The organism is Danxiaibacter flavus (assembly GCF_041060425.1).
GTDB classification, from domain to species: Bacteria; Bacteroidota; Bacteroidia; order Chitinophagales; family Chitinophagaceae; genus Danxiaibacter; species Danxiaibacter flavus.
Map to the genome: position 1 here is coordinate 453,749 of NZ_JAULBC010000004.1, position 57,671 is coordinate 511,419.

The 57,671-nt window shown below is 40.9% G+C and carries 42 protein-coding genes (1 of these 42 cut by a window edge); 27 read left to right on the top strand and 15 right to left on the bottom strand.

Translation table 11 applies throughout. The features are described 5' to 3' along the window. The first annotated feature begins 266 nt into the window (after positions 1 to 266). Together mtgA and QTN47_RS14575 are read left to right on the top strand one after the other, a co-directional pair. Positions 267 to 986 (top strand): monofunctional biosynthetic peptidoglycan transglycosylase, encoded by a 720-nt coding sequence (mtgA, locus tag QTN47_RS14570; RefSeq protein ID WP_369330120.1) that lies wholly within the window; start codon positions 267 to 269, stop codon positions 984 to 986. A gap of 309 nt (positions 987 to 1,295) precedes the next feature. After that, a complete protein-coding gene (locus QTN47_RS14575; protein ID WP_369330121.1) occupies positions 1,296 to 2,462 on the top strand; it encodes a methionine aminotransferase in 1,167 nt (388 codons plus the stop codon). Between the two features lie 57 nt (positions 2,463 to 2,519). Here QTN47_RS14575 and QTN47_RS14580 read toward each other — a convergent pair whose 3' ends face one another. Next, complete coding sequence (locus tag QTN47_RS14580) at positions 2,520 to 3,503, bottom strand: DUF8428 domain-containing protein (protein ID WP_369330122.1); 984 nt, start codon at positions 3,501 to 3,503, stop codon at positions 2,520 to 2,522. A 41-nt stretch (positions 3,504 to 3,544) separates the two neighbouring features. Here QTN47_RS14580 and QTN47_RS14585 point away from each other — a divergent pair, with 41 nt between their 5' ends. Further along, entirely contained in the window at positions 3,545 to 4,270 is a 726-nt protein-coding gene (locus QTN47_RS14585; RefSeq protein ID WP_369330123.1) for a ribonuclease H-like domain-containing protein, read from the top strand. 304 nt (positions 4,271 to 4,574) lie between these two features. Here QTN47_RS14585 and QTN47_RS14590 read toward each other — a convergent pair whose 3' ends face one another. Both QTN47_RS14590 and QTN47_RS14595 read right to left on the bottom strand, forming a co-directional pair. Continuing rightward, a complete protein-coding gene (locus QTN47_RS14590; RefSeq protein ID WP_369330124.1) occupies positions 4,575 to 4,697 on the bottom strand; it encodes a putative signal transducing protein in 123 nt (40 codons plus the stop codon). 75 nt (positions 4,698 to 4,772) lie between these two features. Beyond that, on the bottom strand, positions 4,773 to 5,720 hold the full coding sequence (locus QTN47_RS14595; RefSeq protein WP_369330125.1) for a CPBP family intramembrane glutamic endopeptidase: 948 nt from the start codon (positions 5,718 to 5,720) through the stop codon (positions 4,773 to 4,775). 116 nt (positions 5,721 to 5,836) lie between these two features. On the opposite strand from QTN47_RS14595, the gene dusB reads away from it, so the two are divergent. After that, positions 5,837 to 6,880: a tRNA dihydrouridine synthase DusB gene (gene dusB, locus QTN47_RS14600; RefSeq protein ID WP_369330126.1), complete on the top strand. Its 1,044-nt coding sequence runs from the start codon at positions 5,837 to 5,839 to the stop codon at positions 6,878 to 6,880. Between the two features lie 147 nt (positions 6,881 to 7,027). Next, on the top strand, positions 7,028 to 8,398 hold the full coding sequence (locus QTN47_RS14605) for a chloride channel protein (protein WP_369330127.1): 1,371 nt from the start codon (positions 7,028 to 7,030) through the stop codon (positions 8,396 to 8,398). Positions 8,399 to 9,165: 767 nt separating this feature from the next. On the opposite strand, the gene QTN47_RS14610 is transcribed toward QTN47_RS14605, so the two are convergent. Then, the gene (locus tag QTN47_RS14610; RefSeq protein ID WP_369330128.1) at positions 9,166 to 10,047 is read right to left on the bottom strand and encodes an aldose 1-epimerase family protein; all 882 of its coding nucleotides are present in this window, start codon (positions 10,045 to 10,047) and stop codon (positions 9,166 to 9,168) included. A gap of 90 nt (positions 10,048 to 10,137) precedes the next feature. Beyond that, the gene (pdxA, locus tag QTN47_RS14615; protein ID WP_369330129.1) at positions 10,138 to 11,235 is read right to left on the bottom strand and encodes a 4-hydroxythreonine-4-phosphate dehydrogenase PdxA; all 1,098 of its coding nucleotides are present in this window, start codon (positions 11,233 to 11,235) and stop codon (positions 10,138 to 10,140) included. A gap of 273 nt (positions 11,236 to 11,508) precedes the next feature. Between pdxA and gcvT the strand changes: the two genes are divergently transcribed. The 4 genes from gcvT to QTN47_RS14635 all read left to right on the top strand — a co-directional run bounded on the left by gcvT (position 11,509) and on the right by QTN47_RS14635 (position 15,010). Next, on the top strand, positions 11,509 to 12,600 hold the full coding sequence (gene gcvT / locus QTN47_RS14620; protein ID WP_369330130.1) for a glycine cleavage system aminomethyltransferase GcvT: 1,092 nt from the start codon (positions 11,509 to 11,511) through the stop codon (positions 12,598 to 12,600). Between the two features lie 59 nt (positions 12,601 to 12,659). Continuing rightward, entirely contained in the window at positions 12,660 to 13,151 is a 492-nt protein-coding gene (locus tag QTN47_RS14625) for an SRPBCC family protein (RefSeq protein ID WP_369330131.1), read from the top strand. 140 nt (positions 13,152 to 13,291) lie between these two features. Further along, a complete protein-coding gene (locus tag QTN47_RS14630; RefSeq protein WP_369330132.1) occupies positions 13,292 to 13,654 on the top strand; it encodes a septal ring lytic transglycosylase RlpA family protein in 363 nt (120 codons plus the stop codon). A 216-nt stretch (positions 13,655 to 13,870) separates the two neighbouring features. Next, positions 13,871 to 15,010, top strand: coding sequence for a glycosyltransferase (locus tag QTN47_RS14635; RefSeq protein ID WP_369330133.1), 1,140 nt, complete (start codon positions 13,871 to 13,873; stop codon positions 15,008 to 15,010). 120 nt (positions 15,011 to 15,130) lie between these two features. On the opposite strand, the gene QTN47_RS14640 is transcribed toward QTN47_RS14635, so the two are convergent. After that, the gene (locus QTN47_RS14640) at positions 15,131 to 15,820 is read right to left on the bottom strand and encodes a cell division ATP-binding protein FtsE (RefSeq protein ID WP_369330134.1); all 690 of its coding nucleotides are present in this window, start codon (positions 15,818 to 15,820) and stop codon (positions 15,131 to 15,133) included. Between the two features lie 159 nt (positions 15,821 to 15,979). Between QTN47_RS14640 and QTN47_RS14645 the strand changes: the two genes are divergently transcribed. Further along, complete coding sequence (locus QTN47_RS14645; RefSeq protein WP_369330135.1) at positions 15,980 to 16,354, top strand: BlaI/MecI/CopY family transcriptional regulator; 375 nt, start codon at positions 15,980 to 15,982, stop codon at positions 16,352 to 16,354. 1 nt (position 16,355) lies between these two features. Then, positions 16,356 to 17,840, top strand: coding sequence for a M56 family metallopeptidase (locus tag QTN47_RS14650; RefSeq protein WP_369330136.1), 1,485 nt, complete (start codon positions 16,356 to 16,358; stop codon positions 17,838 to 17,840). A 26-nt stretch (positions 17,841 to 17,866) separates the two neighbouring features. Here QTN47_RS14650 and QTN47_RS14655 read toward each other — a convergent pair whose 3' ends face one another. The 3 genes from QTN47_RS14655 to QTN47_RS14665 all read right to left on the bottom strand — a co-directional run bounded on the left by QTN47_RS14655 (position 17,867) and on the right by QTN47_RS14665 (position 26,817). Then, positions 17,867 to 22,426: a PKD domain-containing protein gene (locus QTN47_RS14655; RefSeq protein ID WP_369330137.1), complete on the bottom strand. Its 4,560-nt coding sequence runs from the start codon at positions 22,424 to 22,426 to the stop codon at positions 17,867 to 17,869. Positions 22,427 to 22,607: 181 nt separating this feature from the next. Further along, on the bottom strand, positions 22,608 to 25,424 hold the full coding sequence (locus tag QTN47_RS14660) for a PKD domain-containing protein (protein WP_369330138.1): 2,817 nt from the start codon (positions 25,422 to 25,424) through the stop codon (positions 22,608 to 22,610). A 220-nt stretch (positions 25,425 to 25,644) separates the two neighbouring features. Next, entirely contained in the window at positions 25,645 to 26,817 is a 1,173-nt protein-coding gene (locus tag QTN47_RS14665; RefSeq protein WP_369330139.1) for an AIR synthase related protein, read from the bottom strand. A gap of 351 nt (positions 26,818 to 27,168) precedes the next feature. On the opposite strand from QTN47_RS14665, the gene QTN47_RS14670 reads away from it, so the two are divergent. The 3 genes from QTN47_RS14670 to QTN47_RS14680 all read left to right on the top strand — a co-directional run bounded on the left by QTN47_RS14670 (position 27,169) and on the right by QTN47_RS14680 (position 33,249). Then, entirely contained in the window at positions 27,169 to 30,423 is a 3,255-nt protein-coding gene (locus tag QTN47_RS14670) for a SusC/RagA family TonB-linked outer membrane protein (protein WP_369330140.1), read from the top strand. Between the two features lie 20 nt (positions 30,424 to 30,443). Beyond that, the gene (locus tag QTN47_RS14675) at positions 30,444 to 32,063 is read left to right on the top strand and encodes a RagB/SusD family nutrient uptake outer membrane protein (RefSeq protein WP_369330141.1); all 1,620 of its coding nucleotides are present in this window, start codon (positions 30,444 to 30,446) and stop codon (positions 32,061 to 32,063) included. A 226-nt stretch (positions 32,064 to 32,289) separates the two neighbouring features. Further along, a complete protein-coding gene (locus QTN47_RS14680; protein ID WP_369330142.1) occupies positions 32,290 to 33,249 on the top strand; it encodes a bifunctional riboflavin kinase/FAD synthetase in 960 nt (319 codons plus the stop codon). Positions 33,250 to 33,260: 11 nt separating this feature from the next. Here QTN47_RS14680 and holA read toward each other — a convergent pair whose 3' ends face one another. Further along, positions 33,261 to 34,259: a DNA polymerase III subunit delta gene (gene holA, locus QTN47_RS14685; RefSeq protein ID WP_369330143.1), complete on the bottom strand. Its 999-nt coding sequence runs from the start codon at positions 34,257 to 34,259 to the stop codon at positions 33,261 to 33,263. A gap of 259 nt (positions 34,260 to 34,518) precedes the next feature. Here holA and QTN47_RS14690 point away from each other — a divergent pair, with 259 nt between their 5' ends. Further along, positions 34,519 to 36,306, top strand: coding sequence for an AMP-dependent synthetase/ligase (locus tag QTN47_RS14690; RefSeq protein ID WP_369330144.1), 1,788 nt, complete (start codon positions 34,519 to 34,521; stop codon positions 36,304 to 36,306). A gap of 9 nt (positions 36,307 to 36,315) precedes the next feature. Here QTN47_RS14690 and QTN47_RS14695 read toward each other — a convergent pair whose 3' ends face one another. Then, a complete protein-coding gene (locus QTN47_RS14695) occupies positions 36,316 to 36,762 on the bottom strand; it encodes a hypothetical protein (RefSeq protein ID WP_369330145.1) in 447 nt (148 codons plus the stop codon). A gap of 415 nt (positions 36,763 to 37,177) precedes the next feature. Between QTN47_RS14695 and QTN47_RS14700 the strand changes: the two genes are divergently transcribed. The 7 genes from QTN47_RS14700 (at position 37,178) to QTN47_RS14730 (ending at position 46,781) form a co-directional block, all read left to right on the top strand. Continuing rightward, a complete protein-coding gene (locus QTN47_RS14700; RefSeq protein ID WP_369330146.1) occupies positions 37,178 to 37,870 on the top strand; it encodes a response regulator transcription factor in 693 nt (230 codons plus the stop codon). Between the two features lie 68 nt (positions 37,871 to 37,938). Continuing rightward, positions 37,939 to 39,306: a sensor histidine kinase gene (locus QTN47_RS14705; protein WP_369330147.1), complete on the top strand. Its 1,368-nt coding sequence runs from the start codon at positions 37,939 to 37,941 to the stop codon at positions 39,304 to 39,306. A gap of 279 nt (positions 39,307 to 39,585) precedes the next feature. Beyond that, positions 39,586 to 40,836 carry a TolC family protein gene (locus QTN47_RS14710; protein WP_369330148.1) on the top strand — a complete coding sequence of 417 codons (1,251 nt, stop codon included), beginning with the start codon at positions 39,586 to 39,588 and terminating at the stop codon, positions 40,834 to 40,836. 31 nt (positions 40,837 to 40,867) lie between these two features. Beyond that, positions 40,868 to 41,917 carry an RND family efflux transporter gene (locus QTN47_RS14715; RefSeq protein WP_369330149.1) on the top strand — a complete coding sequence of 350 codons (1,050 nt, stop codon included), beginning with the start codon at positions 40,868 to 40,870 and terminating at the stop codon, positions 41,915 to 41,917. Positions 41,918 to 41,938: 21 nt separating this feature from the next. Further along, a complete protein-coding gene (locus tag QTN47_RS14720; protein ID WP_369330150.1) occupies positions 41,939 to 43,318 on the top strand; it encodes a magnesium transporter in 1,380 nt (459 codons plus the stop codon). Between the two features lie 10 nt (positions 43,319 to 43,328). Next, on the top strand, positions 43,329 to 43,631 hold the full coding sequence (locus QTN47_RS14725) for a DUF190 domain-containing protein (RefSeq protein ID WP_369330151.1): 303 nt from the start codon (positions 43,329 to 43,331) through the stop codon (positions 43,629 to 43,631). Continuing rightward, positions 43,632 to 46,781 (top strand): efflux RND transporter permease subunit, encoded by a 3,150-nt coding sequence (locus QTN47_RS14730; RefSeq protein WP_369330152.1) that lies wholly within the window; start codon positions 43,632 to 43,634, stop codon positions 46,779 to 46,781. It abuts the gene before it with no gap. Positions 46,782 to 47,175: 394 nt separating this feature from the next. Here QTN47_RS14730 and QTN47_RS14735 read toward each other — a convergent pair whose 3' ends face one another. Beyond that, the gene (locus tag QTN47_RS14735; protein WP_369330153.1) at positions 47,176 to 47,826 is read right to left on the bottom strand and encodes a metal-dependent transcriptional regulator; all 651 of its coding nucleotides are present in this window, start codon (positions 47,824 to 47,826) and stop codon (positions 47,176 to 47,178) included. A 105-nt stretch (positions 47,827 to 47,931) separates the two neighbouring features. Between QTN47_RS14735 and QTN47_RS14740 the strand changes: the two genes are divergently transcribed. After that, positions 47,932 to 50,385: a TonB-dependent receptor gene (locus QTN47_RS14740; protein WP_369330154.1), complete on the top strand. Its 2,454-nt coding sequence runs from the start codon at positions 47,932 to 47,934 to the stop codon at positions 50,383 to 50,385. A 178-nt stretch (positions 50,386 to 50,563) separates the two neighbouring features. On the opposite strand, the gene QTN47_RS14745 is transcribed toward QTN47_RS14740, so the two are convergent. Next, positions 50,564 to 51,439, bottom strand: coding sequence for a cell division protein FtsX (locus tag QTN47_RS14745; RefSeq protein ID WP_369330155.1), 876 nt, complete (start codon positions 51,437 to 51,439; stop codon positions 50,564 to 50,566). 294 nt (positions 51,440 to 51,733) lie between these two features. Here QTN47_RS14745 and leuS point away from each other — a divergent pair, with 294 nt between their 5' ends. After that, positions 51,734 to 54,493: a leucine--tRNA ligase gene (gene leuS / locus QTN47_RS14750; RefSeq protein WP_369330156.1), complete on the top strand. Its 2,760-nt coding sequence runs from the start codon at positions 51,734 to 51,736 to the stop codon at positions 54,491 to 54,493. A gap of 151 nt (positions 54,494 to 54,644) precedes the next feature. Then, a complete protein-coding gene (locus tag QTN47_RS14755) occupies positions 54,645 to 55,379 on the top strand; it encodes a copper resistance protein NlpE N-terminal domain-containing protein (protein ID WP_369330157.1) in 735 nt (244 codons plus the stop codon). A gap of 128 nt (positions 55,380 to 55,507) precedes the next feature. On the opposite strand, the gene QTN47_RS14760 is transcribed toward QTN47_RS14755, so the two are convergent. Next, positions 55,508 to 56,182: a uracil-DNA glycosylase family protein gene (locus QTN47_RS14760; RefSeq protein WP_369330158.1), complete on the bottom strand. Its 675-nt coding sequence runs from the start codon at positions 56,180 to 56,182 to the stop codon at positions 55,508 to 55,510. 295 nt (positions 56,183 to 56,477) lie between these two features. Between QTN47_RS14760 and QTN47_RS14765 the strand changes: the two genes are divergently transcribed. Next, on the top strand, positions 56,478 to 56,978 hold the full coding sequence (locus QTN47_RS14765; protein ID WP_369330159.1) for an SRPBCC family protein: 501 nt from the start codon (positions 56,478 to 56,480) through the stop codon (positions 56,976 to 56,978). A 126-nt stretch (positions 56,979 to 57,104) separates the two neighbouring features. Beyond that, the gene (gene trxA / locus QTN47_RS14770; protein ID WP_369330160.1) at positions 57,105 to 57,422 is read left to right on the top strand and encodes a thioredoxin; all 318 of its coding nucleotides are present in this window, start codon (positions 57,105 to 57,107) and stop codon (positions 57,420 to 57,422) included. Between the two features lie 81 nt (positions 57,423 to 57,503). Here trxA and metH read toward each other — a convergent pair whose 3' ends face one another. After that, positions 57,504 to 57,671, bottom strand: the end of a protein-coding gene (gene metH / locus QTN47_RS14775; RefSeq protein ID WP_369330161.1) for a methionine synthase. Its footprint extends 2,502 nt past the window's final position; only the last 168 of its 2,670 coding nucleotides appear in the window; the start codon falls outside the window, past its right edge; it ends in the stop codon at positions 57,504 to 57,506.

The window sequence follows — 57,671 nt, forward strand, 5'->3', positions numbered from 1 at the left end:
GTTTCACCCACGTACTTCGTACTTCGTAATTCGTACTTTCCCCTTCTTTCACATCGTACCCTTAACATCCTACATCTATCGTCATACATTTAAATGAACCTGTTTCACTTACGTACTTCGTACTTCGTAATTCGTACTTTCCCCTTCTTTCACATCGTACATCGTACACCTAACATCGTACATAACGTCATCCATCGTACACCAACACCGTACATTTAATAACATTCCTCTTTTAGTTTTCCCTTTTGACTTATATTGCCGCCGCAATGGCAAAGCAATCTAAGTCTTCTAAGTTCGGGCGTTTTTGCAGAAAGCTTTTACGCATTTTTATAATACTCTTCATTCTATCCAATATTTACCTGGTGGTATGTAAGTGGGTTATGCCTCCAATTACCATAACGCAATTCACCAACTTTTTCGGTTATGGTTTAAAACGAGATTATGTAAAATGGGATGAGATCTCTCCCAATCTCAAGCTAGCGGTGATGGCCAGCGAGGATCAGCTTTTCCCGGATCACGATGGTTTTGACTGGAAGGCATTGGAAAAAAGTCTGTCGACCAATTCAAAAAAGAAAAACAAGATCAGGGGTACGGGTGCCAGCACGCTCAGCCAGCAAACAGCCAAGAATGTTTTTTTGTGGCAGGGTAATGGCGTATTCAGATATATAAGAAAAGCGCCTGAATTCTATTACACCAAAATGATTGAATGGGTTTGGGGTAAGAAAAGAATACTGGACGTTTATTTGAATACTGTGGAAATGGGCCCCGGCATTTTTGGTGTTGAAGCTGCTGCGCAGGCATATTTCCATAAATCGGCCAAAAATGTCAGCCGGAGCGAAGCTGCGATGATCATTGCCTGCCTGCCCAATCCCAAAGTATTTACTGTAAAACCTATGAGCAGGTTTGTTCAATGGAAGTATCAATGGATACTAAAACAAATGAACAATATTTCTGATGATCCGGATATAATGGCACTGACGAAATAATGGCAAATACAAAATGTGGTTCGGTTAAATCGGCATTGTCAATTCGAAAGTCGTGTATTGCTAAATAACGTCTTGTAAAAAAGAAAAACTCAAGCTCGATTATTATTGCGTTCGCCTCTGCTGAGAAACTGATACACGCAATTCATAAGACAAACAAATGTCTTCGGCATTTTCGTTGCGCCTTAGCTCCTCTGCGTTCGTTGCGTGAAACCTTTTGAAAGATTAAGATGACCTTTGCCTGAAACTATTCTTAACTATACCGTAAATTGCTTTGCTGTTATTCGATTTTTATAAGCAAAACCAGCAAGGATGAACGTTCAGGAACTGCTAACTTCAAAACTACCTAATGTAGGCACCACAGTTTTTACTACAATGAGCCAACTGGCGCTTGAACACAATGCTATCAATCTCGGACAGGGCTTTCCCGATTTTCCTATGAGTGAAGAACTGACTGCATTGGTTTGCAAGGCTATGAGGGATGGTTTTAACCAATATTCACACATGAATGGAGTACCCTCGTTGCGGGATGGTATTGCCGAAAAAGTTTCCGCTTTATATAAGACAAATATTCATCCCAATGAACAGATAACTGTAACGCCGGGGGGAACCTATGCCATATATACTGCGCTTACAACTATTTTGCAACCCGGTGATGAGGTGATTGTATTTGAACCGGCATACGATAGCTATATACCTAATATAGAAGTAAACGGTGCGGTCCCTGTCCGCATTTCATTGCAATATCCTGACTACGCAATTCCCTGGCAAACCGTGAAGGAACGTTTAACAGCAAAAACAAAAGCTATCATCATCAATTCGCCACATAACCCAACTGGTGTTGTGCTTAGCGCAAATGATATACAGCAACTGAAGAACCTGGTAGAAGGAACCGGCATATTTATTATTAGCGATGAAGTATATGAGCACCTGGTTTTTGATGGTCTTCAACACGAAAGCATACTGCGTTATCCGGAGCTTTTGGCTAGAAGTTTTGTTTGTTTTTCATTCGGCAAAACCTATCATTGTACAGGATGGAAAATAGGTTATTGCATTGCACCTTCTGCATTAATGAAAGAGTTTAGAAAAGTGCACCAGTTCAATTGCTTTTCAACAGATACACCCAAGCAAATTGCATTAGCCACATATATCCATAACAAAGACGCCTATCTTTCATTAGCGGCTTTTATACAAAAGAAAAGAGATTATTTTAAAGAGCTAATGTCCGGTACGTTATTCAGACCGTTAACATCACACGGAAGTTATTTTCAATGCTATGATTACTCCGCTGTCAGCAATGAAAAAGATATTGACTTTGCTACACGCATTACCAAAGAATATGGCGTTACTGCTATTCCCGTATCCGTTTTTTATAAAGATGGAGAGGATAATAAGGTTGTGCGTTTCTGCTTTGCCAAGCAGGAAGAAACATTGCGCCTTGCAGCAGAGAGACTAAGAAACATTAAACCGGTATTGTAAATAAAAAAGCCGCTTATAAATAAGCGGCCCTATCAATACCCAATTTATAGAAGCTAATTAACCGAATATTCCAGCTTTCTTCAAAGTCTTTACACCTTCGCCAATTTTGTAACCATTCTGGTAGATCTGAATTTTGTAATCACCAGTCTGATAGTGGCTATCTTGTTTCCAGTCGAAGCTGATCGGAGTGCGTTTGCCCTGTTCGTAGTTAACATTTACTTTGTTAGTGAAAACTTTCTCACCTTCATCGCGAGTCTGGAAAGTTCCGCTTGTTGAAGGAACAGAAATTACTTTTCCATCAGGACCAGTAACTACAACATACAGATCTTTACTTCCGCTTGGAGCAATTCTGTTTTCATCCAGATCAAAAGATACCCGTAACAGATCTGCGCGCTTTGCTTTTGTAGTAGATACTTCTTTACCACTGCCTTTTACATTGATCGCAGCGATGTTAATATTGGAAGCGTGCAGTGTAGAACCAACATCTTCAATATGTGCTTTTTCAGTCTGAGTAGTAGTAAGTGTTTGCTCAACTACTTTCTTCTGAGAAGCAAGTGTATCTCTTTCTGTTGTTAATTGCTGATTAGAAGTAGTAAGCTGTGCATTTTCGGCTTTCAACTGTTCTACTTGTGCAAGCAAATCGTTGATCTTGCCATTCAGCTCAGCGATCATCGCTTTTGCTTTACCAAGATCAGAATTTTTCTTGCGCAGTTCATCTTTAATGTTTTGTTTCAGTTTGTCAATCTCAGCTTTACGTTCGCCAAGCTGGCCCTGAAGCTGTGTATTGCTACCTGTTAAAGAATCCATTCTGGCTAAAGCAATGTTATATTCTTCCTGAACAGCATTGCGGGCAGAGTCAACATTTGAAAATTGTGTTTGAAGCTGGTCAATCTTTTCAGATGACTTATTTTTGTCATAAATGATGTAACCCCAGGTTACCAACAAAGCTGCTATAAGAACACCATAAATAACTTTGCGGTTATCCTTCGGGGTCTGTTGGGGTTGATCTCCGCCTGTTGAAGGATAATTTGTGTAAGCCATGTTTCTAGTTTTTGTTTTAAATTATTTTATAAATATTTTAAATGAACAACGGTATATCCCTTTTTGATTTATTGGTACTGGACATTGAAACCGTGCCTCAATTTGAAGGTTTTTCTCACTTAAATATACAATGGAAATCCCTCTGGATCGACAAAAATTCCAAAATCGTGCCAGAAAATATTACACCCGACGAAAGCTATGAACAACGGGCTGGAATACTTGCTGAGTTTGGTAAAATCATATGCATCTCAACCGGTTATTTTTTTGAAGATGAGCAAAAAAACATATGTTTTAAGATCAAAAGTTTTTACGGAGATGACGAGAAAGAATTACTCAATTCTTTTGTTGCAATATGTAATAAATTTTATCAGCGTAACAGAAACTTTCAGTTTTCAGGCCATAACATTAAGGAATTTGATATTCCCTATATATGCAGAAGAATGCTTATTAACCAGATTCCTTTACCGGAATATTTACAGATTCACGGAGCCAAACCATGGGAAATAAAAATGCTGGATACATTACAGTGGTGGCGTTTTGGCGACTATAAGAATTATATCTCTCTCAATCTTTTGGCAAGCGTATTGGATGTACCTACTTCTAAAACAGACATTGACGGAAGTATGGTGCAGCATGTATATTATAAAGAGAAAAACCTGCAGCGTATTGTTGAGTATTGCCAGAAAGATATAATTGTAGTGGCGAATGTTATACTAAGGTTTAAGAACTTACCGATTCTTAAAGATGAACTTATAGGCGTTGTATAAGTAAGGTGTCGGCGGCGTCAATATTTCGTTATAAACAACAGGCCTAAAGCCTAAAGCTTAAAGCCAAAAGCTAACCGAAGCGAAGTTTTTTAAACCGTATAAGGCATATAAGAGCAAATAGTATTTTGCCTACAATAATAATTGCACTTAAACGAATTTATATTTACTTAGCCAGACCGGACTTTCACCATTGACTACTGACTATTCACTAGTTGTATAGAAGAATATGAAGGCGTTTAATTCATTAGCGCGTTATCCATCAGATGTCGCGCTATATCTTTCAGATGAACGGGAACGTACAATTCTATTTATAGGTGCTGCTTTGTTTGTTGAGCAAAACAACTTCTATACTGTTTTCTTCAAGCCGGCCCTTTATAATATTGGCTTCAGCATAATTACGGGTAGTATAAAGTAAAAACCAATCCATCGTTTAATTGAGAATTGAAAGTTGAAAATGGAAAATGATTTTAATACAATACTTTAGTTTGAGTCTAATGCATTGTCAATTGTCCCCGCCTGAATGAATTCTGTCGGGCAGAAATTGTCCATTGTCAATTATTCTATCGCTTTCGCGTTTAAATAATATCATTACGAATATAACAGTTAATGCGCCGGCAATACCAAGGTACCAGGGAAAATGATCATCCATAGATTCCGTGTTCATCTTACCGGCTTTGCTCAAGGCATACATTTGAACTACCACAATTGCGTTGTTGAAGAAATGAGCGAAAATATTCAGCCAGGCATTTTTACTGAAGTAATAAATATAACCAAGCAATAAACCGAGAAACATGCGTGCTAAAAAACCGTAAAAAGAAAAATGTATAGCGCTGAACAAAATGCTTGTTATCAAAATTCCGACAAAAACATTTCTTGTAAGGTTGATCATTACAGGCTGCAGACACGACCGGAATAATAATTCCTCAACAACCGCCGGAATAAGTGCTATGGTAATAAGTGTTAATATTAAATCCCGGTAGTTTTTCATAGTCGCAATAACCACTACCTGGTCTTTATATTCATCTTCCATTCTTTTAAATTTTTCCATAAGGGACTTTCCCACCGGAATCATCTGATTCAGTTCTCCCAAAGCGGCACTCACAAATATGGCTGTAAACATCGCAATAATGACATAGGTCAATTGTTTGGCGGTTGCATTTTTGTTAAAACCGAGATAATTGAAAGGCTTTCCTCCTACTATAACAGCAAAAATCACCGCGGGAATACCAAAACTAACAAGTGCTCCAACACATTGCGCCATCCGTGCCGCGTCAACATATTTAGGGTCTTTTATAGCATTAATTGCCTCAGTCATAGGCAAATGCGTCATTCCTATAACCGTAGCAAGCACCGCAAATCCTCCTAAAATCAGCCCCGCTCCCGTAACTCCTAATAAAATAGCCACCTGCGACCATGGCGCAATTGTTTGCCTGGAATACATAACATTCATAAATAAGAGTGTAAATTTGCGATTCTTTTAGATTAGTTATAAAAATATTGTATTCCTTCCGGCAAGATTAGAAAATATATAACCTCTTTTTATTTGGCGGAGGAGCATTTAAGCACATGATTAAGATCGGCGATATACAACTACCGGATTTTCCTTTATTATTAGCTCCAATGGAGGATGTAAGTGATCCCCCGTTCCGCGCAGTTTGCAAGGATAACGGTGCAGATCTTATGTATACTGAATTTATTTCCAGTGAAGGGTTAATAAGAGATGCTATCAAAAGCCGCCAGAAGCTGGACATCTTTGAATATGAAAGGCCGGTTGGCATACAAATATTCGGGGGTGATGAAGAAGCAATGGCACTGAGCGCTAAAATTGTAGCTGCAGTAAACCCTGACCTGGTTGATATTAACTTTGGTTGTCCCGTTAAAAAAGTTGTGTGTAAAGGTGCCGGTGCGGGCGTGTTAAAAGATATTGACCTGATGGTTCGCCTTACGAAAGCCGTGGTAAACTCAACAGATAAACCCGTTACGGTGAAAACCCGCCTTGGTTGGGACGAAGCTTCCATTAACATTGAGGAAGTGGCTGAAAGATTGCAGGATGTAGGAATAAAAGCGTTGAGTATCCATGGACGTACCCGTTCCCAAATGTACAAGGGCGAAGCTGACTGGAGACTGATCGCTAAGGTTAAGAATAATCCAAGAATACAAATTCCCATATTTGGTAACGGAGATATAGACAGTCCGCAAAAAGCACTGGAATATAAAAACCGTTATGATGTCGACGGTATTATGATAGGCCGTGCTGCCATTGGTTACCCATGGATCTTTAATGAGGTAAAACATTTCATTAAAACCGGCGAAACGTTGCCTTCCCCTACTATTCAACAGCGCACGCAGGTAATTCGCAAACATCTACAGCGCAGCATTGAATGGAAAGGTGCAACACTAGGCATCCTGGAAATGAGACGGCACTACACTAATTACCTGAAGGGATTTCCACACATAAAAGAGTACAGGAACAAACTTGTAACATTTAAGACTTTTGAAGAAATTGACGAAGTGTTGAATGAAATTGCTGTTCGTTATGACGGCTTTGTTCCGGAGAGAATTGTTGCAGCGTTCTCTGCTTCACAAACCGAAGAGTGCGCAGTCATGTAGAACATGCCAGCCTGGTCGTCTGTACTATTTAATTTTTACCAATCATACAATGCATTATGACAGTAGCACTCCAAAAAGAATAAGTGTGGTAAACAATAATTTTTCCCTGCTGTTCTACTTCTTTACTACACCACGCAATACACTACAATGAATGTAATTACCCGGGTAAGAAATTATATTAAAAAACGCTTTGATCACATCAGAAATGAACGGGTTAAATTAAGCATACTACAGGCCATTCCTTTCTGGATCGCGTCTTTACTTACCGGACTAATTGCGGTACTATATGCCAAACTTTTTGCCTGGACAGAAAGTGTTTCCGCATCTGTCTATGGACCGCACCGCTGGATGCTGTTTATCCAGGCTCCGGTGTTTATGTTGTTAGGCTGGTGGCTGGTAAAACTGTTTGCACCGGGATCAAGAGGCAGTGGGATTCCACAGGTAATGGCAGCAATTGATATGGCGGCCGCACCAAAATATAAAAAAAGCATAAGCAGCCTTTTAAGTATTCGTATAGCCATTACCAAAATTGCATCCAGTTTATCTTTAGTGATGGGCGGCGCCGCTATTGGCCGCGAAGGACCAACAATACAAATCGCAGGTTCCGTGTTTGACTTTATATACAAATACATCCCTTCGAGCTGGCCAAAACTTGCCAGGCCGAATATGATTGTTGCCGGCGCAGCGGCAGGGCTGGCGGCAGCTTTCAACACCCCGCTTGGTGGTGTTGTGTTTGCCGTTGAAGAATTATCAAGAACACATATCAGTTTTTACAGAACAGCATTGTTTTCTGCAGTTATCATCGCCGGTTTAACAGCCCAGGGAATACTCGGGCCTTATCTCTATCTCGGTTATCCCGAAGTAGCAGGCACTTCCTGGTTCATGTTCCTTTTAATCTTCCTGGTTGCCGTTCTGGCCGGTATAGCCGGAAGTTATTTGTGCCACCTTATACTCCGCGTTCTGCGGTGGAAAGCTGCCACGTTTACAAAAACATTTCAGCACATTTTGTTTATAACCATCTGTGCACTGCTTCTTGCATCATTTGCATTTTTTGTGAATACGGCCATCCTTGGATCGGGCAAAGAGATTATGCAGGAAGTCCTCTTTACTGCTGAAAAAACACAGGCATGGTACATAACACCACTAAGGCTTATCGGTCCGCTGTTCAGCTTTACAACCGGAGGAGCAGGCGGCGTATTTGCACCTGGTTTAACGGCAGGCGCTTGCATGGGCGCATCGGTTGCCGATTGGTTTCATCTTTCTGCAACAGATACCAACTTGTTAATACTTGCAGGAATGGTTAGTTTTCTAACCGGCATTACAAGAACCCCTTTTACATCGGCAATATTGGTATTGGAAATGACGGACAGGCATTCTGTGATCTTCTATCTTATGCTGGCTGCGCTTGTAGCAAACATAGCATCGTTGGTGATTGATAAGAAATCATTCTATGATTACCTGAAACACGATTTCATTCATGAATTTGGAAAGACGGATCAATTGAAAATTGAAAGTTGAGAATTGAAAATGATGTGCGAATGGGCAAATATGCGAATGTGCAAATTCGTGTAGTTGGTAGCTCCTGTTTTATAAAAATGAAACAAAAGAGAAAGGATTGTATTCAATTAACAATTCCGCACAGAACAAATCAGACATCTTCAAATCAGCTATCAGCGATCTCCCTCATTGTCAATTCTCAACTTTCAATTTTCAATTAACGAAGCATGTGCGAATGTGTAAATATGAGGATGTGCAAATGTACCAGGATTAGGACTTAATGGGTTTGATCTTTCTATTTTGCTATCGCCCTTTCAGGGCTTGTTTGCATCTTGATTTGGTTCACAGGGCGGTGACTTGTGCTAGTGCCATCGCCCTTTCAGATACTTATTGAAGCGAGTAAACCACATGCGAATTTGCAAATATGCGAATGCAGGAATGTCCGAATGTGTACACCTACATGCTGCAATCAAGCTCTAATCAAATGAAATAGATCGAAAGAAAAAAGATTGAATTCGATTAACAATGTCGCCGAGAACAACGGACATCCCAACTCAGCAATCAGACATCTCCCTTCATTCTCAATTCATCATTTTCAGTTAATTTCAGCAATTTTGCCGAAAACATATCAGACATCTTCAAATCAGCCATCAGCCGTCTCTCTTCATTGCCAATTCTCCATTTTCAATTAATATCAACAATTTCGCAGAAAACAAATCAGACATCTTCAAATCAGCCATCAGCGATTTCCCTTCATTGTCAACTCTCAACTTTCAATTTTCAATTAACTAAAAGAATTCAGCGGTCCATTCACGCGCAAACGTCTCTCCCGCTGCCAACGAATTAATGCCTTCTTTTTCTTCCAGCTTGCCGGAGGCATTTACACTATCTGCAATACCGCACCAGGGTTCGATGCAAACAAAATCTGCATTCTTAGCGCTCCAGATTCCCATGTATGGAAATCCATCGAACTGCAACACCAGGCCATGGCTGGTTTTGTTGCTTAATAAAGAAATCCGGTTAGATTGAAGATTTTTAAAGACCAGCGCGTCTTCGTAAAACAATTCTTTTTGTAAAGCCAATTCATCGGTATTCTCCAAAAAAGGCACCGGCTTTTCCTCTATCAGGCCATCACCGGAAAGCGGCCATTTACCCGCATTTTCAACCGAACTGAACTGTAAATAATAATCCTCAAATGTAGTATTGATAACAAGCGGCACTGCAAAAGCAGGATGACCTCCAACAGAAAAATAAATTTTCTCATTACCCGTATTATGCACCGAATAAGCTACTCTGAGCATACTGCCCTGCAATGTGTAGGTAATAAAAAAACGGAAATCAAACGGGTATCTGATATGTGTTTCTTCGCCGCTTTGGATGCCGAACGTAACTGATGTTTCGTCCTGGGCCGTTACAACAAAGGTCATATCTCTTGCAAATCCATGACGTCCCAACTCAAAAGTCTTGCCGTTAAATGAGTATTTATTTTCTTTCAGACCACCAACAACAGGAAATAATACAGGACTTTTCTTTCCCCAGAATTTACTGTCTCCACTCCACATATACTCAATGCCAAAATCTTTGTTGATTATGCTTTGAATTTCTGCGCCTTTCGCACTAATCACTACCTGCAAGATATCGTTTTCGATCGTGTAAAAAGGAATACTCATAGATAATTGAAAATGGATAATTCCTGCCCGACGAAGGTCGTTCAGGCGGGGAAAATTGAAAATGTCAATCAACACTCACTTAACATCAGATTATTCATCACTTTCTTTGATCACTTCATCTTGCGCATTGGCAACAAGCACGGCGCTCATTTTACGCAACGGGTTCTTGTTATTTTCAGCGTATTCAGAACGCTTCCTTATAATGTCTACCGCTACAAATATGGCCTCAAGAAAAGAACTTTGATCCGCCTTTCCTTTTCCCGCAATATCAAAAGCTGTTCCGTGGTCAGGGCTTGTTCTAATTGCAGGCAATCCTGCAGTATAATTTACGCCCTCACCAATTGCCAGCGATTTAAAAGGAATCAATCCCTGATCGTGATACATGGCTAAAACCGCATCAAATTTTTCATAGCTGCCGCGTGCAAAAAAAGCATCGGCACTATAGGGCCCAAAAGCCATTATATTTTGATTCTTTGCTTCTTTGATAGCAGGCTTGATAATGGTTTCTTCTTCGGTGCCGATCAAACCTTCGTCTCCGGCATGCGGGTTAAGTCCTAACACGGCAATTTTGGGTTTGCTGATACCAAAATCTTTCTGCAGACTGCTATTCAATATTCTCAGCTTACTCAGAATATTCTCCTTTGTAACAAAGCCTGTGATCTCTTTTACAGGCACGTGCTCGGTTAGCAGACCAACACGAATGTTTTCAGCTGTCATCAGCATTACAACATCCTGGGCACCGAATACATCCTTGAAATAAGGTGTATGACCACTATACCTGAAATCCTCGCTTTGAATATTTTTTTTATGAATAGGCGCAGTAACGATGGCATCTATCGAACCGTCCTTTAGTGCGGCAGTTGCCTGCTGCAATGACGAAAGCGCATATTTTCCACCGGTTTCATTAAGTTGCCCCGGATTGATCTGAACCTCTTCTTCCCAACAACTAAAAAGATTGATCTGTTTATTGTTCAATCTGCTGAAATCTTTTACAGGCTGATAGCTCAAATTGATGTCTGGCAACGATTTTCTGTAGAAATTGATGCTTTTATTGCTTGCAAATACTACAGGAATACAGATATCAAGAAGGCGGGCATCGCCCAACGCTTTGATGATCAGTTCCAAACCTATGCCGTTCAGGTCGCCACAAGTGAATCCAACAACCGGCTTTTTCAACTCGTTACTCATCTTGTAAAAAATTTGAAGTGTAAATGTAAGGGTAAAAGGCCAAAGCTTAAAGTCTGGTTCCGCCGGCCGATAACCAATATTATTTAGCTAAGTCATAGATGCCAAAGGCATTTTCGCTGCGTCACAGCTTCTTTGAGCTCCCGCATGAACCCATTTAAATTCAGATGATTTATTTAGAAACTAGTCTGGCCCGGTGCCATTGCCTTCTGCAGAAAGCCTGTAGTTAATTCAATGCTCAATTAACTTATTTTTGCGGCCAATAAAAAGTTATACATGAAAAGTACTCCTTTTACACAAAAACACATTGCACTAGGTGCAAAAATGGCGGAATTTGCAGGCTACAACATGCCCATCAGTTATTCGGGCATTAACGATGAACATGCAGCAGTAAGAAAAAATGCAGGTGTTTTTGATGTAAGCCACATGGGAGAATTCATTTTAAAAGGTGAAAATGCACTCGATCTTATTCAGAGAGTAACCACAAACGATGCTTCCAAATTAACAGCCGGAAAAGCGCAATACAGCTCGCTGCCCAACGAAAAAGGCGGCCTGGTTGATGACCTGCTGGTATATTGTATTGAGGAAAACAAGGTTTACATGCTTGTTGTAAATGCATCCAACATTGAAAAAGACTGGAACTGGATAAGCCAACACAATAACAAAAATGTTGAAATGCACAATGTAAGCGATAAGACCGGGCTGCTGGCAATACAGGGACCTAATGCCTGCAAAATACTGCAACCACTTACTGATCTTGATATCCTTAATCTTAAATATTACACTTTTGTTAAGGGCAAATTTGCTGGTGTTGATAATGTTTTGATCAGTGCAACGGGTTATACCGGCGCCGGGGGTGTGGAGATCTATTTTGAAGACAAAGATGGTAATGCTGAAAAAATATGGAACGCCATTTTTGAGATCGGTGCGGCATCTGGCATTAAACCGATAGGTCTGGGTGCAAGAGATACGCTTCGTTTAGAGATGGGCTTTAGTCTTTATGGAAACGACATTGATGATACTACATCTCCATTAGAAGCTGGCCTGGGCTGGATCACCAAACTGAATAAGCCATCTGATTTTGTAGCAAAAGATATTTTTGCAAAACAAAAAGAAGAAGGTGCAAAAAGAAAGCTTGTGGGTTTTGAGATGATTGAAAGAGGCATTCCAAGACACCATTATCAAATTAAAGATGCACAGGGAAATGTTATTGGTTATGTTACGAGCGGCACGCAAGCTCCATCATTGAACAAAGCAATTGGACTTGGATATGTTACAGTAGAAAATTCAGCGCTTGATTCGGAGATCTTTATTGATATTCGTAACAATCCTGTTAAAGCAAAAGTGGTTAAGTTTCCTTTTGCATAACCAGTTAAAAGGCAAATGAGTTTAACCGGATCATTTGCCTTTTCTTATCTCAATATTCCATGCCACTAATCCATCTTACAACAGTAATACATGCGCCCGCGCAGCGCGTGTTCCATCTTTCCCGCAGCATAAAGCTTCATGAAATATCTATGAGGCAAACCAATGAAAAAGCCATATCGGCGACGGCAACCAATCTAATGCAGCCCGGAGATGTAGTTACGTGGCAGGCTCGTCATCTGTTTAAGAAACGATTGCTAAAGGTTACAATAACAGAAATGCAACAGCCGGATTACTTTAAAGATGAAATGATAGAAGGTGACTTCTTAAGCATGAACCATGAACATCACTTTAAGGCGATTGTCAACGGAACTATAATGATTGATCTTTTCAAATTTGAATCGCCATTCGGAATTGCCGGAAAAATATTTAACAGCGTTTATCTCACCAACTATATACGCAAGCTTCTTACCCAACGAAACATGGTTATAAAACAGTATGCAGAGTCTGACAATTGGCAAACTGTTTTACACGCTGAAGTAACAGCTGTATAGTTACAAGTTGCCTTCACCGTGCTCCTGCACATACTTATGCTATGTCTCTTTTTAAAAAATGAAACGAAGTGTTGTGCACAAATAGAGCCTGCAACCCGCATTAATTGACGAGATTAATTGTTACATTCGATCATTCTATTATGAAGAAGTACCTTTCAGTTCTTATCATTTTTGTGACGCTTACATCATGTAGCAGACGCGTAACTGAATCTGGTGTTGCCTCATTTTATTCTGACAACCTTGAAGGAAGAAAGACTGCAAGTGGCGAAACATTCCATCAATCAGATTATGTAGCGGCACACAAAACACTTCCATTCGGTACAAAAGTGAAAGTGAAAAATCTTTCTAACGGAAAGACAGTGAAGGTTCGCATCAATGACCGCGGGCCTTATGTTAAGGGACGCATTATCGATCTCTCTAAGATTGCTGCAAAAAAGATTGACATGGAAAATAAAGGTATAACCAAGGTCACGATACAGTACAAACGAAAGAAAAATAAATGATCGCGAGTAGGTGAGTTGAAGTAAATGCAGAAACATCTCAAAACTTTTTTATAACAACGGTTGTTATTATTGCAACACATTGGAATAATTTCAGGACTCCGGCAACGATACGCGGAAAAGGTTGGTGTATCTGAATTTTAATTGCCTGTTTCTGAGTTTTGTCTCACATTTCTTTATTCTTTTGCTTTTTAATCTGTTTCCACTAAACTGATGCTCTTGGAGAAGCACCTACATATCATTGTGCCACGGATTCCACATCCGGTGGATAATAGTAATCATTATGATGTGTACCAGATGATTGCCGCACTACACAAAAATGGTGTAAAAATCCATCTTCATTGTTACAACAGCAGCCATGATGATATTCAGAATATTGTGCGACAACTTTGTGAATCTATAGATTTTTACCATTCAGAAAACAGTCCAAAAATATTTTCAAAACCCCTGCCATATATTGTTGAACACAAGAAAAATGAATTACTGATTGAAAAACTTGTGTTAGATGATCACCCAATATTAATATTTGGTATTGCTTGTAGTTATGTAGCAACTTCTCCCCGCCTACAACAAAGAAAGAAATTTGTGCGGCTTTATCATATAGAATTTCAAACCTACAAAACCAGGTGCTTTTATTCGTACAATCCGTTCAGAAGAATTTATTACTGGAACGAAAGCAGGTTGCTTCATGCATATGAAAAAGCATTAATTGCCAATATTGATGGTTACGCAGCAACATGCAAACGGGATATGCGGATGTACCACAAAGAGTTTGATTGTACATCTGTAAGATTTATTCCGCCTTTTTATTCGCGTGTTGCAGAAGCGCCGGAAGGTGTTGGCGCATACAGTCTTTATTTTGGGGACCTTAGCGACGTAATGCATGAAAAAACAGTGCTGACACTTTTAAAAGAAGTGTATAAGTTTATTCATATTCCTCTTGTTATTGCAGCAAGCAATCCTTCGCAAAAAGTGTTAGATGCTGTAGCAAAACATCCTCATGTTCATCTTGTTATCAACCCTGATGAAGCTTCATTGCAAGATATACTTTCCAAAGCCCATATTATCTTACTGCCATCGAGATATGAAACAGGTATTCAGCCCGGATTATTGCAGGCCTTATATAACGGAAGACATTGCCTGGCGAATTCAAAGGTTGTTATGAATACGGGTCTTGAAAGTATTTGCCATATTGCAGATTCGCCCGAGGCATTCCGCCAACGTATATCACAACTATATCATCAGCCATTTACAAAACAGGAAGGATTAGACAGGAAAGTTTTACTGGACAATTTATATCCCAACAAAACAGCAGCAATGCTTATGGATTGGATATGGGGACATTCATTTGAGATTTGAAATTTCAGATTTAAGATTATCAGGCTTACTAACGCGAACGGTCCTACATATTGTCATCATTGATTAGCTCTGGCATCAAAGCAACGGAACTGCCTTATTCAATTTCAAATCTCAAATCTGCTATATTTCTACCGCTGCAGCACTATCAACAACCCGGTTTCTTTCAGTTTTAAGCATACGTGAAGGATAGCGATTGATCACAATAAAATCGTGCGTTGCCATAATGATTGCGGTGCCGTAATCTTTACAGATATTGAACAACAACTGCATTATCTCGTCACTGGTTTCAGGGTCAAGGTTACCGGTAGGTTCATCGGCCAGCATTACCTTAGGAGAGTTTAGCAGCGCTCTGGCAATATCTACACGTTGCTGCTCTCCGCCACTCATTTCAAAAGGCATTTTAAATCCCTTACTTTTCAAACCAACTTTATCCAGCACATCGTTTATCTTTTCTTCCATCAGTTTTTCATCCTTCCAACCGGTGGCTCTCAACACAAACTTCAGGTTCTCATAAACATTTCTATCCGTAAGCAATTGAAAGTCCTGGAACACAACACCAAGGTTTCTACGCAAAAAAGGCACTTTTTTCCAGGTCATCTCTTTTAAGTTGAAGCCCGCAACGGTTGCCTCGCCTTCTTTTAAAGGAAGTTCACCATAAAGCGTTTTTAATAAACTACTTTTTCCTGTTCCTGTTTTTCCTACCAGGTAAACAAATTCTCCCCTGTTTACATTAAAATTCACATCCTGCAACACAAGATTACTTCCCTGATATATATTGGCGTTTTGTACTGATAGAACGACTTCCGGCATAGTGATTAAAATTCTTGTCCAAAAAGATAACTGTAAAGTTAGCAGTCTATGCTTATATATAGAAATCAATCATCATCCAACTAAAAAAATAGTTTTAAAACTAAATTATTAGTTATACCTTTAGACTGGTTTAGTTTAGCTAACCACAATAATAAAGCCATGAAACCGAGAGAACAGATAAAACAACTTACGAAGGCCGAAGAACAGGTGATGCAGGTTCTTTGGAAAATCGAGAAAGGTTTTCTCAAAGATATACTGGATGAAATGCCGTTGCCCAAACCACATTCCAATACAGTTGCTACTATTCTAAAAATATTGATAGATAAAAAATTTGTATCCACAGTAACCTTTGGAAGAATGCACGAATACCATCCCCTTGTTACCAAAGAGGCGTATTCTAAAAACAGTTTCAGTGGTCTTGTAAAAAATTATTTTGGCGGGTCTTACAGCAAGGCCGTTTCATTTTTGGTGGAAGAAAACAAGGTAAGTGTTGAAGACCTTGAGTTACTATTAAACCAGATTAAAAAGAAATAACATGCATACATTGCTGCTATACGTATTAAAGATGACAGTTTGCGCTGCACTTTTTCACGCATACTATTTTTTCTTTTTAAGAAATGAGCGGTTTCATTATTACAACCGGTTCTATTTATTGGCGGGATGTATATTATCGTTGTTGATTCCATTGCCCGAGTTGAACTGGTTCACCGTTGAAAGTGACAGCACCAGCACAATTGCATGGATGAACATTTTGCATCAGGCAAAAAATACCACACCAACAGAGCCTGCAGCAAGCGTTTCATGGCAATCAATAACCCTGTATATCAGCCTGTCTGTGTCTGCCATTCTATTAATCACCCTTATTTATCGTATCATAAAAATTTTTCGTCTCAAGCACCAGAACAACTACGTACGACTGGACGATTTTGACCTGATAAACACTGAGGCACGCGAAGCGCCCTTCTCATTCATGAGGAATCTGTTCTGGCGGAATGATATAGACTTAGATGATGCTGCCGGCAAACAGATCATGCAGCATGAAATAACGCACATCAGGCAAAAACACACCTGGGACAAGTTGTTTGTTGAAACGCTTTTATGTGTGTGCTGGTTTAATCCTTTCTTTTGGCTGATGCGAAAGGAACTGTGGATGATTCACGAGTTTATTGCAGACCAGGAGTCCGTAAAGGACCGGGATGCCTCGGCATTTGCCGCCATGTTACTTCAATCTCAGTTTGGCAAAAGTATTTTTGCACCGGCACAATCATTTAGTTATTCGCCTGTGAAAAGAAGACTGCTAATGCTTACTATTTCCAAACAAGCCAAATATTCATACACAAGAAAGATGATGATCCTGCCGGTGTTTGGCGCAATTGTATTGCTTTTTGCCTGTAAACTTCAACAAAAAGAACGATTGGTGAAAGACGAAGTTGCCAGGACAAATGATACACTTCAACCAGCTGCTAAAGACACATTAAACATCCGACCGTCGCTTGAGGATCTGGTCGCAAAAACAGTGACAAAATCGCAAGCGGATACACACAAAACGGCGCAAATTCAAAATAGTGCAAAGGAGAAGGCTGCTCAACAACAAAAGCTGGCGATAAAAACCAGTATCGATAAAACTTTGGCAACTACAAATAATAGAGAAATCCATGAAGCTAAAACAATACCTGGCCAAAACATGCTTTCCCAGCAAAAGGGAGCAATAATATGGGGATTTTCTGATAGTGATACAGCAAAGGTTTCAGCCGTTACAATCAAAAGCGCGCAGCAGCCGTTATTTATTATAGACGGATATGAAAAAGGGAGCGCTGATGTGGCACAACTTGATCCTGCAAATATTGAATCTCTAACGGTATTGAAAGATGAATCTGCAAGATCGCTGTATGGCAGCAAAGGCGACAATGGCATCATTATCATAAAAACGAAGAAATTATCAAACAAAGGAGAAGCGCCTTTACACATACCACAAACCAGCAACCGTGTGCTTGATGTAAAAACTTCTGCGACCAATTAATTATTGTTCGCAGAAGTTTTCAATCTTTATTTACCGCCCTTTATAAATCTGCGCGTTAAAGAGATTTTACCAATATAAACATCAACAAAGTAAACTCCGGAAGCATAATTGGCTACATCGATTGTTTGTTGCCAATTAACCGTTTGTTTATCATAGTTTTTCAGGAAGACAATCTTGCCGTTAAAATCTGTCACACGAACTGTCAGCTTACCTTTTTCATCGTTAGACAACCGCACATTTAATGTGCTTATTGCAGGAACAGGAGCAAGCACAAACATATCCGGCACTTCGGTGTGAGACATTCTATCTTTTACTTTAAAGCTAAATGTTGATGTTGCTGATTGTCCTTTATTATCTGTCACGCGCAATTCAAGTTTGTAGGATCCGGCAGCCAATCCGGATACATGGATTTCAGAGCTGGAGCTATTATACAGCGCTACCCCGGACGGAGCGTTTAACAGGCGCCAGCTATACGCCCTGATGGTACCATCAGGATCATATGAAGCACCTCCATTTAATCCTATCACAGAAAGCGGTAAAGTATATACAGAATCGCCCTCTATGATTGCTATGGGCGCAATATTTACGGTTTGCTGTTTCACAATAAAGTTGACAACAGTATCAGCAATGCTGCCGGCGTTATCTGTTACTGAGAATCTGAATTTGTAATTGCCCTCCGTAAGGTTATTTATCGTGAGCTCAGGTTTATCCAACCCTTTAGCAGAATAGCCTGATGGACCCGAAATATACAACCACTGATACGTATGTATACTTCCGTCCGGATCATAAGATGCAGAGCCATCCAGTTCTATTGAGTTGTCGGGCAACGTTATAACGGAGGGCGCCTTGACGATAGCGAAAGGCGATGCATTACCCAGTGCAGGTTTCACCACAAAACTAAAAAGAGCTGAATCGGTATTGTTCTTGTCATCTGTTACAATCAGCATGAATGAATATTCTCCATCAACAAGATCACTTATACTTATTTCAGCCTGGGTTGTCCCCTGCATTTTAAACTCCGGAGGTCCCGAAACAAATCTCCAGACATAAGACTTGATATGACCATCCGGATCATAAGAGGAAGTTCCGTCAAGATTAATAGAATTATCCGGCAACATTACTTCTGATGCTGCTTTGATGACTGCAACAGGCCCTCGGTTTGCTACCGGTGCGGCACTAACCTGCAAAGTATCAGTAGCTGTTGCAACTCCTCCCTGGTCATCCTTCACTGTTAATCTGAAAACGTACAAGCCTTCGGATAGATTACTCAAGGACCACGCAGGACTAGAATTGTCATCCGCATTAAATCGCGCCGGCCCGGAAACATATTGCCATAGATACGATTCTATTTTTCCGTCTTCATCAAATGAAGCCGAGCCATCAAGCGTTACCGTTTGCTGCGGAAGCGTAATAACGGATGGTGCCCTTATGATGGCAACAGGAAGAATATTTGCTCCTTCATTTTTAACAACAAAGTTTGTGATGGCTGTATCTTTCAACCCTATGCTGTTCCGCACAATTACACCAAACCTGTATGAACCCACCGATAATTTCTTTAACGTTAGTGTCTGGCGATCAACACTGGCAGTAAAACCCTGAGGACCGAATACGTACCGCCAATCATAGCCGGCGATACTTCCTGAACTGTCATAAGAAAAGCCGGCATCGAGTACAATTGAATCTTTCGGCAAAACAATCACTGATTCATTCTTTATAATGGCGACCGGTGGTGTTGGACGTTTAGGCCCATTCTTTACAACAAAGTTAGTTATGGCTGTATCTTTTAACCCCGTATTGTCCGTTACAATTACACCAAAACGATATGAACCGACGCTTAGGCCATCGATGGACAATGTTGGCTGACTACTATCTGAAACAGTAAAACCTTTTGGTCCAAAAACATAGCGCCATTCATAGGACTTTATCGTTCCGGTAGAATCATATGATGAGCTTGCATCCAGGGTAATATAGTTTTTAGGCAGTATAACAAGTGCCTCATTATTTATAACGGCAACCGGAGGCGTTTTTTCCTGCTGTGGATTTTTTACAGAGAACCTTGCGAAGCCTGTATCCTTTAGGCCTGCACCATTGGTTATAATTACACCAAAGCGGTAAAAACCTTCAGTGAGATTTTTAATTTCAATGACAGGTAGCCTGTCATTGACAATTGTAAAGCCCGTTGGACCGGAGATATAACGCCATTCAAAACTGCTTATCCTGCCTGCCTTATCATAAGAAGCACTGGCGTCCAATATTGTCGAATCCTTCGGTAAAAGAACGATCAGGTCATTGGTTACAACAGCTATGGGCGGCGTAGTTTCCTGGGGAGCTTCTTTCACCACAAAGCCGGAAACAGCGGTATCTTTTAAACCCAAATTGTTCGTTACAATCACGCTGAATTTATAGCTTCCCGCAACAAGATTGTCAATCATCAGAGATGGCAATTTATTGTTGCTCATGGTATATCCTGACGGACCTGAAATATATTTCCATTCATAAGTGCTGATCTTTCCTGAACTATCATAGGAGGCACTTGCATCAAGTTTAATAGAATCCTGAGGCAGAACGATCACTCCTTCATTTTTAATTATCGCAACAGGAGGTTTCCTAATTTCCGGAGCCGGCTTCACGATAAAGCTTGTTATCGCTGTGTCCTTCAGTCCCACATCATTGGCTACGATCACTCCAAACCGGTAGCTTCCGGCGGAAAGATGACTAATCATTACGGAAGACTGTTTGTTATTGCTCATCGTAAAGCCCCAGGGCCCTGAAACGTATCGCCATTCATAAGAACTGATCTTTCCGGCACTATCATAAGAACTGCTTGCATCCAGCAGTATTGAATCTTTGGGCAAAACGATCACCGCATCGTTTTTCACAACAGCAACAGGTGGCTTCTTAACCGGTGGAGCGCTTCTGACGATAAAGCTTGCAATGGCGGTATCTTTCAGGCCGGCATCATTGGTAACTGCGACACCAAACCGGTAGGATCCCGGAACCAATTCTTTAACCATAACGGAAGGCGCCTTGTTGTTCGTCAGTATAAATCCGGACGGACCTGATACATACCACCATTGAAATAAATTGATTTTCCCCGTCTTGTCGTGTGATGCGCTGGCATCCAGCAATATGGAATCTTTAGGAAGAACAACAACCGCATCATTTTTTACAACAGCCACAGGAGGCGTTCTTGTTGGTGGTGTATTTACAACCCTGAACGAAGTAATTGCGGTATCTTTTAAGCCGGCATCATTGGTTACAACAACCGCGAATTGGTACGTTCCTGCAGAGAGCTTTTCCAACGTTAAAGAAGACTGCTTTCTATTGGAAGCTGAAAATCCCTGAGGGCCTGAAATATATTGCCAATTGAAGGCAACTATTTTTCCAAAGCGGTCATACGAAGAGCTGGCGTCCAAAACAATTGAGTTATCCGGCAATTCAATTACCGGATCATTCTTAATTATTGCAACAGGTTGTACTCTCTCAATAACAGTTAACGTTTTTGTCAGGGAAGCTGAAATGCCCCGGTTATTGTAAACTGTTAACTTCACCACATATTGCCCTGCTTGCCTTACATAGAAATAAGTTTTGTCATCATTTGGATTGGTAATATTAAACCCGCCCGGTCCGGATACATATTCCCATTTATAAAACAGCCGTGACTGATCATCCGAATATGACCCTGAGCCATCCAACAGTATAGGATCTTTACGATTGAGAATTACAGTATCCGGGGCTTTGATTACAGGATGCACTTTTACATCTGAGGGTGGCGGCCGCTCGCCGCCTCTTGTATATTGCAACATCCATTCATAAACGTTCAGGCCGTTTGGACGCCAATCAGGATTAAATGTTGTGGACCATGCATCGTGCCCGGACTGTTCAAAAATATTCATAATGGGCTGAGGATCCATCGCCGGCTTATAAGAAGTGAGATAGTCGTACCAACCAAGCGTATATTTTACAGAAATTTTGCGATCGTATCTGTTATGTGTCATCCATAATGGCAGATTGGTTGAAGCCACATTCTGGCCGCCATTACCTGTAACATTCTGATTTTGAGAAGCTGTTACCATCGCTGCTACTCTCCCGGCATAAGTACGTGAACTTCCTGCGTAATACATGCACGTACCTCCGCCAAGGCTAATGCCTGTGAGATATATGCGGGATTCATCTACCCGGTATTTACGAACCATGTAATCAATGAGCTCGTCAATTTCAACAGCACTCCGGCCAATCACGGTGAGCTGAGGACAAATAACAATAAATGAAAATTTTTTACCACCAACAGTAATGGTTTCCGGAAATTTTTTTTCCTTGATTAATTTAGGTATCGCATTTTTCGGCACTTTTTTAAGGGCATGCTGCGAGCCATCGCCTACCTCATCAATTCCATGGAAGAATATAATCAGTGGATATTTTTCAGCGGAAGAATGATAACCTGCAGGTAGATATTCCCAATAACCGTTTATATGTTTTGTTACGGGTGTGGTTATGGGTGTGTTGGTCTGCGCAAATAGCATTCCGCTCCAAGCCAACAACAGCATTAGAACAATTCCGGCCTTATTAAAATGAGACGTGTACATGCAGCATTTTTTAGCATTCTGCGATCACCATTCAAAGCCTTTAGGGCTATTCCTTAATTAAGCTGCCTGAAAAATACATTGTTCTCCTGATTTTGGCGGTATATCCTTCCCGGATTCTTATATGCCTTTTTCACTAATACTTAATTAAATGGGTTTCTTTCAGAGGTTGATGCTGAGCTTTCTACTTAATAAATCTTCCTCTAAAAAACTCTTTTCCTACTATCACTTCCACAAAATAAGAACCAGTAGCAAGGTTTGCAACATTCATAATCGTTTTCCAGCTGGCAGTTGCTTTAGTCTCATTTTCTTTACGCACAACAATCCTGCCATTCATATCTACTATACGGATGCTTAGTTTACCGGTCGTGCTATCATTGAGGTATACGCCAAGGTATGAATTAGCCGGTACAGGTGCAAGCGTTAAACCTGGCTTTGTTACAATTTGCAAAGAGGGCATACCGGGGTCGCCACCACCCTGCTTTCGGAGTACCAAAAAGTTAATGCTGTCCGCAGCGGAAACACCATGGGAATTGTATACAATCAGTTTGAAAACATATGCACCTTCACTAAGATTCTGAATGGTTAAATCAGGAAGTGTAGTATCGGAAACGGAAAAACCTTGTGGACCAGAAACATATTGCCATTTGTAAGATGTGATACTGTCGCCGGAGGAATATGAATATCTTCCATCCAAAGACAGTGAATTAACCGGCAGCACAATTGTAGAACTACCAAAAATTACAGCGACCGGTGGATTTGTTTGGTAGGAGCGGGAAACGTCAAACCTGAATGTATCTTGTGCTATCTTTCCGAGATCGTTCGTCACCGTTAAGCTAATCGTATAAATGCCCGTACTAAGATTATGAAGTGTGATGGATGGGCTAAGTGAATCTACAATACTTAGTTCCGTTGGTCCGGAAATAAACTTCCACAAGTACTTACGGATATTGCCGCTCAGATCATAAGAAGACAAACCGGTAAGCCTCACGGAATCAGCAGGCAAGTTAACAAGCGTATCTCCCTGGATGATTGCAACTGGTTTCTTTTGTGCTGGCAGACTATCTGGTCTAACCAAAAAACTGAAAGTGTCAGTTGAAGATCCGCCCTGGGAATTCATGACAGTTAGCGAAATAACATACATGCCCACAACAAGACGATTGATATTTACCGATGATTTGGAAGAATCGCTTATGCCAAAGCTTTGAGGACCTGCAACATATTGCCATTTATAAGATGTAATGGCTGCAACGGTATCGAACGACGCATTGCCACTCAACACAATTGAATCCACAGGCAACGTAACAAGTGTATCGCCTTTGATAATTGCAACCGGTTTAACTGGCGGTTTTGGCGGATGCACGACAAATCTAAATGTATCGGAAGCAAAGCCTCCTCCTGAGTTTCCCACTGTTAATGTAAAGGTGTAACTACCCTCCACCAAATGATGCAGTTTTAATTGCTCATTCGTCCCGCCGCCAAATGTATAACTGAATGGCCCCGATATGTATTGCCAGTTATATGAAGTAATATTACCGACTGTGTTGAAAGATGACGTTCCGCTAAGTGTTAATGAATCAACAGGTAAAGTAATTGCTGTATCCCCTGTAATAACAGGTATTGGCTTCACAGGCGGCAGCACTTTAAAACTAAAAGTATCAGAAGCAGTTTCTTTCCGGTTATCTGTTACCGTAAGTGCAAAACTATACGAGCCTTCAACCAGACGCTGCAGATGCAGAACGGGCCCTGAGACATCTTTTACATTGTCATACGCTTTAGGTCCGGAAACCTGTTGCCATGCATACGAAACAATATATCCATCACTATCATGCGATGAAGTTCCGTTAAGACTAACCGAATCAACAGGTAAAGTGATTAACGAGTCAGCAGAGACAACTGCAACGGGCAGCATATTTCTCACCACAACCACACGTTTGTTTGTACTGAACATTGTGCCCGAACTGTTTTTAACTGTCAGTCTAAAAGTATATAAACCAGGAAGCAGATTTTGCACAGATGTTATTGGCGTTGCCTGGCTTTGAAATGATGGGTGGCCCGGGCCATTAACATATTGCCATTCATAAGAAGCTATTGGCATAATGCGCCCCCCGGTTGACGAGCTTCCGTTAAGCACAATCGAGTTGACAGGAAGATAAACTGTATCAGGTGCAGTTATACTGGGATGTAAAGAGTCAATCTGCCGCCGATACTGCAGCATCCATTCATAAATATTCAGTCCCCGGGGTCGAAATTTCGGACTAAACATATGTGACCATGCATCGTGACCGCTTGTATCAAATATATCAAGCAACGGTTGTGGCTGATAAGCTGTTTTTTTAATGCGGTCTACCCAATCAGTTGTGGTACTTGGAAGAACTACGTGGTCTCCTTTATTTACTGCAAACCAGATCGGCAATTCGGTTTGCATGAGATTTTTTAAAGGAACATCCCTTACTACCAGGTTTTGCGAAGCAGTGGCAAATGCGGCAAACCGGTTGCTTCCCATAGTAGAATCGGTGCAATAAAACATTGCAGTGCCCCCTCCATAACTGAGCCCCATGATGTACATTCTGCTTTGGTCTATGTTATAGCGCGAAACAACACTATCAACAAAATCATCAATTTCTGTCCATGTTCTCCCGGAAACAGAAAGTTGCGGGCAAATGATCACAAATTGAAAAGTGTCTTTATTTACAATGAATGAATCAGGAAATTTTTTGTATGCAATCAGCCTGGGAATATCATTTTTCAACAACTTTTTCAAATCGTAAAAATCGCCATTGCCTATTTCTCCTATTCCATGAAAGTAAAGCAGCAGCGGATATTTTTTGGGAGATGACGAATCATATCCATGCGGTAAATATTCCCAATAGCCACCGATATGCTTGGTAATGCGTGCGGTTACAGGAGTAAAAGTCTGTGCTGCTGTTCTTATGGAAAAAGCAGCTATCAATATGAGAAAAAATGGCATATGAACTTTGCTGACGTAAAGTTTCTTCATTAGACTTTATCATTTTAAAAATGATTCAGGCAAAATGCAATCGGGGACATTTTTTTCTCAATTAAATATTGGATCAGAATTTCTCAGAGGGAGGAATAAATAAGTGGAGATTGAGTATTAAAAATAACATTTCTTTTATAACATATACATTAAAATGCCGTTATTACACAAAAAATGCCGGCGTTTGGCCAGCATTTTTATATTGAAGAAATAAAATTATTTAGTACTCTATTATATTGCTATTTACAGTAAGCTGTAATTTTTTTTCAGTTGATGTTTCAACACGTCCGATTATTTTAGCCTCGATTTTAAATGATGAAGCAATTTCAATCATTTTTTCCGCAGCTTTTTCATTGGTGAAAATTTCGAGTCTGTGCCCCATGTTAAACACCTGGTACATCTCCTTGTCATCAGCTCCAGAATTTGCCTGTATAAGTTTAAACACAGGAGGAGCCTCAAACAAATTATCCTTAACAACTTTCAGAGAAGCGGGGAGATATTTCATGCATTTTGTCTGGCCACCTCCACTGCAATGGATTACGCCATCTATGTCATCAAAATAATTATCCAGCAAGGCTTTCATTAAAGGTGCATATGTACGTGTTGGGCTCAGAATTAATTTGCCAATATTAATATCAGCAAAACCCGGAACACCGGCGGCATCGGTCATCCTGTTTTTGCCAATGTAAACTACATTCTTATTTAAAGAGGGTTCGAATGTTTCAGGGAAATTATCGCCATAATATTTATTCAGCACATCATGACGAGCGCTGGTTAAGCCGTTGCTTCCAATCCCGCTGTTGTAAGCAGTTTCATACGTTGTTTGTCCGGCACTTGCGAAACCCACAATAACGTTGCCTGCTTTTATATTGTTATTGGTGATCACTTTGCTTTTGGGCCAGCGTGCCATCATGGTTCCATTTACAGCAATTGTTCTTACCACATCTCCCACATCTGCTGTTTCGCCGCCGAGATACTGAATGTTTACACCGTATTTTTTCAATTCATCAAAAAACTCCTGTGTACCGTTAATCACTTGTTCCAATACTTCACCGGGAATGATCGTTTTATTTCTATCAATAGTTGAAGAAAAAAGCAGATTATCACACACGCCCACACACAGCAGATCATCAAGGTTCATGGCCACAGCATCCTGGGCAATTCCTTTCCATACGGAAATATCGCCTGTTTCTTTCCAGTACAAATAAGCAAGAATGCTTTTGGTGCCTGCACCGTCGGCATGCATAATATTTACAAAATCATTGTCCTGCCCTATGAAATCCGGATACATCTTACAAAATGCATGTTCATATAAACCCTGGTCCAGCTTTTTAATAGCCGCATGAACTTCTTCTTTTTGTGCAGAAACACCTCGTTGTGCGTATAATGACATCTATTTTTTAGTTGAATTGGTGCAAATGTACAATTCAAATATTAATCGGCTGTAAGGTCACGGTACGGATTTACACTTACATGGCTAAAGGTTATCTAGTGACTATTGCCTACTCATATAATCAGTTATTACTATTTGTTGCAAAATTCGCTGGCATTTTTAGAAATTATTCCGCATAACCCGGTAATCAATCGTTTGCGTAAATATTAAAAATAGCTTTAAAAAAAGTTAAAACCAGATAAATTTGAAGTTGCCACTGGTACGCTAACTACTAACGAATTATGAGGTTGCTATTCCTTTCAATTCGGGTACAACGTACCGTTTTTTTAACCGCTAGATTAAAGTCAAATTATGAGAAAATTGAACCTCCACAAACACTTGTTTGTGTGGCTGATTGCATGTTTTAGCGTTTCCCTTTTACATGCCCAGCAAACTACTGTTCGGGGAAAAGTGACCAACTCAAAAGGAGAACCGGTTTCATGGGCCAATGTTATTGTCAAAGAAACTAAAAAAGGAACTTTTACCGCACAGGATGGTACTTATTCAGTCACCCTGTCGACTAACTCGTCAGATCAGACATTAGTATTTTCTTCAACGGGATTTGTTGAAAAAGAAGAGCTGATAAATGGCCGCGCTGTAATAGACGTTGTTCTGCAGGACCAAACCAATAAATTGGACGAGGTGCTGGTTGTTGCATATGGTACAGCGAAAAAATCTACTTATACCGGTTCTGCCGTTACCATTAATTCAGAAAAAATAAGTAAGATCTCCGGCTCTGGATTAGCCGAAACGTTACAGGGTATGAGCGCCGGCGTAAACGTGGTAAATAATGAAGGGAATCCTGGTGGGGACACTCGTATTCAAATACGTGGAATTGGTTCTATGAGCGCATCATCTAACCCGCTGTATGTAGTTGATGGTATGCCGTATGATGGTAAGCTGACTTCCATATCGCCCAGCGACATTGAGTCTATGACAGTTTTAAAAGATGCTGCTGCAGCTTCTTTATATGGGTCACGTGCGGCTAACGGCGTAATTGTAATCACCACTAAAAAGGGTAAAGCTGGTCAGCCCAGAATTAATTTTAGAAGTGCTTTAGGTACATCTGATCTTGCTGTAAAAAATCCTACAAAAGCCAATCCCTACCAGCAATTAACCAATACCTGGGAGGGCCTGTATAATGATCAGTTCTATAAATATGGTCAGACGGATGCGTTTGCCAGGCAATTCGCAACTGACAATGTATTGCCAAGACTATTAAAGAAAACATTTGATTCCAACGGAAAAGCCATTTATGTGTCGCCTTTTAAATACATAGACGAAGATTATGTTTTAACAACAGGTGAAATTAATCCGGATTTGAAGATGGCGTGGAACCCGTCAGACTATGATGCTTATGGCGCTGTATATAGCCGTAAACTTCGCCAGGATTATAGCATGGATGTAAGCGGTGCCAGTAAAGATGGTAAAACCAATTACTTTTTTTCAAGCTCTTATTTAGACGATAAAGGCTACGGACTTTCGCAGTATTACAAACGTTATGGCTTTCGCGCCAATATTTCTACCCAGGTAAACAACTGGCTGGAAGTTGGTGGTAATATGGCATACAGCAATTCCCGCCAAAACACGTCCGGCTTTATCCGTGCACTGGTATTTTCATCCACGATGGCTTCTCCGTGGTTAAGAAACCAGGACAATACTGATTGGGTTTATTCAGAAAAAACAGGCATCAGAATGCTTGATTACGGATCTTATATAAATAATTTCTTCGGCGCGCAACCATTGTCGGGATCTGGGGATTATTGGAATAACCCAAATGATTTTGACTTCAATAACGTTGTAGGAAGTATGCTTTCTTCACGCTTTTATGCCAGCGCAAAATTGCCGTTCGATATTAAATTCAAAACCAACATCAGCATTGATGATAACCTGTTGCAAAATATAAGTTACGGCTCAGCTGTGCACGGCGGCGATCAGCTGGCGCCTTATGGTGTTACTGTTAAAACCAACGGCGGAACTGCTTCACGTGACAATGACCGAATCACTTCCCTTACGTGGAATAACTTGTTAACGTATGACAAAAGATTCGGCAACAATTCACTAAGTGTATTGGCCGGTCAGGAATTATATTCTTACAGGGACTTATATAATTCCGCTTACGGGGAAGGCATTATGCAGTTAGGCCAGTATGAGCTTGCAGCAACCACCAAAAACTGGTCAAACACTTCTTATAGAAACGTGTATGGCCTGTTAAGCTTTTTAGGTAAAGTAGACTATGGATTTATGGATAAATACTTTGTATCCGCCAGCGTTAGAAGCGATGGCTCTTCCAAGTTTTCAAAAACAAACCGTTGGGGTAATTTCTTCTCTGCTGGTGCTTCATGGAAATTATCACAGGAAGCTTTCATGAAAAATACCAGGTGGATAGATTATATGTCACTAAGAGCCAGCTACGGTACATCCGGTAACGATAAACTCCTGAGTCCACAAGGCGACATGATGTACTATGCTTACCAGGGCACTTATGAGAATGACAACATGTACAACATGCCGGGTTTAAAACCTGCAACTGTTCCTACGCCTAATCTTAAATGGGAAAAAAATGCGCAGTTTAACGCTGCAGTAGATTTCAAATTATTCCATTTCCTGAATGGTACTGTTGAATACTATGAACGTAAATCAAAAGATCTATTATATTATCAGCGAGCTCCATTGTCCAGCCAGGTCGGTTCAGCAATCGGCTTTAATACGAACCTGGGCGATATCTCGAACCGTGGTTTTGAAATTACACTTGGAGCAACAGCTATCAATACATCTGATTTCAGATGGAGTATTGACGCCAACTGGTCTTCTTTAACCAACAAGATAACCTACCTGCCCGGAGATCCATTTCTTTACACTGAAAGAGTTGCTTCCTACAGAATGGAAAAAGGTCATTCCCGTTATGAATTCTATATGCCCAGCTCAGCAGGTGTAGATCCCCAAACAGGCAGCGCTCTTTATTGGATTACTGATGCGTCCGGCAAAAAAGTAACAACTGACAACTTCAGCAAGGTAACTGCCAATGATTATACATGGCAGGGCTCAGCACTTCCAAAAGGTTACGGATCAATTACCAACAGCTTTCAGTACAAGGGATTTGATGGTTCGTTCATGTTCTACTATTCTTATGGATCAAAAATGTTTGACTATACCTATATGGAGCGCGTAACCTTACGTGGTGGCGTTGGCGTAATACAGGATTTAGTTGGAGACAGATGGAGAAAACCAGGTGATAACGCGTTACTGCCACGATGGTCTGATGATGATTATTCAAGCACGCGCAAACCAACCAACTTCTGGATATTCAATAATGATTACATAAGATTAAGAAACCTTAGCATTGGTTATACATTCCCCAAACAATGGTTACAAAGAGCAGGCATCTCCAAATTGAGAATATATGTATCAGGCGATAACCTGCTAACTTTTGGAAGCGCCAAACAACGTTACTCTGATCCGGAAACAGGTGTTACTGGTAATAACTATAATGGCAATAGCGTAACGGATAACGGCTATCCTGGTTCAAGGAGAGTATATATGGGCGGAGTACAAATTTCGTTATAACCAATTAAAGCGAATTCAAGATGCAAAAGAATATAAGATCATTTCGATTTATAGCCATGCTTATTACAGCCATTTCTTTTACGGCTTGTACTAAAGTAATGGATACAAATTCATCAACGGCAATTTCTGATGAAATGGCGGAGGCGAGTGCCACCAATTTAAATATGGTTCTCACTTCTACATACCGGGAGTTATTTTTTAACATACAAGGCAGTGAAAATGCTGGTCCACAAAATTTACCTGGTGGCGATGGTGTTTATGCAGGCTTAACTGGTTTACAGATGTATGTTGACATTGGAGGCGCAGATATATTGAGCCATACGAACATGGGTTACAACCCCGTAACAACTTACAAATACGATCCGGTTAAAACACAGTTTACCGGTAATGCAAGCGCTATCTGGCAGTCAATGTATCTTTCAATTAACCAGGCAAATATCATACTGGATAATATTGATGCGGCTACGGGTGAAGCTGATTTTAAAGATCAAATTAAAGGACAGGCGCTCGCTATTCGTGGCTTGTGTTACTTTCACTTAATTCAAAATTACCAGCAGACCTACATGCTGGCTAAAAACAAGCCAGGTGTTATTTTGCGTACATCTTCAACACAGGACAATAGTTTGCCGCGCGCTACGGTTGAAGAATGCTATCAACAAATTCTAAGCGATTTAAAAGGAGCTAAAGAGAGCCTGGCCAAATTTACACGCAGCAACAAATGGACAATTGATAAAACAATTGTATCAGGTATTCTTGCCCGCGTTTACCTTGTAATGAATGACTGGACAAATGCATTGGCCGAAGCCACAACCGTTTATAGCCAATACAACCAGCTAATGACACGTGACCAGTTCAGAAGCGGTTTTGATGATGCCATTACCAATAACTATGCAGAAGTAGCATGGGCCGTACCATTTACCAGCACGGATAATTTAGGCGGCGAAACTCAGTTTAACTTTTGGTACAACCAGGATGCTTCTTATGGTGAAGGATATTCAGATGGGCCTATCTACAGCTTTCTTAATCTGTTCGCAGATGGTGAATTTGAACAGCTTTTTGAAAAAACAGATGACAGGTACCAGTTCTGGAAACGCACCAACAATGCAAGCGCCGAAATCAATACCAAATGGGCTTATGATAAGTATAAACATTATGGTGACGGCGGCGGTGCAGTACAAAGCAATACGCGTCCCGAGGTGACATTAATGCGCGGTGCAGAGATGTTGTTGATTATGGCAGAAGCTTCTGCACAATTAAACAATGGAAATGGGTTGACTTATTTGAACAATCTGCAAAAAGCACGCAACGTTAAAAATTTGACCAACGCCAGCGGTAAAGACCTGCTGGAAGCCATTTATGTTGAAAGACGCAAAGAGCTTTTATGTGAGGGCGTTACCGGCATATATGATTTGTTGCGCTTACAAAAACCATTGATCCGCAAATGCCAGACGCCTTCATATGTAGAAGGTCACTATACCTGGGGTGTATCGTTCCTTGATGGTTATAACGCATCTTCTGCAAACCCGGTTGGTACAATTCCTTCAAACGATTACCGCTTTATATGCCAGATTCCCCAAATGGAGTTTGCCAATAATAAAGCACTGACTGCTGCCGATCAAAACCCCTTCCAGGGACAATAATCCAGTCTTTACTAATAAAAACGCCGTTAGTTTTTGCTAACGGCGTTTTTTTATACCAAAATAAATCCTGCGTTTTCAGGAAGCCGCGCAAAATGAGGATGCTTTAAATTAAGTACTTCGTACATCGTAATTCGTACTTTTTAATGAACCCAACCGACTGGCTAAAGCTAATATTCAAATTTTCATCCACGATTGCAACAGTTTCTCTTAGTTTTGCGCCACAATTATGCAGGTACATCGCGATTTGGATCTTTTGCCTAAGTTTAAGAATGCTGTTGTCACCATCGGTACTTTCGATGGCGTGCATCTTGGCCATCAGCAAATTATAGCACAATTAAAGACTGAAGCCGCAGCCATAAAGGGCGAAACGGTGATCATCACTTTCCATCCGCATCCCCGCATGATTGTTGGAACGCATCACAATATTCACATTCTCACTACCTTAAACGAAAAAATCGCGCTTCTTGAGGCGCATGGTATCGACCATCTGGTTGTTGTTCCTTTTACAGAAGCCTTTGCCGCACAAACGCCCAAAGAATACATCCGTGACTTCCTGGTGGCAAAATTCCAACCTCATACGGTGATCATAGGCTACGACCACCGGTTTGGCAAAGGACGTAAAGGAGATTATCACCTTTTGGAGAACAATGGAAAAGTATTTGGTTTTGAAGTAAAAGAGATTCCGGAACATGTATTAAACAATGTTACCATAAGCTCCACACGCATACGCACAGCGCTGCTTCACAACGATATTACGACTGCTGACAGTTATCTCGGCTATGATTATTTTTTTGAAGGGACAGTAATAAAAGGCAACCAGTTAGGAAGAACAATCGGCTATCCTACAGCCAACCTGATGATTGAAAATGAAGAAAAACTGGTACCCGGTAATGGTGTATATGCAGTAGAAGTAACGCTGATACCCAATGACGCTGCACCCGTTTACAGATCCGGCACTATTTACCAGGCCATGATGAATATTGGCAACCGTCCGACTGTTGACGGAAAGAAACGCACAATCGAGGTAAACATTTTTGATTTCGACAAGGACATTTACGGGCAGATGCTTCGCGTCTATGTAAAAAAATATTTACGTGGCGAGGTTAAATTCAACGGACTGGATGCATTAAAAGAACAACTGGCCAAAGATAAAATACACGCGCTCGGGGAACTAAGTGGAAAATAAAGCCACAAGCGCTACGTCATAATCTTTACAATCAACTCTTTCATCAGATCAGCATCTTCCGTTCCTGCGTCGCCAATACCAATACTTCTCAGGTTATATTGATGAAGTAACAGCAATATTCTTTCAACTCCGCTGTATCCATAAGTCTGCATTGCCTGCATACCTGTTCTTGCGGCAAAGGGGTTTCTGTTGAATACAGGAATCAACGCCTGCTCGCTTTTGTTGTCCATCCCGAAAGCAGCATATACTTTACTAAAAAATCCGTAGATGGTAGGTAATATCAGCTGAATCGGCGCGGCTTTAGGGTTGGCTTTAAAGTATTGAATAATCCTGATTGCCTTAGCCATGTCTTTTTTTGCCACAGCATCCTGCAATTCAAACACATTAAACTCTTTACTAAAGCCAATGTATTCTTCAATATCATCCTCGTTTATATCTTTTCTTGCCCCAAGGTTAACGGCCAGTTTTTCTACCTCATTCTGCAAGCGGCTTAAATCGTTGCCGATATGGTCAACCAACAGAGCCAGTGCTTTCTGATTGATGGAAAGGCCGTGTTGTTGAACCATTTGGTTCGTCCAATCAGGCAACTGATTATCGTATAATTTTTTTGTTGTAAGCATTTCGCCATGCTTTTGAACCTGCTTGGCAAATTTGGTGCGGGCATCCAGCTTTTTCTCTTTATAACTTACAACGAAAACTGTTGATGGCTGCGGATTTTCAATATAAGGTTCCAGTTTTTCAATATCACGCATTTGCTGCGCTTCTTTGAGCAGAACAACCTGGCGCTCGGCAAACATCGGGTAACGGCGGCACGCATTTACCACAGAAGCCCAGTCTGCATCGCGTCCGTAAAAAACAGTAAGATTAAACCCCGCTTCGCTCTCTGATAAAATATGATGTTCGGCGTAGTCAACAACGCGGTCAATAAAATAGGACTCCTCTCCTTCCAACCAGTAAACCGGCTTAAACGATTGCTTCTTCCAATCAGCTAAAATTTTTTCCGCAGACATGCGGCAAATATAGTTGTTATGTGCGATGTAAGGTGTGAGGCATGAGGTATCAGGTGTGAGGTTTGAGGTTTGTGTCCTTACGCCTTACACCTCATGCCTCATGCCTCCACCTGACGGCTGATAGCTAATAGCTGACAGCTGGATTTGCTTTTCCTTAAAATAACACTAATTATTACATTCGGATTTTATTTTATCTATGCGCGTGCGTTTTTATTATATATTTAAAGTAAAAGGCTTTTTTAATTAACGAATGCTGACAATGACACCATACAGATTATTTGATGCGATTGAATACCAGTTGAACAAGTTTCCTAAAAGTGATATGCTGACTTCTAAAGTAAACGGAGAATGGAAACCTAACAGCACTCAACAGGTAAAAGAGATTGTGAATAGATTTAGTGCTGGTCTTCTGCGATTGGGAGTGGCTGCAAACGATTTTTCGGCAGAAAACTCAGATAAGATAGCCATTATTAGCGGCAACAGGCCGGAATGGTTACTTACAGATATGGCAGTACAGCAAACCGGGGCGATCCTTGTTCCTATTTATCCTACAACCAATCCTATTGAGCTGCAATTTATTTTGAATGATGCCTCTGTCAAATACATTTTTGTAAGCAACAAAGATCTGCTGGACAAAGTAAAAAGCATCAGTAGCGGCGTTCCCTCACTTAAAAACATCTATACTTTCGATGAAATTGATGGCTCTGATAATTATAAAACAATTCTCGATCTGGCCGATGAAACTGCTCTAAACGAGGTGGAACAAATAAAGCAAAAAATTGACTGGGAACATCTTGCAACCATCATCTACACATCGGGAACAACCGGTACGCCAAAAGGCGTTATGCTCACACACAAAAATATTGTGAGCAATGCTTTTCTGTCAAAAGAAAGCTTTCCGTTTGAAGATGCACCGCAACAAAAAATATTGAGTTTTCTTCCACTGAATCACATTTTTGAAAAGATGGTAAGCTATATCTACATCTTTAGCGGTATAAGCATTTACTACGCAGAAGGAATGGAAACGATAGCGGAAAATCTCAAGGAAATTAAACCGGACGGGTTCTGCACTGTTCCAAGATTGCTTGAAAAAGTTTTTGAAAAAGTAATGGAAAAGGGCCGCGAATTAACTGGCATTAAGAAAAAGCTATTCTTCTGGTCGGTAAGGCTGGGAGAAAAATATGATAACAATATCGACGGCGGCTTTTGGTATAACGTTCAGTTGCAACTGGCTAACAAAATTGTTTTTAGCAAGTGGCGGGAAGCACTGGGGGGTAATATCAGCTTTATTGTAACCGGAGGCGCAGCCTGCCAGGAAAAATTATTACGCATATTTAATGCAGCGCAAATACCTGTGTACGAAGGCTATGGACCTACTGAAAACAGTCCGGTTATAAGCGTAAACCGCAAGCTGCCAGCCGGGAACACTATGTACGGCACTACGGGACCTCCAATTGATGGCATTGAAGTTAGACTTGCCGAAGATGGCGAGATTTGCGTAAAGGGCCCTTCCGTAATGAAGGGTTATTATAAACGCCCTGATCTTACTGAAGAAGTGTTAATAGACGGGTGGTTACATACCGGGGACATTGGCGTTTGGGTAAACAATAAATTCCTGAAAATCACCGACAGAAAAAAAGAGTTGTTCAAAACCAGCGGAGGAAAATATGTAGCTCCGCAACCAGTAGAAAACAAGCTAAAAGAAAGCCCGTATATTGAACAGGTTATCGTAGTAGGTGCAGAGAAGAAGTTTGTAGGTGCACTGATTGTCCCTTCGTTTTCTATGATAAAAAAATGGTATGTAGAAAATAGCCTCCCTTATACCAGCAACGAAGACGCGATTAAAAACCCAAAAGTAATTCAGTTATTTAGAGACATTGTTAACAGTTACAATGGCTTTTTCAACCATGTAGAACAAGTTAAGAAATTTGAATTGCTACCAAAAGAATGGGGCATTGACACCGGGGAAATGACGCCTAAACTGAGCATCAAACGCAAAGTAATAATGGAAAAGTTCAGGAATGAAATCGATAAAATTTATTCCTGAACCGGCAGTCTAAAATAAATGAAATGCGCGCCTTAAACTCATGCGACTTTTGTAATAAAAGCCTATGCCGGGAATTACCTTAAGCATAGGTAATAATTTATTGTAGAAGGATGGTTTCGGCTCCCGTTCAACAAGCGGAGAATAGTGAAGCTTTGTAATGGTAAACTTTATACACATTGAATCAAAGCATTTAATTTCCGCCACTCCTTCTGCAATAATATTATAGGATTCACCTTTTTTATAAAAAAATAGTTCTCCCGCAAAAAAGTCGTAGTCAATATCAGTAACTGGTAAACGGTCAAGATTGAACCATATTACCTTATCCTTTTCAATAGAAAAAGGTTCAACTATACTTACAGGCAATTTTGCATGTAAGCCGCTGCAATTGTAAAACATTGCCTTCTGCAACCGCAGGATTTTTTCAGATAGATAGATGTTGGGCGGGGTCGTCTCCATATAAAAAGTATTTAATTCTGGCTTCGTCGGCTCCACAGGACGAACAAAATCTTTCACAGGAGGGGCGTGTTATAAATATAAGACAATTAAGACAGATTTTTGTTGCATGGGTTCTGAAAAATTATTCACAACATAAATGCCAGTCCGTTAAAAAAGATAACACGGATAATCAGCAGAAACCCTTATATTTTATATAAGCAACCACATTTTTTAAAATGCAGTCCCAATCGCTTGTTTTGAGACTCAAAGGTTGTTTAGCCGGGGTAAATAAATACAGCGAAAAATCACAGTACTTCATAAAATTTTTCACAAAGCACACTATCTTCTCCAACAAATCGTGTTATAGTTTGTCCGTCCGGGAGTTACGCATTTTTATTAATAATTTTCCATTCACTACTTTTATGCAAACTGTACTATGCATATTTTAATTATTGAAGATGATCAGCGTGTGGCAGATTTGATTAAACGCGGACTGGACGAACAAGGTTATTCGACCACTGTGGCATATGATGGTGAAATGGGCAGGAAACTTGCGCTAAATAACGATTACGATCTCATTATAACAGATATCATTCTTCCCAAAATAAACGGCATTGATTTGTGCAAGGAAATAAGACAGGCGCTGCCGGATATTCCTATTATCATGCTTACTGCATTGGGAACTACTGATGACAAGATAGAAGGGTTTGATGCCGGAGCAAATGACTACCTGGTAAAACCGTTTGATTTTCGTGAATTGCATGTACGTATAAGAGAATTACTCAAGCGAAAAGGTAGCCAGGCACAGGGAAAAGGTTTTGTATTGAAAGTTGCCGACCTGGAAATGAACATTCAAACAAAAACGGTAAAACGTGGTAACACACCAATAGACCTGACCCCAAAAGAATTTCGCCTGCTTGAATATATGATGCAAAACAGCGGGCGCGTACTTTCACGCGTTGAAATTGCAGAGCAGGTTTGGGAAACAACTTTCGATACGGGAACCAACTTTATAGATGTATATATTAATTATCTGAGGAAAAAAATTGATAAAGATTTTGATGATAAATTGATCCATACAAAAACGGGCATGGGATTTATTTTTCAAAGCAGCAAGCAAATGACATAGTCAGGAAACACCTGGCATTGCTATATTTCCAAAGTAATGAATTCTATTAATGAACGCCAACACCGGCAATGAAAATAAGAAATAAACTTACACTACTCTTTACCGCAATGATTGCGGCACTCATGATTGCATTCGCATTATTTGTTTACTACACTTATGACCAATACAGAAAAGACGAATATTACAGGCGTATTCATCAGCAGGCCATTACAAAAGCAAACTTATTGTTTGATACAAAAGTTGACTCATCCACATTACAGGTAATTTACAAAAGCTCAAATGACGTTTTGTTCCAGGATGAGATGGCGATTTATGATACTGACTTTAACCTCATTTATCACGATGCTGCGGAGATTGATAAGGTAAAGGAAACGCGTTCTATGATTGATGAAATCCTCAAAAAAAAAGAAATAATGTTTGAGGCTAATAACCTTCAAATAGTTGGCTTTTTATATACACACGGAGGAAAGAATTATATTATTACAGCCGCAGCCAAAGACAAGCCGGGACTGGCAAAACTTGCAAACCTGAGATTCACCTTGATAACAGCTTTGATATCTGCCATTGTGATCATTTTTATTGCAGGCAGATTTTTTTCAAAGCAGGCACTACAACCCGTGTCGAACCTTGTTGACAATGTTAACGAGATAACGGTCACCAACCTTGACCTGCGTGTTAATGAAGGCAATGGCAAAGACGAAATTGCCGAACTGGCTGTTACCTTTAACCAAATGCTTAACAGGCTTGAAAGATCTTTTAATGCACAAAAAGATTTTGTGTCCAACATATCGCACGAATTGAGAACGCCATTGGCCGCAATGATAGGAGAGCTTGATCTTGCTGCAGCAAAAGACAGAAGCGAAGAGGAATACAAGCATGTGATCAATCTGCTAAGAAACGATGCGCAAAAACTTGTGCGATTGATAAATGGGCTTCTAAACCTCGCCAAGGCAAATTATGATGAAATAAATATTACGTTGAGAGATGTGCGTCTTGACGAAATTCTGCTTGATGCACGGCACGATATCATTACTTCAAATAAAGATTACAAAATAAACCTTTCCTTTGAAAAGGAAATAGAGAACGATGACTTCATCTCTATCCATGGCAATGAATACTTACTAAAAGTTGCCTTTATGAACCTAATGGAAAACGGGTGCAAATTTTCCGGAGACAAATCCTGCAATGTTATCATCAACTATTATAAAGACAAAACTGTAGTCCGTATTTCAGACAACGGAATAGGCATTGCCGAAGAAGATATTTCGAAAATATTCACTCCTTTCTATCGTGGCAAAAACAAAAAATATGCAGAAGGCTATGGCATCGGCATGTCCCTTTGCAACAGGATCATCCATTTACATAAGGGAGAGATCTACGTGAGCTCTGAAGTGAATAAGGGTACGACGTTTACGATTGAGTTGCCGCATGTGTGATGTCGAGTTGTAGGTTATAAGTTGTACGTTGTACGTCTATGGTAGCGAAGGTATGGTCGCGGCCCCTCACGAAGATTCATCCAAATACATTTAACTGACAATCGTGATGATCTAAAATGGTCTTAAACGTACAACGTATAACCTACAACTTCTCACTTCTCTAATAACTTTCTAATAACATTCTAAAACATTTCTAACGGCTCTCCCAGGCATATCAAAGTACTTTTGTTATTGTTTTAATGCTCGTGCGACTTATATGCAGAATTAAACAATTAAGCAATGCAGATTAAAATACTTTTTACCCTTATTGCCGGCATTTGCGTCAATACAATGTATGCGCAAACAAGCTACAGCCTGCAAAAAGCCCTGCAAACGGCAAGGGAAAACAATCCAACATTAAAATCAGCGGAATTAAATATCAACATAGCACAGAGTGATGTTATTACTGCGAAGCTTCGTCCCAACCCGGTACTTAATAATCAGTCGCTGCAACTTGTTAACTCCTCTAAGTTCCCTGCTGACACCAAATGGTACAATGGCGAGAACCGACAGATCTGGTGGCAGCTAACCAAGCCATTTCAGTTACCTCCTGTCCGCAAAAACAAAATTGAAGTTGCCAACCAAAGTGTAAAACTTTCCGAAAAACTATTCACCGAAACCCAAAGAAACCTGTTCCAGGACGTTGCATTAAAGTGGCTTGATGTGTGGACCGCACGTAAGCAGTGGGATATGATCATCATTGCCAAAGCCAATGTGGACAGCCTTGTTAGCACCAACCAATTGCGCCTTAAAAACCAGGTAATTTCCGAAACAGAGTTAATGAGAACGCAGCTTTTAGCCAATCAATATGAGTTGCAAATAAAAAATGCTGAGCAAAACTATAAGAATGAGCTGGCTAATTTGAAGCTGATCATGGGCGTGCAGGAAGATATAGGTGTGGATACTTCCATCAAGTTTATAACAAGTATACCTGAAGATGCCGATAGTCTTCTGCAGCAGGCACTTGCCAACAGAAGTGATGTACAATCATTGAAGTCAACAATTGATGTCGCAAATGCCAACATTAAATTACAAAAATCGCTTGCTACACCTGTGCCGGAACTTGGTGTGATCTATAACCCCCAAAACACCATTCCATACGTCGGATTTTTCGGGACAATTGAAATTCCGATTTTCAGCCGTAACCAGGGAGAAAGAAAAAAATCAGGCATTATTAAAGATCAGGCACAGCAGAATCTCGCATTGCTGCAAAAGCAGATCAACACTGAGCTGGGCACCTCCTACAGCAGTTATGTGTTGCAAAAGATGAACCTGGAAAAATTCAAGGCAATTCAACAAAAAGCTGAACAAATTTTATCCAACGTTAAATACGCTTACCTGCATGGAGGCACAACAATCGTCGATTTTCTTGAAGCACAAAGGTCATGGCTGGACACACAACACGACTATTATAATAACATGCAGCAGTTTAGAGAAAGCTATATAAAACTTCTGTATGCAACCGGATTGATTAACCAGTTAGCGCAATAACATCAACCAACTACGAATAAAAAATAAACGCATGAAACGTATTCTTTTATACAGTTGTTCACTTATCGTCATACTTTCTTCTTGCAGCAGCAAAGAGCAAAAACCTGTGGCGATAGAAAATACTACTCCGAAAGTTTCTGCGGACGGATCAAGTATTGCTTTCCCAACGGCATCGCAGGCAGATTTTTTTGCAACAGAAACCATTGGCAGCTCTTCTCTTACGTCCGGAATGATAGCGCCGGCAAAGGTATCAGCAACTGTAACAACATCACAGGAAGGCGCAGCGCAAAACATTGTGCTGTTTGAAAATCCGGACCTGTCAACTTCATATACAGCATTGCTGCAAAGCCTTGTAAGCATTCAGCAAAAGAACGCGGTTATTCAGCAAAAGAAAGCCATCATAGAAAAGAAAAAAATTGAAGTGGATCGTTTTAAAGATCTGGCTGCACATGGCGCGGGAACCGGTAAGGACGTTGCAGATGCACAAGTTGATCTGATGAGTGCAGAAACGGATCTTACCGTAACACAAAGCGAAATTGTTAACGCAAAAACAGCGATTACTGAATACGAATCAAAACTGAAAACGGGTGGCTTCAATCCGCTTGAATTGCGCAGAGCAGCTCCCGGCACCGCATACATCGTTTGTGACATTCCCGAAAGTGAGTTAAGCAGGATTAAAGAAGGAAGTGAATGTTCTATTGTATTTACCTCATTCCCGAACGAAAAATTTACAGGAAAGATTGATGATATAGCAGACATGATTGATGCAACCACACGCATGGTAAAGCTGCGCATTATATTAAATAATGCAACCGGTAAATTTAAAGCCGGCATGTTCGCAACTGTTTATTTCGGTATTAGTGAAGGCACGCAGATAAGTGTAAGTAAAAACTCTCTTGTTACAGTGCAGGCAAAGAATTATGTGTTTGTAAAGAAATCTCCAACAGAATTTATTAGGAAGGAAGTAAATGCGGGATCCCAGGTGGGCGAAAGGTTCATCGTTTACAATGGTGTTCAGAACGGTGATAGCGTTGCGATAAAAGGTGTTATGCAATTGAAAGGATTAAGCTTCGGTTATTAATACATAACAGCGGCAAAAAATATGCATCCGAAAAACTTCAAAGAAAAAATTATCAAAGGCAATTTCAGCGCCTTAACCAACTATGTGGAAAACGCACGTTATGTGCATGCCACAGAGCTGGCGCAATTGCTTGCTTCATTGCCGGAGCAAAAAGCCTTCGATACTTTTCATGTACTGCCGGTTTTTCACCAGGTAAAAACGTTTCCTCTGCTTAGCTTTCTGTTGCAGCAAAAAATAATACAGCGTGTTACTCCAACAAAAGCAGCACACCTGCTCAATGAAATAAATGCAGACGATCGCATCATTTTTTTCTCGCGGCTGCAACAAACAGAATTGCAGGAAAACATCGATCTCTTAAACACAAAAAACAAAGCTTCTGTTATTGCTTTGTTGGCTTACCCACAAAACAGCATTGCAAGATGCACAAATACCTCCTGTATAACAATTACCAAAAACATCACCATCGGAGAAGCCAATGAACTTATCAGGAATAATTATAAAGATGACAGGACGGCCGATATAGTTTATGTGGTTGATGCAAAAGGCAGGTTTCTCGGAGATATCCCCGCGAGAAGAATATTAATGACCGATCCGTCAAAACATGTAGAAGAGGTAATTGATGATTCAGTTGTGGTGCTTCATGTAACATACACTAAAACAACGGCCCTCGCTTTGTTCAGGGAATACAACTGCACCATGTTACCTGTGGTTGATGAAAAACAGGTACTGATAGGCGCCGTAGCCCTGGATAACGTAGAGCGTGCGGAGGAGGAAGCGGCAGCGACAAAGCTTCAATGTTTTGGCGGAGTTGCACCGTTGTCACTTTCCCATGCTCAAACAACCATCACAACATTGGTAAGAAAGAAAGTACTATGGTTGCTTGCCCTTTTTATTCTCGAAGCGTGCTCGCTTATATTGTTTTCGTTAAGCAAAAGTGTGTTGAACCGGTCTTTGTTATTCCTGCTTTTTATTCCGATAATACTGGCCGGCGGAGGTAATGCAGGCACACAATCTGCTTCACTCGTCAGCGGAACATTTTCGTCAGCTGGGTATAATAATTCAAGCAGGTGGCGGTTCTTCCGGAAAGAATTTGCAACCGCCGTTATTTGTGCTTTAATACTTGGCGCAATCTGCTTTGCATTCATTACGATCTGTAATCAACTGGGTGTATTGTACGACGCAGGTCATTGGAGCACTGTTGCATTTGGCATATCTGCATCGCTCGCATCTGTAGTTCTTGCCGGTTCTGTTATCGGCACAATGCTTCCGCTGCTCGCAAACAAATTCAAACTCCGGTATCCGCTGGTGTCTGCACCACTGGTTAATGTGGCTACCGACATAGCCGGAATAGCGCTATATTTTTTTATAACAAACAATCTGATTGATCAATCATTTCCATAAATCTCCCCATATGTTACAAGCGCAGATTTATATTGACAAGGACGACCTGAAAGGATCCAAACCTTTGTACGAGTACATCATGCAATTTCTTATCGAACACAAAATTGCAGGAGCTACGGCGTTCAAGGGTCAAATAGGATACGGACCGAGTCAGCACCTTAACAGACCACATGCTTTGTTCAGCTTTGATGAAATTCCTATCGTAATAATTTTTATTGATGAAGAAGAAAAAGTGAAGAATGCGCTTACAGCTTTGCGTAAGGAAGTAAAAAACGGGCTGATTATTACTCATCATGTTGAGAAATGGCAATAAATGATAAAGAACTTACTCTTATTCTCGTTAAGAAACCGCTGGGCGGTTATCGCCATAAGTATTGTACTGATGGCCACAGGCTATTGGTGCTTCAGACAGTTAAAGATCGAAGCTTATCCTGATATTGCGGATACCAATGTAATTGTTGTTGCGGAATATCCCGGGCGTGCTGCAGAAGAAGTGGAGCAACAGGTTACCGTTCCTATTGAGCGTGCCTTACAGAATACACCAAATGTGCTGGACAGAAGAAGCAGAACCATCTTTGGCCTCTCTGTTGTTCAGCTGACTTTTAAAGATGGCACTGATGATTACTTTGCGCGGCAGCAGGTAATTGAGCGTTTAAAAGACGCACAGTTGCCGGATGGTGTATCTACAGATCTTGCTCCGTTAACAACTGCGGTTGGAGAAATATTGCGTTATGTGGTTGAAGCTCCGCCAACATATAGCCCGACACAGCTGCGCGATTTGCAGGACTGGGTGATTAAGCCTGCTATACTGCAGGTTCCCGGCATTGCAGACGTAACAACATTCGGAGGACCGCTGAAACAATTTCATATCCTTACCTCTCCGGATAAGCTGCGCAAGTATAACCTGAAATTGCAGGATGTGATTGATGCCGTAAACTCCAACAACCAGAATACAGGCGGTAACGTAATTGAACGTGGAGGACAGGGCTTTGCGATCCGTGGTTTAGGTGCTATCAAAAATGAGCAGGACATCCAAAACATCGTACTTAAATCTGATGCCGGCGTACCGGTGTTTGTTCGCGATGTGGCCACCGTTGAAATTGGCCCGCCGCCACCAAACGGTGTATTGGGTTACACAGTTACCAAAGACAGCGTGAATGTGAACAGTGGTGTTGAAGGAATTATATTGCTGCGCAGGTACGAGAATCCGAGCGAAGTATTGAAATTACTGAAGGACAAAATGGACGAGATACAACAGACTGAATTACCCGATGGTGTTAAATTCAGGGTGTTATACGATCGTAGCTTCCTCATCGACCATTCACTTGAAACAGTGGCCCATACGTTAATGGAGGGTATATCGATCGTAATCATTTTGCTGGTACTGTTTCTTGGAAGTATTCGCAGTGCATTGGTCGTTGCCCTTACTATTCCATTTTCGCTTCTGTTTGCATTTATCCTGATGCGCTTTGTAGGCATACCGGCCAACCTGCTTTCATTGGGTGCCATTGACTTTGGTATTATCGTAGACGGCGCTTGTGTGATGGCAGAACACCTGATACGCAAATACAGGACCGTTACTCCGGAAGAGAGATCGCAGGGGATTGTCCGCATTACATTGCTGGCAGCCCAGGAAGTTGGCAGGGAAATTTTCTTCTCTGTAACTATTATCATCCTGGCTTACATGCCGATCTTGATGATGACAAGGGTTGAAGGAAAATTATTTTCTCCGATGGCGCTTACACTTGCGTTTGCAGTAATAGGCTCAATGCTTGCAGCGTTAACATTCATACCGGTTCTTATTTCCTTCTTCTATAAAAAGGCAATATCGGACGTTGACAAACCTTTGAAAGAACACAGGAATCCGGTGCTTGATTTCCTGGAAAAACAATATGGCAAGTTTTTGAATAGGCTTTTGAACAATACAAAGAAGACGGTGATTATTGGATTTGGTATTGTTTTAATCATCATTCTTTTTGGATTAAAACTCGGTACCGAATTCTTACCTACACTTGATGAAGGATCTATTTTTCTTAGAGGTAATTTTCCTGCAGGTATAACCATCCAGGAAAACGCTAAGTATGCACCTACCATCAGAAGTACAATCGCCAAGTATCCGCAGATTGCTTTTGTGATCACACAATCTGGCCGTAATGACGATGGAACCGATCCGTTCCCTGCAAACAGAAATGAAATACTTGTAGGCCTGAAAGATTACAAACTTTGGAGTGACACTATTTCGAAAAAGCAACTGGTTCAGGACATTAAGAGTGATCTGCAAAAGCAGTTGCCTTCGGTGCAATTCTCATCTGGTCAGCCGATCATTGACCAGGTGATGGAAATTGTAACAGGTAGTGCTGCCGACCTTGCTATATCAATTGTTGGTGATGATCTTCAGTTTATGCGTAAGAAGGCGGATAGCATTGTGAACATTGTCAAGAATACGCAGGGAGCAGACAATGTAAACATCGAGCAGGAAGGTCCGCAGGAACAGCTCGCCATCAATATCAATCGTGAACAGGCTGCACGTTTCGGCATTAACGTTGCCGATATACAGAACATGATTGAAGCGGCCATTGGAGGTAAGGCAATTTCAATCTTGTATGATGGCACCAAGAGATACGACATTGTTGTACGTTATCTTCCGCAAGACAGAAATAACCTGGAAGCTATTAAAAATTTGCAGGTACCTTCTGTGGGCGGCGCGCTGATCCCGATGAGCCAGTTGGCTGATATAAAATTTGTAGAAGGCCAGACAAACATTTACAGATACAGCAGCAAGAGAATGGTAACCGTTCGTACAAACATCCGCGGCCGGGACCAGGGAGGATTTGTAAAAGAATTACAGGCCAAGATTGATGCACAGATACATGTGCCGAAAGGCTATAATGTTATTTATGGTGGTCAGTATGAAAACCTGGAAAGAGCGGGCAAACAATTGTCTTTAACCATTCCGCTTACAATTATTATTGTATTGCTCTTCTTGTTTATGTTATACAAAAACATTGCACATACACTTGTTACAATGAGCTGTATCTTATTTGCGCTGGCTGGAGGAATATTCGCGTTACTAATGCGTGGATATTACTTTAACGTGTCTGCAGGTGTGGGATTTGTGAGCATCTTCGGGATCTCTGTAATGGCCGGTGTGTTATTGGTTTCGGCAATTAACAGAAGGCGCGAGCTGGATGACAGTAAATTAAAAACTGTTGTACTGCATACTTCCAGAGAACAATTAAGAGCATTGCTTTCAATTCTGATAGTGGCGATTGTAGGCCTGGTGCCTGCAGCCAAATCATCCGGCATCGGATCTGACGTACAACGTCCGCTGGCTACTGTTATTATCGGAGGATTGACAAGCACATTAATATTTGCCCCTATGATTATACCCCCATTGTATCTATGGGTATCTAAGAGTAAAAAGAAGGTAACCCCCATGAAAAAAGAGGAAGAGTTAGTTTAAAAAACTTAAGCGTACAATTCCTCCGACTTTTTACTTCCAGACCGCCGGGACTTATCTAGTATAGGTTCCGGCTTTTTTTTGAACCACGGAGGCACGAAAGACACGGCGAAACACGACGGTTTTGCCACGAAGACACAAATACTCAAAGATGCACGAAGATTTTTAACCCACAGCAACACTGAAGCACAGAAGAAAGAACTCTAACCACAGAACTAAAGAAGTTTATTAAGGAGTTTCACATAAAAATATTCTGTGCTTCAGTGCCTCTGTGGCAAAACCTTCGCTTCGATAAACGTATTACGTATAACTTACAACTTATAACCTCCCTTGGACTGTCATTTTCAATTTTCAAATTTCCCCGCCTGAATGACATCTGTCGGGCAGGAATTGTCCATTAAACAACGAGCAGATTCTCACAAACCGTTTGACTGAAAATTGTCTTGCTCTTGTTGTTTAGCAGAACGGACATAGAGCGGTCAAAGTCCTGGATGTCTTTAATAACAATCACTGAACCGATGCTTAACCCTACCGAATCAAGGAATTTAAGAAATGCAGTTTCATGATTCAGGACACCAGTAAGTTTATATTTTTTATTGATTACACCTTCGGATAGTTGTGTTGCTTTAAAAACAGGAAGCTTACCATTTGCGTCTGGAATGGGTTCGCCATGCGGATCGAATTTTGGATGCCCCAGCATTTCATCAATCCTGTCGAAAAACAGGTCTGACTGAATATGTTCTATTTGTTCGGCAATGTCATGTACTTCCTCCCAGCCAAGGCCCATCACCTTACTCAGGAAAAGCTCTGTCAGCCGGTGTTTTCTGAGTATGTGCAAAGCCATCTTCTTTCCTTTTTCGGTCAGCTCAATGGCCTTATATTTTTCGTATCGCAATAGTTTTTTTTCAGCAAGTCTTTTGATCATGCTGTTAACGGTAGACATCTTTATGTCCAAACTATCGGCAATATCCTTTACAGAAATTTCTTCAGTTTCAAGGGATAGGCGATATAGTGCCTTTAGATAATTTTCCTCGGTTAAAGTTATCATACCCGTAAAAATATCATCTTTTAGCATCAAAAGATCGTGGTTTAAACAAAATTTAAATTGTTAGATTAGTCTAACTTTTTAGTTTTGTACATCAAATTATAAAATATGAAGTCTCTGCTGCTCATCTTTCTCTCCACCTTAGTATTAAAATCGAATGGCCAAAACAAATTAGTTAGTATAATAGTAAAAGACAACATCAAAGCCTCAACATTAAACAAATGTTCTATATTTTCTCTCAATTCTGCCGTTTCAGGTGTTACAGATGATTTTGGAGTTTTTTCATTTCCGGCTGCAAAAGTAAAATCCGGCGACAAAATCGTCGTTTCATTCACCGGTTTTAAAAATGACACCATTTTAATTTCCGGAGAAAAAAGTATTTACCGTGTTTTTTTGCAACCCGCTCAGCAACTTTTGGAAGAAGTGGTTGTTACCGGCGTTTCCAAGGCCACACATATAAAAGAGAATCCGGTTGCGGTGATCAGCGTTTCTTCCAGAACGATTGAAAAAACGATTGAGAGCAACATTATTGATGTTCTCACTAAAAACGTCCCCGGTCTTACCGCTGTTAAAACCGGCCCGAATATTTCAAAACCGTTTATTCGCGGTCTTGGCTACAACAGGGTGTTGACGCTCTATGACGGAATTCGCCAGGAGGGTCAGCAATGGGGCGACGAGCATGGCATTGAAGTGGATGGATATAATTTGGAGAGAGCTGAAGTAATAAAAGGCCCCGCAAGTCTGATGTTCGGCTCTGATGCTTTAGCGGGTGTAGTAAGCCTTATCCCGCGTTTGCCAAAAGAAAAAGATGGCAAACTTCATGGCAAATTCACTTCTGAATACCAAAGCAACAATGGTCTTATCGGTAACGGGATCCGCCTTGATTATAGCAGCGAGCATTGGATGTTCGTGGGCCGCGGCTCATACAGGCTTGCTAAAAATTATACCAACAAAGCCGATGGACGTGTTTACAACACTGGTTTTAAAGAAACCAATCTTGCCTTTACTGCGGGCTACAATTCGCCCAAAGGCTTTACAACGCTGAATGCAACACTCTATGATAATCTGCAGGGAATACCCGACGGTAGCCGCGATTCATTGACGAGGCAGTTCACCAAACAGGTATTGGAAATGCCGCTGGATGATATTAAAAAGAGACCGGTTGTAACGGATGATGAACTGAATGGCTATGCACTCAGCCCGTTGCATCAGCATATTCAGCATTACAGAATTTATACAAACAACCAGTACAGAATTGCAACAGGAATGCTTGATGCCAACGTGGCTTTCCAGCAAAATATCAGAAGAGAATACAATCATCCTACCGAAACAAACCAGGCTGGACTTTTCGTAAGATTAAACACGATTAACTACAGCATGGCCTACACGGAGTCAGGAATTACCAATATGGATATTTCCGTTGGCGTTAATGGAATGTATCAATCTAATGTCAACCGGAACGGCACTGATTTCCCTATACCAGACTACCGTCTTTTCGACGCAGGCATTTTTGGTCACGCGAAGTGGAAATACAATAAGTGGACAATAAGCGGGGGAGTACGTTACGACACAAGGCAGTTAAAAGGCAATGATTTTTATGTAGCTAAAAATCCGGCAACCGGGTTTGAGCACCAGGTGTTTCCGCCCGATACAGCCAATGCAAGGCCGCAATTTCCAGCCCTGCGGCAGTCGTTCCAGGGTACATCTCTCAGCTTCGGAATAACCTATCAACTTAATAACCATATCAACCTGAAAGCTAATATTGCCCGTGGTTATCGCGCACCCAATATCACAGAAATTGCCTCCAATGGATTGGATCCCGGAGCGCATATCGTTTATATTGGCAACAGGAACTTTTTACCTGAATTCAGTTTGCAGGAAGACATCGGAGTTGGCCTTGAATACCCGGATCTTTCGGCATCACTAAGTTTGTTCAACAATTCTGTGCAGCAGTACATTTACCTGGCCCAGGTAGTTGATGCACAAGGTAATCCGGTAATTGTAGAAGGTAATAAAACCTTTCAATATCAGCAGGCTTCGGCGCATTTATACGGGCTGGAGGCAATATTAAATCTGCATCCAAAGAACCTTACAGGTTTTTCATTCAATAACGCTTTCTCCGCCATTCGGGGAATTAATACCAAACCTGATTTCAAAAATACAGGAGTACAGGGCGAATACCTGCCGTTTATTCCGCCGCTCAAACTTCTAAGCAGCGTTAATCAGCAAATAAAGACTTCTTCAAAAGTCCTCCGCCAGATCAGCCTCACTGCGGAAGCGGATGTTAATGCTGCCCAAAACAGGTTTATGGCGCTTTACCAAACTGAAACTGCAACGCCCGGCTATACATTGGTCAATTTCTCAACCGGAGCAGATATTTATTACGGTAAGAACAATTGCGTTCAGCTCCAACTACAGGTCAATAACCTTTTCAACGCAGTATATCAATCCAACCTGAGCAGGCTTAAATATTTTGAATACTACACCGCCTCGCCAAACGGAAGATCCGGCATTTATGGTATGGGAAGAAATGTGTGTGTGAAGGTGGTGGTGGGACTGTAATAGCTGTCAGCTTTTAGCTATCAGCTATTAGCCCCGTGCAAAAGCGTAACTGTAACCAACATTTCTTCTTTATAAAAACAAAAAAGACCGTAGTAACAGCGGTCTTTTTTTATAGAGATTTATTCATTAATTATCCATATCTCGCCAAAGCTAAAAGCTGATAGCTGACAGCTCACAGCTAATAAAGATCGTCCAGCTTCATCTTCAAATACTTAATCACACTTCTATGAGTGCTGAACACTGAAATGCCTACACCCATCAATACCAACCCTCCGAAAAGAACAAGCGTTAGTGAATTGTCGCGAATTGCTTTTAATTGAGGGAACTGGCTTTCGGCCCATTGCATCAACGAAAAAAGAATGGCGATTGCAATACCGGAACTGATCAAGCCATTCACAATAGCACGTAAAGCCATTGGACGGGCAATAAAGTTGCGGGTTGCTCCTACCATTTGCATGGTCTTGATCAAAAAACGGTTACTAAACATGGCAAGTCTTATAGTATTGTCTATACTAACAATAACGATCAGGCATAACACAATGGCTACCACCAGGAATATCAGGCCTATTTTAGAAGTCTTCTCATTAAGATTGTTCACCAGCAACTGCGGATATTGTAAATCAGTGATTTGATTACCGTAAGCATTCAGGATGGAGGATTGCATTTTGGCCAGGCTATCTTTATTAACGTAGGCCGCCTTTGCGTAAAAATCTATACTTTCCGGAAACGGATTGTCTTCCAGTATTTTGCCCCAGTCTTCATTATTTTCCTTGTTCCAGATCTCTTTGGCTTTTTCCTTGTTTACGTAGGTAACATCTTTCGCAAAGGGCTGGGCCGTTATGAACTGCTGAATCTGCGCGATGGTGTCTTTATTCATGGTGCGCAGGTAAGCACTGATGCGGATATCTTCCTTAAACGTGTTACCAACCTGTCTGAAATTCAAAAAAATCCATCCCATCACACCCAGGATGAGCAACACAATCGCCACGCCAACAATGCTATAGATGTAACTGGGTTTGCTCCGCCTCAATGAAGATTTACCTGTTTCTGCCATGCCAATATATTATAGGATTAGTGAAGAAAGCAAATTTAGGGGATTCGCTTACATTTGCACACACTCTTAACGATTGTTTCTTGGCCTTAGTATGGTCTCATGTGAAAAAAAATGCGAATATTTATTTCAATGTTAACGGCAACACATTTGCCCGCGGCTAAATTGAAACCATAAGCGCTATTCCGGGATTTTTATTATACCATGAATGGCAACTGCTTTTTCTTTAAGATCCAAAGCGGCATTTGAGTAATTTTCGCAATACAAATAGTAAACGAACAAACGACATATAGTACAATGGAATACAACTTTCGGGAGATAGAAAAAAAATGGCAGAACAACTGGAAAAGCACCAATGCCTACCAGGTGAGCAACGATTCTTCCAAACCTAAATATTACGTGCTGGACATGTTCCCCTATCCGAGTGGAGCAGGCCTTCACGTGGGACATCCGCTTGGTTACATCGCCAGCGATATTTTCGCCCGTTTCAAAAGATTAAAAGGGTTTAACGTACTTCACCCAATGGGTTACGACGCATTCGGCCTTCCGGCAGAACAATATGCCATTGATCATGGCGTTCATCCGGCAACCAGTACTGCGCAGAACATCAGCAACTTCCGCGGACAGTTAGATAACCTGGGATTTTGTTACGATTGGTCAAGAGAAGTACGCACCAGTGATCCATCTTACTATAAATGGACACAATGGATCTTCCTTCAATTATTTAACAGCTACTATAACAGGCAGACCAACAAAGCTGAAAGCATTGAATCACTTGTTGCCCTGTTTGAAAAAGAAGGTAATGCAAACCATATTTGTCCCGGCGATGCTTCACTAAGTTTTTCTGCTGATGAATGGAAAAGCTATTCTGAAAAAGAACAACAGGATATTCTGATGTTGTATCGCCTCTCCTATTGCGGTTATGGAGAAGTAAACTGGTGCGAAGCATTGGGAACCGTTTTAGCCAATGATGAAGTGATCAATGGCGTTAGCGAAAGAGGTGGCTATCCTGTTGTTAAAAAGAAGCTTCGTCAATGGTACCTCCGTATCACTGAGTATGCAGACCGTTTGTTGCAGGGACTTGAGACAGTTGACTTCAGCGATGCGATGAAAGAAATGCAGGGCAACTGGATTGGCAAGAGCTATGGAGCTGAAATAGATTTCGCCGTTAAAAGTGAGCAGGGAAAAGTAAGGCAGATGCGTGTTTATACCACACGCCCTGATACAATTTTTGGTGTGGACTTTATGGTTGTTGCTCCCGAACTCGATTGGATTGATGAGGTGAAAGGCTCAGCGCAGGCTCAGTCTGTTGATGAATATATTGCATATGTAAAAAGCCGCAGTGAAAGAGAACGCATGGCTGAGAAGAAAATCTCCGGCTGTTTTACAGGCGCTTATGCCATCAATCCTTTTGATGGTCGTGAAATTCCTATCTGGATCAGCGAATATGTGTTGGCGGGCTACGGTACCGGCGCTATCATGGCCGTGCCTTGCGGCGACGAACGTGACTTCAAATTTGCGCAGCATTTTGGTATTCCGATCACTAATATCATCGGTGAACATTATAATGGCGAAGAAGCCAATCCTACCAAAGATGCTATCCTGGAAAACAGCGGATTCTTAAATGGCCTGGTAATGCGCGAGGCAATGACCGTAGCAATTGACAAGATTGAAGAGATGGGTATTGGTAAACGCAAGGTCAATTTTAAAATGCGCGATGCCGCATTCAGCCGCCAGCGTTATTGGGGAGAACCGTTCCCTATCAAATGGATCAATGGTATCGCCTATCCGTTGAGCGAAGATCAACTGCCACTTGAATTGCCTTACGTAGAGAAATATGGACCGGGACCAGAAGGTGAAGGACCTTTGGCCAATATTGAAGCATGGACGTCGGAGCATCTGGAAACAAACACAATGCCCGGATATGCAGGATCTTCCTGGTATTTTCTCCGCTACATGGACCCTGACAACAATGAAATTTTCTGCAGCCGCAAAGCAAGTGACTACTGGGGCCAGGTAGATCTTTATATCGGAGGAACTGAACATGCTGTTGGGCATTTGCTGTACAGCCGCATGTGGACGAAGTTTTTATTCGACCTCGGATTGATAGGTCATGATGAACCTTATAAAAAACTGGTTAACCAGGGGATGATACAGGGTTCGTCAAGGTTTGTATATAGAGTTCATGGTGCCAACAAATTTGTTTCTGCAGGATTAGCTGATCAATACCAGACAGACAGATTACATGTAGATGTAAACATGGTGGATGGTGTTGAACTCGATACCGAAGCTTTCAAAAAATGGAAAGCTGAATATGCTGATGCAGAATTTATCCTGGAAGACGGAAAATATATCTGCAGCTCAGAAGTTGAAAAAATGAGCAAGAGCAAATTCAATACTGTTAATCCTGATGACCTGGTTAACAGATACGGCGCAGATACTTTCCGCATGTATGAAATGTTCCTTGGACCTGTTGAACAAAGCAAGCCATGGGATACAAAAGGTATTGAAGGGGTGCACCGTTTCCTCCGTAAACTGTGGCGCCTGTTCTTTGATGAATTGAAAGGCAAGATTTGGAACGAGGAAAAAGCAACAGATGCCGAATTGAAAATATTACACAAAGCGATCAAAAAGATTGAAGAAGATACAGAACGCTTCTCTTTTAATACCGGGGTTAGTGCTTTCATGGTTTGTGTGAATGACCTCTCTGATGCTAAATGCCACAAACGCGAAGTGTTGGAATCTTTACTGATCATGCTTACGCCTTACGCACCGCACGTTTGTGAAGAGTTGTGGAGCCAATTGGGCAATCAATCATCTATACTCGATGCTTCTTATCCTGCGTTTGAAGAAAAATATCTTGTTGAATCAACCAAAGAATATCCTATCAGTGTAAACGGAAAATTAAGAACAACCATGAATATTGCATTGGATGCCACGCAGGAACAGGTTGAACAGCTGGTACTACAGAATGAGGTTGTGATAAAATGGCTGGATGGCAAACAACCCAAGAAGATCATTTATGTAAAAGGACGCATGGTTAACCTGGTGATCTAATTGCACGATCATTTGGTTTTTGAATACCTGAAATTACTTTTTAATGAGCTGCCGCATGGCAGCTCATTCTTTTTGTTATATTAGCATTGTGTTGCATGCATTAACAAACATGAAAGTGTGGAAATATAATCTTGTATTAACATCATTCATTATGAGAAACCTTTTATCAATTTGCCTCATCGCATTGCTCTTTGCCTGCAATAACAATGCATCCAAACACGCTGCAAAAGATTCCACGATTACAAAAGAAGATGACAATAGCAAGGCTGATGATATAACCATGCAGGAAGTTGAAGGTGTTTACCAGGGTACTTTACCTTGTGCCGATTGTCCGGGTATTGCTACTACCATTCAGCTGAATGAGGATAGTACTTTCCTGATAGAACAGGTATACAAGGACAGGAATAAAGGCAGTGCATTTTACAGCCTGGGAACATGGTCACTAAGCGATAGCATTGTTTCCCTAAAGGGTATTAAAGACGGCCCTTCCATGTACAAAGCAACACTCAATGGTCTGCAACAATTGGATATGCAAGGCAAGGAAATAGTGAGCACAGGCAACCTGAATTTTAATCTGCCTCGTGTGGCAAACAAAAGCTTCAACACAAAATCAAATATTCCGCTTGAAGGCATGTTTGTTTATTACGCTGATAGCCATTTACTCACAGTTTGCGCAACAGGTAAAACGTATCCTGTGGAATTGACAAAGGAAACCGTTAACATGGAAAAAGATTACAGCGCACTTAAAAAGAAAGATAAAGAAGCTTTACTGGTGAATGTAGAAGGCACGTTTGAATTCCGGCCGTCGATGGAGGGTGATAAACAGGTGCTGACTTTTGTAGTTAGGAAGTTTATTAAGTTTCTGCCGGGGGAAAAATGCAAATGATTTTTTGAACCACGGAGGCAGTGCGGCACGGAGAAACACGACGATCATTTTCTTCCACAAACTTTGCGCTAAAGATATCGTCGTGCTGCTTTTCGCCGTGATTCTTTGTGCCGTTGTGCCTCCGTGGTTTACTCGCTGCGTAGCAGCGTTTCAACGTATCGTTTAATGTAGTCTTGTTTTTGCTTGAGTTTGTATTGCATGATGAACCGCGGATGCGGGACAGCTTTAATGTTTTTAAACCACTGATATTTCTGGTTTAGCTGGTTGAGATAAGTAAGATTTTCCCCTTCTCCGATACAAAAACAAACATCGGTATTTAATCCCCACGATAACTGCTTATTGATACAATCAACAACGAACGGTTCGATTAATTGTTTCAATAATTTATCGTCATAATAATTCAGATTCTTACCTTTTTTCACAAAGCCAAGCGGACTTATTGCAGTGATATAGACCTTACCGTAAAATGCATTCGTGCCACCAAATGCCTCGATCATATCATAGATGAAAACGGATGATAATTCCTGTTTCTTCTGAAAGTCATTTGCAATACCACAATCCCGTTCAAGACGAATTGGATCAGTAAAGGGAATACCCGTTATGCCGCCACCGAAGCGACCGGGATTTATACCCATCATGATATGTCGCGGCTTATTATCGTTGTAAAATTTTTTATAGAATGCAGAACAAGCTTCCCGCACTTCTTCATCTTTATGTGAATCTAATACTCCCACACCTTCGGGAAGATCGAACGGCATTTTGAGATGAAACAAAAAGTCAAGTATTTTTTTGGAGAGGGACATGTACAAAAGTAGGAGGATTGGAGATTGGAATCATTATTGTCAGACTAAATTTCAACAGATTGAGTCACGATCCTTGTTAGCTAATAGTGACAGATGAACTTTCATCCAGCTAATCCCTCTTAATAAATTAAACCTCGTCGATGCAATCATTATCAGGCAACCTATCTTTTCACACTTTTAGTCGAACAATAATGATCTTAATGTTTGAGAGGAACATACGTTCATTGGAACTATCAGCTCAGTCCAGTATGAAAGCCACCCTAACTATTTCTACCTTTGCATCAAACGATCTGCTATGCAAGACTATAACTGGAGCACCTTTACAAAACGTGTCCCTATAAAAGCAAGCAAAGAAGCAATTTACAACGCGTGGACCACGCAAGCCGGACTTGAAAGCTGGTTTCTGCGTGAAGCCCATTTTACAACAAAGGATGGCGTTGCTAGAACTCCTTCAGAACAAGTTAAACCAGGTGACAAATACAAGTGGCTATGGCATGGTTATGATGACTCAGCTGTTGAACAAAATGAAATATTGGAGGCTAACGGCACCGACTTGTTGAAATTCATTTTTAGCGGAAACTGTATTGTCACCGTCAGCATCAAGGAAGAAGCCGGAGAAACACTCTGCGAACTGACGCAACAAATGCCAATGAATGACGAAAAGGAACAACGTTATTTCTATATTGAATGCGGAAAAGGATGGTCGCTCTATCTGCTCAATTTAAAATCAATACTGGAAGGAGGTCTGGATCTTCGCAACAAGAATATAAACTTACCGAATGTTGTTAATGCTTAATGCTCATTAAGTCATAATGTAAAGTCCGATAAATTTCATCTATCGCACATTCAGATTATCGATGTTCAGGAATGATGGCAACGAATCAATTTTGAGATTCATTAAATCACTTCAAAAACACGCATTATGGTATTGGAATTAACTGATCACAATTTTGCATCACAAGTGGCGAATGATAATAAGCTAACTGTTGTGGATTTTTGGGCCGAGTGGTGCGGTCCCTGTCGAGCGCTCAGCAATGTTATTGATGAACTTTCCGAAGCCTATAGTGGGCAGGCTAATATGGCCAAAGTAAATGTGGCTTACAACCCGGAATTATCCATTCAGTATAATGTTAGTGCAACTCCTACACTTCTGTTTATCAAAGATGGTGCAGTAGTGGATAAACAGGTTGGCACACTTTCAAAGATCGCGTTGGAAAAACGCATCCGCGAGAACCTTTGAGTGGTAAGTGATAAGTTATACGTTGTACGTTTAAGCCCTTCGCTTAGAAAAACGTATAACGTATAACTTACAACGTATAACTTACTCCATATTTTGTCTCAGCCACTTCTCTGCTTCTTCTGCAGTCCAGCCTTTACGTTGGGAGTAATCATTCAACTGGTCCTGCGAAATTTTACCTACGCCAAAGTACTGGCTTTTTGGGTTGCTGAAGTACCACCCGCAAACACTTGCTGCCGGATACATAGCCAA

Coding starts and splice junctions, on each gene's coding strand:
- QTN47_RS14645 (WP_369330135.1), top strand. CDS start 15,980: ATGAAACCGAGAGAACAGATAAAACAACTTACGAAGGCCGAAGAACAG.
- QTN47_RS14700 (WP_369330146.1), top strand. CDS start 37,178: ATGCATATTTTAATTATTGAAGATGATCAGCGTGTGGCAGATTTGATT.
- QTN47_RS14730 (WP_369330152.1), top strand. CDS start 43,632: ATGATAAAGAACTTACTCTTATTCTCGTTAAGAAACCGCTGGGCGGTT.
- QTN47_RS14740 (WP_369330154.1), top strand. CDS start 47,932: ATGAAGTCTCTGCTGCTCATCTTTCTCTCCACCTTAGTATTAAAATCG.
- QTN47_RS14760 (WP_369330158.1), bottom strand. CDS start 56,182: ATGTCCCTCTCCAAAAAAATACTTGACTTTTTGTTTCATCTCAAAATG.
- QTN47_RS14575 (WP_369330121.1), top strand. CDS start 1,296: ATGAACGTTCAGGAACTGCTAACTTCAAAACTACCTAATGTAGGCACC.
- QTN47_RS14590 (WP_369330124.1), bottom strand. CDS start 4,697: ATGGATTGGTTTTTACTTTATACTACCCGTAATTATGCTGAAGCCAAT.
- QTN47_RS14675 (WP_369330141.1), top strand. CDS start 30,444: ATGCAAAAGAATATAAGATCATTTCGATTTATAGCCATGCTTATTACA.
- QTN47_RS14650 (WP_369330136.1), top strand. CDS start 16,356: ATGCATACATTGCTGCTATACGTATTAAAGATGACAGTTTGCGCTGCA.
- dusB (WP_369330126.1), top strand. CDS start 5,837: ATGATTAAGATCGGCGATATACAACTACCGGATTTTCCTTTATTATTA.
- QTN47_RS14655 (WP_369330137.1), bottom strand. CDS start 22,426: ATGTACACGTCTCATTTTAATAAGGCCGGAATTGTTCTAATGCTGTTG.
- QTN47_RS14735 (WP_369330153.1), bottom strand. CDS start 47,826: ATGATAACTTTAACCGAGGAAAATTATCTAAAGGCACTATATCGCCTA.
- trxA (WP_369330160.1), top strand. CDS start 57,105: ATGGTATTGGAATTAACTGATCACAATTTTGCATCACAAGTGGCGAAT.
- QTN47_RS14605 (WP_369330127.1), top strand. CDS start 7,028: ATGAATGTAATTACCCGGGTAAGAAATTATATTAAAAAACGCTTTGAT.
- QTN47_RS14720 (WP_369330150.1), top strand. CDS start 41,939: ATGCATCCGAAAAACTTCAAAGAAAAAATTATCAAAGGCAATTTCAGC.
- QTN47_RS14665 (WP_369330139.1), bottom strand. CDS start 26,817: ATGTCATTATACGCACAACGAGGTGTTTCTGCACAAAAAGAAGAAGTT.
- QTN47_RS14755 (WP_369330157.1), top strand. CDS start 54,645: ATGAGAAACCTTTTATCAATTTGCCTCATCGCATTGCTCTTTGCCTGC.
- QTN47_RS14610 (WP_369330128.1), bottom strand. CDS start 10,047: ATGAGTATTCCTTTTTACACGATCGAAAACGATATCTTGCAGGTAGTG.
- pdxA (WP_369330129.1), bottom strand. CDS start 11,235: ATGAGTAACGAGTTGAAAAAGCCGGTTGTTGGATTCACTTGTGGCGAC.
- QTN47_RS14660 (WP_369330138.1), bottom strand. CDS start 25,424: ATGAAGAAACTTTACGTCAGCAAAGTTCATATGCCATTTTTTCTCATA.
- QTN47_RS14595 (WP_369330125.1), bottom strand. CDS start 5,720: ATGAATGTTATGTATTCCAGGCAAACAATTGCGCCATGGTCGCAGGTG.
- QTN47_RS14705 (WP_369330147.1), top strand. CDS start 37,939: ATGAAAATAAGAAATAAACTTACACTACTCTTTACCGCAATGATTGCG.
- QTN47_RS14710 (WP_369330148.1), top strand. CDS start 39,586: ATGCAGATTAAAATACTTTTTACCCTTATTGCCGGCATTTGCGTCAAT.
- QTN47_RS14715 (WP_369330149.1), top strand. CDS start 40,868: ATGAAACGTATTCTTTTATACAGTTGTTCACTTATCGTCATACTTTCT.
- QTN47_RS14585 (WP_369330123.1), top strand. CDS start 3,545: ATGAACAACGGTATATCCCTTTTTGATTTATTGGTACTGGACATTGAA.
- QTN47_RS14695 (WP_369330145.1), bottom strand. CDS start 36,762: ATGGAGACGACCCCGCCCAACATCTATCTATCTGAAAAAATCCTGCGG.
- QTN47_RS14670 (WP_369330140.1), top strand. CDS start 27,169: ATGAGAAAATTGAACCTCCACAAACACTTGTTTGTGTGGCTGATTGCA.
- QTN47_RS14580 (WP_369330122.1), bottom strand. CDS start 3,503: ATGGCTTACACAAATTATCCTTCAACAGGCGGAGATCAACCCCAACAG.
- gcvT (WP_369330130.1), top strand. CDS start 11,509: ATGAAAAGTACTCCTTTTACACAAAAACACATTGCACTAGGTGCAAAA.
- QTN47_RS14625 (WP_369330131.1), top strand. CDS start 12,660: ATGCCACTAATCCATCTTACAACAGTAATACATGCGCCCGCGCAGCGC.
- leuS (WP_369330156.1), top strand. CDS start 51,734: ATGGAATACAACTTTCGGGAGATAGAAAAAAAATGGCAGAACAACTGG.
- QTN47_RS14640 (WP_369330134.1), bottom strand. CDS start 15,820: ATGCCGGAAGTCGTTCTATCAGTACAAAACGCCAATATATATCAGGGA.
- QTN47_RS14725 (WP_369330151.1), top strand. CDS start 43,329: ATGTTACAAGCGCAGATTTATATTGACAAGGACGACCTGAAAGGATCC.
- holA (WP_369330143.1), bottom strand. CDS start 34,259: ATGTCTGCGGAAAAAATTTTAGCTGATTGGAAGAAGCAATCGTTTAAG.
- QTN47_RS14680 (WP_369330142.1), top strand. CDS start 32,290: ATGCAGGTACATCGCGATTTGGATCTTTTGCCTAAGTTTAAGAATGCT.
- QTN47_RS14745 (WP_369330155.1), bottom strand. CDS start 51,439: ATGGCAGAAACAGGTAAATCTTCATTGAGGCGGAGCAAACCCAGTTAC.
- QTN47_RS14765 (WP_369330159.1), top strand. CDS start 56,478: ATGCAAGACTATAACTGGAGCACCTTTACAAAACGTGTCCCTATAAAA.
- QTN47_RS14690 (WP_369330144.1), top strand. CDS start 34,519: ATGACACCATACAGATTATTTGATGCGATTGAATACCAGTTGAACAAG.
- mtgA (WP_369330120.1), top strand. CDS start 267: ATGGCAAAGCAATCTAAGTCTTCTAAGTTCGGGCGTTTTTGCAGAAAG.
- QTN47_RS14630 (WP_369330132.1), top strand. CDS start 13,292: ATGAAGAAGTACCTTTCAGTTCTTATCATTTTTGTGACGCTTACATCA.